This is a genomic window from Mesorhizobium hunchu (genome assembly GCF_040081975.1).
GTDB classification, from domain to species: domain Bacteria; phylum Pseudomonadota; class Alphaproteobacteria; order Rhizobiales; family Rhizobiaceae; genus Mesorhizobium; species Mesorhizobium hunchu.
On the sequence record NZ_JBEBMG010000009.1, the window covers coordinates 1 to 56,323 of the forward strand.

Below are 56,323 nucleotides of genomic sequence, written 5' to 3' on the forward strand. Positions count from 1 at the left end.
CCATTGCGGATCACATAGACGATCCCGCTCACGATCCGTCGGTCATCAACACGCGGCACGCCATGCGCCAAGGGAAAAAACGGCGAGATCCGAGCCATCTGGCGCGCGCTCAGCAGAAACAAATCACTCATCACAGCCTCCTCAAACAAGACTGTGAATCACATCTCAAATCAATTTAATAGGTCCTGAACCTAGGTCGGGGTGCCCATCCACGAAGCCAATGAAAACCGTCCAGTCGAAACCCATGATGCCGTCGGCATATGCCAGCGATTCGTCCGCAAGCGGGTGGTCGAGCGACATGGCCAGATAGGTCGAGACAAGAATGGGAACGGTCATGAAGAGGCCGAGCATGACGGCTTCAAGCCCTGGTGCAAGCCGATCCATACCCCGCTTCCAGCAGTAGCCGGCGCACACACCGGCGATACCGGTCACGAAGGCGATTCTACCGAGGTCCGTGCCGGTGAAGGTGATTTTGCTGAACGGAAGCAACGCGAATACAGCCAGGGTACTTATCGCGGTAAACCACAACGCCAGTTGGCGTGCTTCCTTCGCGTATACGTCCAAGAGATCGATCCCGGTTCCGCCACATGTGACTACACTATGGGGCCTTAAAATATCGCTACGAAAACGCGTCGGATGCGACCGGATCAGCCTGTCACCCGCCTCAGCGTCAGGTTGATGCGGCCCTCGCCCTTCAGCAGCGTCGAGGTGCCGGGATAGATGCGGTCGACGCCGTGGAAGGCGATGCGGCTCTCTCCACCCAGCACGACCACGTCGCCCGATCGCAGCCGCAGCGACGCCGTCGGATCGCCGCGCCGGGTGCCGCCGATGCGGAACAGGCAGTCGTCGCCGAGCGAGACCGAGACGACCGGCGCTGAAAATTCCTGCTCGTCGCGGTCCTGGTGCAGCCCCATGCGGGCGCCGGCCGAATAGAAATTGACGAGGCAGGCCTGCGGCGGATCGGGATAGTCCGCCACGGCGCGCCACAGGTCGAGAAGCCGGTCGGGGATCGGCGGCCACGGCGCGCCGGTGACGGGGTGGGTTTCCTGGTAGCGGTAGCCGTGCTCCTTGTCGGTCACCCAGCCGAGCTGGCCGCAATTGGTCATGCGCACGCTCATCGGCTTTCCGGTACCGGGCATCGCCGGCACATAGAGCGGGCTGGCGCGCACGACCGCGCGCACCTCCTCCGCGAGGACGTGCTGCGCATCGCGGTCGAGAAGATCCGGCAGATGGCGGAAGCCTTGCGGCAAGACCGGCATTGCGTCTCCAAAAGGGACAAAACTGCCCCGTATTCGATCCTGGACTCTGAAAAGCGAAACGGCGACCCGAAAGTCGCCGTCCACGCCAAGTCGCTGGTTTTGTCCCTATCCCGAAACCGTTGCCCGCGTCCGGAAGCGGGCTTTAATCCAGCGGCGGGATGCGCAGCACTTGTCCGGGATAGATCTTGTCGGGATGCTTCAGCATCGGCTTGTTGGCCTCGAAGATCAGCGTGTTCTTCGCGCCCTTGCCCTTGCCGTATTCCGCTTCGGCGATCTTCCACAGATTGTCGCCTTTCTTGACGGTGTAGAACACCGGTGCCTTCGCCGGCGCCGCGGCGGCGTCCGCCCCGACCTTCAACTCATCGGCCTGGACTTTCGAGACGCCGAGCGTGTTGCCGACCGCGATCACCGCCTTCTCGAAGATCGACTGGTCCTTGACATCGCCCTTCAGCACGGCGGTGTCGCCCTTGACCTCGACCTGCACGTTGTCAGTGCCGATCTTGTGGGAATCCAGTTCCTTCTTCAGCGCCTCGGCCTTGGCCGCGTCGTCGTCATCGTCGCCTAAGCCGAGCTTCTCGCCGACACCCTTGACGAAATCGAAAAATCCCATGCACGCCTCCTGCGCAATTCGATACTTCAATAAGCCCCGCCGAAACGAGTTTGGCATCCGCTCGCCGGAATTGAAAGCGCCTTGGCGCGGTGCGGCGCCAGATCAATCCCGCTCGATCCGCCCGCGCAGCTTCTTCACCGTCGAGCGCCCCGCTTTTTCCTTGAGCCTGCGCTCGACCGCGCCTTTCGAGGGCCGCGTCTTCTTGCGCGGCGGCGGCGGCGGTTTCGCCGCGCGCTCGACCAGGGCGACGAGCCGTTCGCGCGCATCTGCGCGGTTGCGCTCCTGGGTGCGGAAGCGGTCGGCCTCGATGACGACCACGCCGTCCTTGGTGGCGCGCTGGCCGGCGAGTTTCAGGAGATTGGCGCGCACGCGCTCCGACAGGCCGGCCGCGTTTGCCGCGTCGAAGCGCAGTTGCACGGCGGTCGCCACCTTGTTGACGTTCTGGCCGCCGGGTCCCGAGGCGCGGACGAAGTCCTCGCGAAGGTCACCGGGGCGGATGACCGCCTCGGGCGATATGACGATGTCGTCGCTACTCATGGCGCAGTCATCGCCCGCCGCGCCGAAAAAGAAAAGGCCCGGATGGACCGGGCCTCGTGCGCAGCCGGTCGGCGCCGCTATTCCGCCGCCTGCCTGACGGCGGGGGCGGCACTTCTCACGCTCGGATCCACATGGCTCTCGAATTTGGTGAAATTGTCGATGAACATGCCGACCAGCCGTTCGGCCTGGCGATCGTAGGCCGCGTCGTCGGCCCAGCTTGCCCGAGGATCGAGAATCTTCGGGTCGAGGACGGCGCCGTCCACGCCCGGTACGGCGACAGGGACCGAGAAGCCGAAATGCGGGTCGGTGCGGAATTCGGCTTTTGCCAGCGAGCCGTCGAGCGCGGCGGCCAGAAGCGCCCGCGTCGCCCTGATCGGCATGCGGCTGCCGGTGCCGAAGGCGCCGCCGGTCCAGCCGGTGTTGACCAGCCAGCAATCCACCTTGTGGTCGGCGATCAGGCGGCGCAGGAGATTGCCGTATTCGGACGGGTGACGCGGCATGAAGGGCGCGCCGAAGCAGGTCGAGAACGTCGCTTCGGGCTCGGTCACGCCGCGCTCGGTGCCGGCCACCTTGGCGGTGTAGCCGGACAGGAAATGGTACATCGCCTGCGCCGGCGTCAGCCTGGCGATCGGCGGCATCACGCCGAACGCGTCCGCCGTCAGCATGATGATGTTCTTCGGGTGGCCGGCGCGGCCGGTGGCGCTGGCGTTGGGGATGAAGTCCAGCGGATAGGCGCAGCGCGTGTTTTCGGTCTTCGAGCCGTCGTCGAAGTCCGGCACGCGGTTCTCGTCGAGAACGACGTTTTCCAGCACCGTGCCGAAGCGCCGCGTCGTGGCGAAGATCTCGGGCTCGGCCTCGGCGGAAAGGCGGATGGTCTTGGCATAGCAGCCGCCCTCGAAGTTGAAGACGCCGGCTTCGCCCCAGCCATGCTCGTCGTCGCCGATCAGCGTGCGCGCCGGATCCGCCGACAGCGTCGTCTTGCCGGTGCCCGACAGGCCGAAGAAGATTGCCGTATCGCCCGCCGGCCCCTCGTTGGCGGAACAGTGCATGGGCATCACGTCCTTTTCGGGCAGCAGGTAATTGAGCGCCGTGAAGACGGACTTCTTCATCTCGCCCGCATAGGCCGTGCCGCCGATCAGCACGATCATGCGCGTCAGGTCCAGCGCGATGACGGTCTCGGAGCGGGTGCCGTGACGGGCTGGATCGGCCCGGAACGACGGCAGGTCGATGATGGTCATCTTGGGGACGAAATGCGCCAGCGCGTCGACATCCGGACGGATCAGAAGATTGCGGATGAACAGCGAATGCCAGGCGAATTCGGTGACGACCCGGACCGGGAGGGCGTGCGATGCGTCGGCGCCGCCGATCAGATCCTGCACGTAGAGATCCTTGTCGGCGGCATGTGCCAGGAAGTCTGCCAGCAGGACGTCGAACTGCTCCGGCGCCATCGCCTTGTTGTTTTCCCACCACACGACTGCTTCGGTGCCTTCGTCGCGCACGACGAACTTGTCCTTCGGCGAGCGGCCGGTGTGCTGGCCGGTATCGGCGACCAGCGCCCCATGCGCGGTCAGGCGCGCCTCGCTCCGGCGCAGCGCTTCCTCGCAGAGCGCGGCGGCCTCGAAATTGTAGCGGACGGTGCCGCTGGTGGCGATGCCGGCCGCCGTGATCGCGCAGGCTGGATTGCGAATGCCGAACTCCGACATGAAGTGTTTCCTCTTGGCTGCCGGCGCTCGCGCCCGATGGTTTGGCGAGGCCGTTTTCTAGGGGGCAGTTAGCGCCTCAACCAGAAAAGGCAAACAATATCAAATCATTAATCGATTTAAAAAATTTGAAAGTTGTTTAAATCGTTTAGATGTGCAAGTTTTCCTTGAGGAGCCCAAAGGATCGGCAGCGCCGTGGCGTCCAATCCGCGCGAGGCTGCGATTGTGGACATGCGTAGGGCGGCCCTGTAGGAGGTCAATCGCCATGCCACATTTTGTACCTAATTTGTCCTGCAAAGGTCCCGTCTTCCAGAAAGAAGGGACGCCCGCTCATGAGGGAGCCGCTTGAAATGGCAACAATCGCGCTGGTCGACGACGATCGCAACATCCTTACTTCGGTGTCGATCGCTCTCGAATCCGAGGGATATCGCGTGGAGACCTATACCGACGGCGCTTCCGCGCTCGAGGGCCTGGCGGCGCGGCCGCCCAATCTCGCCATCCTCGACATCAAGATGCCGCGCATGGACGGCATGGAACTGCTGCGCCGCCTGCGCCAGAAGTCGGATCTGCCGGTGATCTTCCTCACCTCCAAGGACGACGAGATCGACGAGCTTTTCGGTCTCAAGATGGGTGCCGACGACTTCATCAAGAAGCCGTTCTCGCAGCGCCTGCTGGTCGAGCGCGTCAAGGCGGTGCTGCGCCGCGCCAACGCCCGCGAAGCGGCGGCCAAGGCGCCCATGCAGCAGTCGAAATCGCTGGAGCGCGGCCAGCTCGTGATGGACCAGGAGCGCCACACCTGCACCTGGAAGGGCGAGCCGGTGACGCTGACCGTCACCGAATTCCTGATCCTGCATTCGCTCGCGCAGCGCCCCGGCGTCGTGAAAAGCCGTGATGCGCTGATGGATTCGGCCTATGATGAGCAGGTCTATGTCGACGACCGCACCATCGACAGCCACATCAAGCGGCTGCGCAAGAAGTTCAAGGCCGTCGACGACGACTTCGAGATGATCGAGACGCTTTACGGGGTCGGCTACCGTTTCCGCGAGGCGTAGGCGGAGCGTTCGATGGCGGTGGATGTCGAGAGGAACAGACCGGCGGCGGCCGCAAGGCGGCCGTTGCGGCCTTCGTTCCTCTCGAAGATCACGGTGCCGCTGCGCCGTTTCCTCGGCCATCACATCTTTTCCAGCCTGACCCGGCGCATCCTCTTCCTCAACCTCGCCGGCCTCGCCGTCCTCGTCACCGGCATCCTCTATCTCAACACCTTCCGCGACGGGCTGATCGATGCGCGCGTCGAAAGCCTGATGACGCAAGGCGAGATCATCGCCGGCGCCATCGCCGCCTCGGCGACGGTTGAGACCGATTCGATCTCGATCGATCCGGAAAAGCTTCTGGAATTGCAGGCCGGCGAGAGCGTCGGCCCCTCGACCGACCAGCTCGACAACCTCGACTTCCCCATCAATCCCGAACGCGTGGCGCCGGTGCTGCGGCGGCTGATCTCGCCGACTCGCACCCGCGCCCGCATCTACGACCGCGATGCCAACCTGCTTCTGGATTCGCGTCATCTCTATTCGCGCGGTCAGATCCTGCGCTATGAGATACCGCCGGTTGACGACGACAAGCCGAGCATCTCGGAGCGCATCGAGAAGTTCCTCTTCAATTTCTTCCGCAACAGGGACCTGCCCGTCTACAAGGAACAGCCGGGCGGCAACGGCGCGGCTTTCCCCGAGGTCGTCAAGGCGCTGACCGGCAGTCCCTCGACCATCGTCAGGGTCTCCGAAAAGGGCGAGCAGATCGTATCCGTCGCGGTGCCGATCCAGCGTTTCCGCGCCGTGCTCGGCGTGCTGATGCTGTCCACCGAGGGCGGCGACATCGACAAGATCGTGTCGGCCGAGCGCAAGGCCATCCTGCGCGTGTTCGGCATTGCCGCGCTGGTCACCGCCATCCTGTCCCTGCTTCTCGCCTCGACCATCGCCAATCCCCTGCGCCGGCTCTCGGCGGCTGCCGTGCGCGTGCGCCGCGGCGTCAAGAGCCGCGAGGAAATTCCCGATTTCTCGGACCGCCAGGACGAGATCGGCAACCTTTCGATCGCAGTGCGCGACATGACCAACGCTCTCTATGCCCGCATCGATGCGATCGAGAGTTTCGCCGCGGATGTCAGCCACGAACTGAAGAACCCGCTGACCTCGCTGCGCAGCGCGGTGGAGACGCTGCCGCTCGCCAGGAACGAGGCGTCGCGGGCGCGGCTGCTCGAGATCATCCAGCACGACGTGCGCCGTCTCGACCGGCTCATCACCGACATTTCCGACGCCTCGCGCCTCGATGCCGAACTCGCCCGCGAGGACGCCGGACGCGTCGATCTGGAGAAATTCATCACCGATCTCGTCTCCGTCTCGCGCGAGGTATCCCACCACAAGAGGCCGGTGGAGATCGAACTCAAGGTGAACAAGCCGCCGCAGGGCGTGAAGGGCTATTTCGTCCAGGGGCACGACCTCAGATTGGGGCAGGTCATCACCAACCTGATCGAGAACGCGCGCTCCTTCGTTCCAGAAGAGCATGGCCGCGTCGCGATATCGCTCTCGCGATCGGGAAAGTCGATCATCGTCACGATCGACGACAACGGCCCCGGCATCCGCGCCGACAACATCGAGCGCATCTTCGAGCGCTTCTATACCGACCGGCCCGCCGGCGAGGCGTTCGGCCAGAATTCGGGGCTCGGCCTGTCGATCAGCCGTCAGATCGTCGAAGGTCACGGCGGCACGCTGACGGCTGAAAACATCCCCGGCGCCAAGCCGGGCGAAATCCGCGGCGCCCGCTTCGTCGTCACCTTGCCGGCCGACAATTGATGCATCGTCGCAGACCGGCATGAGACCCAACATCCACGGCACCGCCCTGCTGATCGGCGACCGCGGCGTCGTCATCACCGGCGCATCCGGCGCCGGCAAATCCACCCTGGCACTCGCGCTCGCCGGACGCTTCGCGTCGCGCTGGATGCTGTGTCGCCTGGTGAGCGACGACCAGCTTCTCGTTACGATCCGCCAGGGACGCGTGATCTGTCGTGCGCCTCCGGCCATCGCGGGAAAGGCGGAAGTGCGCGGCATCGGCCCGCAGGCGATTCCGTTCGAACCGGCCATGGTCGCCGATATGGTCGTCCGGCTCGTGCCGGCGGCGCAGGCGACGCGGTTGCAGGAGGACGGCGTCGAAGTACTCGGTGGCGTGACCCTGCCCCGGATCGACGTTCCCGAGCGCGCTATCGAGGCCGCGGTTGCGATCGTCGCGGCGCGTCTCGGGCTTGCGCCATTCGCCTGAAATGCCCCGAATTTTTGCTGCAATGCGTCAAAATGGCCAACTCTGCCGCAATTTTGGGCTTGTCAACGGCTCGCGCCTCGACAAGATAGCGCTCCCGCCGCCGGAAAGGCCGGCGCCTAGACGATGAGCCCGTGAAGGGGCCGTGGCATCACCTGCCAGAAAGACGGGAGTCGCCTGAGAATGATCGGACTCGTGCTCGTCACGCACGGTCAACTGGCCAACGAGTTCCGCCACGCAGTGGAGCATGTGGTCGGCCCGCAGGACAACTTCGAGACCGTCGCCATCGGAGCCGACGACGACATGGAGCAGCGCCGCCGCGACATCGTCGACGCCGTTGCGCGCGTCAACACCGGCGCTGGCGTGATCGTGCTGACCGACATGTTCGGCGGCACGCCGTCCAATCTCGCCATTTCGGTCATGGAATCGGGGCGCACCGAGGTCATCGCCGGCATGAACCTGCCGATGCTCATCAAGCTCTCCAGCGTCCGCAAGGCCGATGATATGAAGGCGGCGCTCGACGAGGCCCAGGCGGCAGGCCGCAAATACATCAACGTCGCCAGTCAGCTGCTGGCCAGCAAATGAGCGGCGCCACCCCTGCCGCCGGCGTCTTCGCCCGCGACGTGCGCATCGTCAACCAGCGCGGCCTGCATGCGCGTGCCTCGGCCAAGTTCGTCCAGGTCGCTGGCACTTTCGACGCGGCCGTGGAGGTCGAGAAGGACGGCGTTTCGGTCGGCGGCACCTCGATCATGGGCCTGATGATGCTGGCGGCCAGCCCCGGCTGCTCCATCCGCATTGTCGCGTCCGGCCCGGAAGCGGCTGCGGCGGTGGCTGCGCTGGCAGATCTCGTGGCCGATCGCTTCGGCGAGGAAATCTGAGGCCGGTGTCGTCATCGAATGGGTCGCCGTTGAATGGCCTGTCGCTGTCGAAGCCGCTGGCCGTTTTCGACGCCGGAATCGGCAGCTATGCCATCGTCGATCTCATCCGGCGTCGCCAGCCCCGGCGAGATATCCTCTATTTCGCCGACAGGGCCAGCTTCCCTTATGGTGGCAAGGACAGGGCCGCTCTTCTGGCAATCATCCGCGCCACCATCCGCTTCCTGCTCGATCATGAGCCGGAAGCGATCGTGCTGGCGTCGAACGCGCCGTCGATCATGGTCCTCGACGATGTGAAGGGTAGCTGCTCCGTCCCCATCTACGGTGTCGCGCCTCCGCTCGAAGAGGCCCTGGCGCGCAGTCGAAGCGGTATGGTCGGCACGATGGGCGTGCGTTCGCTGATCGAAAGCGTCGAACTGCCCGGCTTTGTCCGCGACCGGGTTCCAGATCCTGAACACGTGGCGCTGATCGAAGCCTCCGACATGGTCGACCTGGTCGAAAGCGGCGCATTCCTGTCGGACCCGGAGCGGACGCAAAAGGCGGTGACGGCATTCACGGCCGCGATCGCGACGCGCTGGCCCGCGATCGACGTTCTGACGCTCTCCAGCACCCATCTGCCCTGGCTGCGTTCCTTCTTCGAGCAGGCGCGCCCGGACTGGCTGTTTCTCGACCCGGCCGAAGCCGTTGCGGCGGCATTGCCGCTGCCTCGCAGCGGGACGGGGCGGACCGTCGCGCTCGTCACCGAAAGCCGGACCTATACGGTCGCCGGATTCCGGAAGATGCTGGACAAGCTTGGCGTCACGCTGGATTTGCGGGTCGTCGATCCGCTGGTCCGGCCGTCCTGATGATATATGCAGATAAAGATTTCTTTATATCCCATTGCCGTTCGGAGCCCGATCTGCTAGTCAGGCCGCCGATTTCGCGCCATTCCCGCGCCTTCGGCATTGGCGCCCTCATAACGGATTTCACTGGAGCACTGCCATGACGGATCGCAAGGATTACGTGGTCGCCGATATTTCGCTGGCCGACTGGGGCCGCAAGGAAATCGAGATCGCCGAGACCGAAATGCCGGGCCTGATGGCCACGCGCGAGGAATTCGGCCCTAGCCAGCCGCTGAAGGGCGCGCGCATCAGCGGCTCGCTGCACATGACCATCCAGACGGCTGTGCTGATCGAGACGCTGACGGCGCTCGGCGCCGAAGTCCGCTGGGCGTCGTGCAACATCTTTTCGACGCAGGACCAGGCCGCCGCCGCGATCGCCGCTTCCGGCGTGCCGGTCTTCGCGGTCAAGGGCGAGACGCTCGAGGAATACTGGACCTACACGGACCAGATCTTCCAGTGGAACGACGGGCAGCCGTCCAACATGATCCTCGACGACGGCGGCGACGCCACCATGTATATCCTGCTCGGCGCGCGCGCCGAGGCCGGCGAGGACGTGCTGTCGAACCCCGGCAGCGAGGAAGAGGAAGTTCTGTTCGCCCAGATCAGGAAGCGCATGAAGGCCTCGCCCGGCTTCTTCACAAAGCAGCGTGAGGCCATCCGCGGCGTCACCGAGGAGACCACGACGGGCGTCAACCGTCTCTACCAGCTTCAGAAGAAGGGCCTGCTGCCGTTCCCGGCCATCAACGTCAACGATTCGGTCACCAAGTCGAAGTTCGACAACAAGTACGGCTGCAAGGAATCGCTGGTCGACGGCATCCGCCGCGGCACCGACGTGATGATGGCCGGCAAGGTCGCCGTCGTCTGCGGCTACGGCGACGTCGGCAAGGGCTCGGCCGCTTCGCTCGCCGGCGCCGGCGCCCGCGTCAAGGTGACCGAGGTCGATCCGATCTGCGCTCTGCAGGCGGCAATGGACGGTTACGAGGTAGTGACGCTGGAAGACGCAGCCCCTGCCGCCGACATCGTCATCACCACCACCGGCAACAAGGATGTCATCACGCTCGACCATATGCGGGCGATGAAGGACATGGTCATCGTCGGCAATATCGGCCACTTCGACAACGAGATTCAGGTCGCCGCGCTGCGCAACCTGAAATGGACCAACGTCAAGCCGCAGGTCGACATGATCTCCTTCCCGGACGGCAAGCGCATGATCCTTCTGTCGGAGGGCCGCCTGCTCAATCTCGGCAACGCCACGGGCCATCCGAGCTTCGTCATGTCGGCGTCCTTCACCAACCAGGTGCTGGCGCAGATCGAGCTGTTCACCAAGAAGGGCCAGTACGAGAACCAGGTCTATGTCCTGCCGAAGCATCTCGATGAGAAGGTGGCGAAGCTCCATCTCGGCAAGCTCGGCGCCAAGCTGACCACGCTGTCGAACGAGCAGGCCGCGTATATCGGCGTTACGCCGCAGGGGCCGTTCAAGGCGGAACACTACCGCTATTAATTCAACTTTTATTAATCACAACATATTGTGGCCGGGCGATTGACAGATCGCCCGGCCTTATTTTTGCGCGCCGCGCCGCTTCCCGGCGATTCGCCAAGACGGTATTGTGGGGTGATTCGCGATCGCGCGGCCGGCGGGAAGTTCGCCTTTTCACTGGCCGGAACGAGGTGCGGCTTTCCGGGTATCGAGGCGTTCGTAGCGTGTTTTATCGGCGCGACCTTGCGGATTCGGGGAGGACCGTGGTCGCGATCGGGCGGCTTGGATCAGGCGGCGGAGAGGACCAGGACATGCCGGGGGAATACCCGCTTCGCGCGGGAACGGCCGTTTCCGGCGGCCACATCGATTCGGCGGCCAAGGCCGCAGGCAAACCGCGCCGGCGCGCGGGCCGCATGGCATTGGCCGCCGGCACGGCGCTCGGCTGGCTGCTCCCTGTGGGGTCGGCCGTGGCGGCGGGCTCCGCCGCGCCGTTGAGCGCGGTCGACGTGATCCAGTTCGCCGTCGTCTCCGGCGTCATGGGAGCCGCGCTCCTGTCGGCGATCTTCCTCATTCGCGAGCGCGGCCGCACGGCTGCCGAGAATGTCGAGCTTCGCAGCCGTCTGGCCGACGTGAACGCGGCGCTGCAACGCTCGGAATCGATGCTCAACCTGCGCGAACAGCGCGTCGTCGTCTGGTCCGCCGACAATCGCAAGCCCGAACTGGTGGGGTCCCTGCCTTCCGAAAGCGGCGCGCCGGAGGATCGTGCAGGATTTCTGGCTTTCGGCCGCTGGCTGGCGCCACGCTCAGCCGCCGCGCTGGAGCGGGCGATCGCCGCGCTGCGCGAAACCGGCACGGCCTTCGATCTCGCCGTCGAGACCCAGATCGGGACGCCGCTGGAGGTTCAGGGGCGCAAGAACGCTGCCCATGTGATGGCGCGTTTTGCCTCGCTTTCGGATGTTCAGCGCGGCAGCGCGCGGCTCAAGATCGAGAACCAGCGCCTGTCGGCGGACCACGACATTCTGCTTGGCCTGATGAACGCGCTTCCCATGCCCTTCTGGCTGCGCATGGCCGACGGGCAGCTCAAATGGGTGAACCGTGCCTATGCCGATGCCGTCGAGGCCACGGACGGAGAGGCGGCCGTGCGCGAAGGCAAGGAGTTCCTCGGCGGCCAGTCGCGCGAGGCGATTGCAGATCAGCACAGGTCCAATCCGGTCTTCACCCAGACGCTCTCGACTGTCATCGGCGGCGACCGCCATATGTTCGCCGTCACCGATTTCGCCGCTGCCGACGGGTCGGCCGGACTGGCCAGCGACGTCAGCGCCATCGAGGCGGTGCGCGAGGAATACGGCCGCACCGTCCGCAGCCATGCCGACACGCTCGATCAATTGAACACGGCCGTCGCGACCTTCGACGCGGACCAGAAGCTGCGCTCCTTCAACCAGGCTTTCCAGAAGCTCTGGGGACTGGACGCCGCCTTCCTCAACAGCGCGCCGGAAAACGCGCTTCTGCTCGACAGGCTGCGCGCCGAGGGCACCATCGCCGAGCAGCCGGAGTGGCGGCGCTGGAAGGAAAATCTCCTGTCCGCCTATCGCGCGGTCGAGCCGCAGGAGCACTGGTGGCACTTGCCCGACGGCAAGACCATCCGCGTCGTCGCCAATCCGCAGCCCAAGGGCGGCGTGACATGGGTTTTCGAGAATCTGACCGAGAAGATCGACCTTGAAAGCCGCTACCAGACGGCGGTGCGCGTGCAGGGCGAGACGATCGACAATCTCGCCGAGGGCGTGGCGGTGTTCGGCCCCGACGGGCGCCTGCGCCTGTCCAATCCGGCTTTCGCCGCGCTGTGGCGGTTGCAACAGAGCGACCTGCGCCCGCAGATGCACGTCTCGCTGATCCGCGACCTGTGCGAGCGCAGCGCCAAGGACAGTCCCTGGCCCGGTTTCGTCGCCGCCGTCACCGGCTTCGACGAGGAGCGTCGCGACCGGCATGGCCAGACCGAGCTGACCGGTGGCGCCGTGCTGCGCTTCGCCGTCATCCACCTGCCCAACGGCCAGGTCATGATCACCTTCGTCGACATCACCGACAGCGTGAATGTCGAGCGGGCGCTGAAGGACAAGAACGAAGCGCTTCTGAAGGCGGACCATCTCAAGAACGAGTTCGTGCAGCACGTCTCCTACGAGCTGCGCTCGCCGCTGACAAACATCATCGGTTTCACCGAACTGCTGTCGCTGCCGGCCACCGGGCCGCTTACGGGCAAGCAGCGCGAATATCTGGAGCATATCGGCTCGTCGTCGTCGGTACTGCTCACCATTGTCAACGACATCCTCGATCTGGCGACGGTCGACGCCGGCATCATGCAGCTTGACATCTCCGAGGTGGAGGTCGGCCGCGCCATCGCCGCAGCGGCCGAACTCGTGGCCGACAGGCTGGAGGAGCACGCCATCCGCCTCGTCGTCGAGGCCGCCGGCGCACCGAGAAGCTTCCACGGCGACGAGACGCGCATCCGCCAGATTCTTTATAACCTGCTCTCCAACGCCGCCAACTACGCGCCGGAGAACAGCACTGTCACGCTCGCCTGCCGCCATGTCGCCGCCGGCGTGGAGTTCTCCGTGCACGACGACGGCCCGGGCATGGCGCCCGACGTGCTCGAAACCGTGTTCAAGCGCTTCGAACCGCGCGCCAACGGCGGCCGCCGCCGCGGCGCCGGCCTCGGCCTCTCCATCGTCAAGAGCTTCGTCGAACTGCACGGCGGCATGGTGCGCATCGAGACCGGCGAGAATCGCGGAACCACGGTGATCTGCACCTTCCCGGATATGCCGTCCGGGATGCGCGAAGCCGCCGAGTAGGCTGCCACATGGCGGCGAAGACGCTGGAGCGCTTTCTTCCCGACGAGGCCGCGACACTTCGCCTGGGCGAAGACCTCGCCATGGCGCTCAAGGCCGGCGACGTGCTGGCGCTGCGCGGCGATCTCGGCGCGGGCAAGTCGACGCTGGCGCGGGCGTTGATCCGGGCTCTGGCCGACGATGCGGCGCTCGACGTGCCGAGTCCCACCTTCACGCTTGTCCAGAGCTACGATACGGCGCCACCCGTGCATCATTTCGACCTCTACCGGCTGGGCGATCCGTCCGAGCTGGACGAACTGGGCTTCGAGGAAGCCATCGACGGTGGCGCCGCGCTGGTCGAATGGCCGGAGCGCGCCGCCGGTCGACTGCCGGCGACCACCCTCACGATCGACCTGCTGCATGAAGGCGACGGCAGGACGGCGCGCCTGACCGGTTCCGATTCCGTGGTGGAGCGTTTCGCCCGCTCACTTGCCATGCGCGATTTTCTCGGGCGCGCCGGATGGGGCGAAGCTTCCCGCCGCCGCTTCGTCGGTGATGCCTCCGCGCGTTCCTACGAGATCGTGCGGCTGGCCGGCGCGCCGCCGCGCGTGCTGATGAACGCGCCGCCGCTCGTGCTCGGGCCGCCGGTGCGCGGCGATAAGGCCTATGCCGAGATCGCCCACACGTCGCGCGACATCGCCGCCTTCGTCGCCGTCGACAAGGCGCTGGCAAAGGCCGGCGTGACGGTGCCGGAGATTTATGCCGACGACCTCGGCAAGGGTTTTGCCCTGCTGGAGCATCTGGGTTCAGGCAGCTTCCTCGACGCCGAAAGCAGGCCGATGCGCGAACGCTATGCCGCCGCCGCCGAACTGCTGGCTTTCATGCACGCGCAACGCTGGTCCTACGACATGGAGGTTCGGCCGGGTGTCCGCCATGTCGTGCCGCCTTTCGACCGCGACGCCATGATGATCGAGGCGGAACTGCTGGTCGACTGGTATGTTCCCGCCGTCACAGGCGCCCCCGCCGGCGAGGCATTGCGCGCGGCGTTCCGCCGCGAATGGGATGCGCTGATCGATCGGCTGGCCGGCAGCGAAACGACGCTGATGCTGCGCGATTTCCATTCGCCGAACATCGTATGGCGCGGTGAGCGTGCCGGCTTGAACCGGTTGGGCATCCTCGATTTCCAGGACGCGCTGGTCGGCCCTCCCGCCTACGATGTCGCCTCCCTCGCCCTGGACGCGCGCGTGACGGTGCCTGAGGACATCGAACAGGCCACGCTCGCCGCCTATATCGCGGCGCGCAAGGAGGCTGGCGCCTTCGACGAGGACCATTTCCGCGAGGCTTATGCCATCATGGCGGCGCAGCGAAACTCCAAGATTCTCGGGATTTTCGTGCGCCTCGACCGGCGCGACGGCAAGCCCGCCTATCTGAAGCACCTGCCGCGCATCCGTGCCTATCTGCGCCGCGCGGTCGCGCATCCGGCATTGGCCGGCCTGCGCGCCTTCTACGAGGAGCATGGCATTCTGGAGGAGCGAGTGCTGTGAGGGCGAAACGGACGCCGAACGTTGCAATGGTCCTTGCCGCCGGTCTCGGCAAGCGCATGCGCCCCGTCACCGACACGATGCCCAAGCCTCTCGTCAGGGTCGCCGGCAAGGCGCTTCTCGATTGGGGCCTGGATTCGCTGGCGGCAGCCGGCGTGGAGAAGGCGGTCGTCAACGTCCATTACCTGCCCGAACAGATCGTCAGGCATCTGGCCGGCCGTGCCCGGCCTCGCATCGTCGTCTCCGATGAAAGCGCCGGCCTGCTCGATTCGGCCGGCGGCATCGTCAAGGCGCTCGGCGAACTCGGGCCGGCACCGTTCTTCATCCTGAACGCCGATACGTTCTGGATCGATGCCGGACAGTCGAATCTCGAACGACTCGCCCTTGAATGGGACATCGGGCGGATGGATATTCTGCTCATGCTCGCATCTCTCGAAAAGGCGACCGGACACAGCGGCAGCACCGATTTCCTCGTGGCGGAGGATGGCAGGCTGTCGCGCGCCGACAAGGATCCGAACGGCCTGATCTACGCCGGCGCGGCGATCGTGCATCCGCGCATCTTTGCCGGCGCGCCTGCCGGTCCGCTGTCGCTCAACCGCTATTTCGACGAGGCCATCGCCGCCGGCCGCCTGTACGGCATGGCGATGCGTGGCCACTGGATCACGGTCGGCACGCCCGACGCAATCGCACCGGCGGGAACGGCCGTGGCGCGGGCGCTCGCCGGGGCGTCATGAGCGGGCCGCGCGTATTCTCGATCCAGCCAGGCGCTCCCTTTCTGCCCACCTTGGTCGAGACGCTGCTTTCGGGACGCCTTGTTCCAAGCTTCCGCTTCGGCGGCGACCCGCTGGCGCTTGCCGACACCACGATTTTCGTCCCGACCCGCCGTGCCGCGCGCGCGCTTCGCGCCGAATTCACCGCCGCGCTCGGCAAATGCGGCGTCGGCGGGAGCACTGCCATCCTTCCCGTCATCCGCCCGCTCGGCGATTTCGACGAGGACGAGGCGGCATTCGAGGAAAACGACGCCGATCCGGAGACGCTGGACCTTGCCCCGCCGATCGGCGCGACCGACCGGCTTCTCCTGCTGGCGCCGCTGGTCAGGGCATGGAAGCGCCGCCTGCCGGCCCATGTGGCGGCGCTCTTCGAGGAGGAGATCGTGGTGCCGGCCTCGACCGCCGACGCCGTCTGGCTGGCGCGCGACCTTGCGCGCCTGATCGACGAGATCGAGACGGAAGGCTCGGACTGGACGCGGCTCTCCGGTCTCGTCGACGGCAATCTCGCCGGCTGGTGGCAGGTGACGCTCGATTTCCTCAAGATCGTGACCGAGAACTGGCCGAAGCTGCTGGAGGATCGCGGCCGCTCCGACCCGTCGGCGCATCGCAACGCGACGATCCGCCTCGAGGCCGGGCGGCTGCGCCGCAATCCGCCTTCGGGTCCCGTCGTCGCCGCGGGCTCGACGGGCTCGATCCCCGCCACCGCCGATCTGCTGGCGGCCATCGCCGCCCTACCCAACGGCGCCGTCGTCCTGCCCGGGCTCGATATCGGCATGGATCAGCCGACCTTGGTCGCGCTCACGACACCCGACATGCGCCCCGCGGTGCTCGGCCACCCGCAATACGGCCTGGTCAGGCTGCTCGGTCGGCTGGGCATCCTGCCGCGCGACGTAGAGGAACTGGGCGTGAGCAACGAGGCGCTCGGCCTGCGCCGCACGCTACTTGGCGAAGCCATGCGCCCGGCCGAGACCACCGAATTGTGGAGACAGACCCGCCGCAACTTCGCCGACGACGCGATGCGCCAAGCCTTCGCCGAGGTCACGCTGATCGAGGCGGCGAACGAGCGTGACGAGGCAGCGGCCATCGCCGTGGCGCTGCGGCTGGCGATAGAGGAGAAAGGCCATCGCGCGGCGCTCGTCACCGGCGACCGTGCCCTGGCGCGTCGCGTCGCATCGGAGCTGAAGCGGTTCGGCATTGCCGCGGACGATTCCGGCGGCACGCCGCTGGCCGGCACACCGCCCGCCACGCTGCTCAGGCTGTTGCTGGAAACGGCGTTCCGGCCGGGCGATCCGGTTGCCATCTTGTCGCTTCTCAAACACCCGCTGCTGACGGCCGATCTCGACCGCGCCCTGGTGCGGCGAGCAGAGCGGACGATCGAACTGGTGACGCTGCGCGGCGGAACCGGGCGGCCCGACGTCGCCTCGCTGGACGCGCTGTTTGAAAGCCGGCTGACGAAGCTCGACAAGGCGACGCGTCCGCCGTTCTGGCTGCGACGGATTTCGTCTGCGCGCCGCGACGAGGCGCGCGCATTGCTGGGCCGTCTTGCCGCCGCCGTCGCGCCGCTTGCCGCCCTGCGCGGCGAAGACGCGGTCGAATTCTCGCACATGATCCGCGCCAGCGTAACGGCTCTCGAGGCGCTTGGCCGGAGGCAGGACGGCGCGCTGGCCGAGCTTTACAAGGGTGACGCCGGCGAAAAGCTGGCCGGGCTGCTGCGCGAACTGGTCGCGGCAAGCGAATCCTTTCCGCTCGATCCGGGCGAGTGGCCGGACGTCATGGAGGCGCTGGTCGCTCCCGTCACCGTCAAGCCCGCGCACGGCGCCGACCACACGGTCGCCATATGGGGCGCCCTGGAGGCGAGGCTGCAAAGCGTCGACACGCTTGTCGTCGGCGGCCTCAACGAAGGCGTGTGGCCGCGCAAGCCGCAGGGCGACCGCTTCCTGTCGCGGCTGATGCGCACCGGCATCGACCTCGATCCGCCGGAACGTCGGATCGGTCTCGCCGCGCATGATTTCCAGATGGCGGCGGGCACGCCGAGGCTGGTGCTGACACGCGCGGCGCGCGCGGGCGACGCGCCGGCCGCACCTTCGCGGTGGCTGCAGCGACTTCTTACCTTCCTCGGTGAGGATCAGGCCGCCGCCATGCGCGGGCGTGGGGCGCAAGTCCTGTCGTGGTCGCGCGCGCTGGACGAGTCCGAACGGGTCGATTTCGCGCCGCGGCCGGAGCCGAAGCCGCCGCTTGCCCTTCGCCCGCGCCGTTTCTCCGTCACCGAGATCGAGACGCTGCGGCGCGATCCCTATGCCGTCTATGCCCGCCGCATCCTTGGCCTGATGCCGGTCGAGCCGCTGGTGCGCGATCCGGGTGCCGCCGAGCGGGGCACGCTGTTCCACGAAATCCTGCACCGCTTCTCCAAGGCCGTGGAGGACCCGCGCGACGACGGCGCGCTCGCGGCGCTGGTCGAGGCGGGCCGGACCTGCTTCGCCGAGGCGGAACTGCCGGATGATGTCGCGGCTGTCTGGTGGCCGCGCTTCGAAAAGCTGGCGGGCAACATTCTCGCCTGGGAGCGGCGCCGCGCGGATGCTGTTTCCCGGCGCTTCGCCGAGGCGCGCGCCGGACACACGGCCATCGGCTCGACCGGCGCTACATTGTCCGGCTATGCCGACCGTATTGACCTTCTCGCCGGCGGCATGGCCGACATCCTCGACTACAAGACCGGCACCTCGCCTTCCAAGGCGCAAGCGCATACGCTGCTCGCGCCGCAACTCGCGCTGGAGGGCGCGCTGCTGAGGCGCGGCGCCTTCCCCGAACTCGGTCCGCGCGAGCCGGCAGACCTCGCCTTCGTGCGGCTGAGGGCGAATGGCGAGGTGGAACCCGAATCGGTCCTCGAATACAGGAAGCAGCCGCGCAGCGCAGAAGACCTGTCCGAAGACGCCTGGTCCCGGCTGGAGCGCCTGCTCGAACATTATGGCGATCCGCAAACCGGCTATCTGTCGCGCGCTCTGCCGATGCGCGAGGGCGAGACCGACGGCGACTACGACCATCTCGCCCGCACCGCCGAATGGCTGGCCGGCGGCGACGGTCCCGATGGCGGGGAGAGCGAGGCGTGAAGAGCCCGCTTCGCATCCCCCAGGACACGCTTTCCATCCAGGCGCGCGCCTCCGACCCGGCCCAGTCCGCCTGGGTTTCGGCCAATGCCGGCTCCGGCAAGACGCATGTGCTGGCGAACCGCGTAGTGCGGCTCCTCCTGCGCGGCACCGACCCGTCGAAGATCCTGTGCCTGACCTATACGCGCGCCGCCGCTGCCAACATGTCGGCCCGCGTCTTTTCCGTGCTTTCGGAATGGACGATCCTCCCCGACGAGACGCTGGCGCAAAGGATAGCCGAGCTCGACGGCGGGCCGGCGGACGAGAGTGCGCTGCGGCGGGCGCGCCGCCTGTTCGCCGAAGCGCTGGAGACGCCGGGCGGTCTGAAAATCCAGACGATCCACGCCTTCTGCGAGGCGGTGCTGCACCAGTTCCCGCTGGAGGCGAACATCGCCGCCAACTTCCAGATGCTCGACCCGCAGATGGAGCGGGCGCTGTTCGCCGCGACCCGCCGCGACATGATCACCGGCGCGGGCGCCGGCGACAATCCCGAACTCACGGAGGCCTTCGCCACCGTGCTGGAACGGGCCGGCGAGACCGGGCTCGATGCGCTGCTTGCCGAGATCGTGCGCAAGCGCGACGCCCTGCGCGCCTTCATCCGCGAGGTCGGCGGGACGGGCGACCGGTTCCGGGCGCTGTTCGAGGAATTCGGCTTCGCGGAAGGTGAGACGGCAGCGGAGATCGCGGGGAGCATCTGGCCGCTTCCGGGTTTTGAGCCGTCTTACTTCTCTGACTTCGTGGCTGCGACCGACGCCAGCGACGCGCGCACCGTTCTCAACAATATATTGCCGCATGCGGTGGCGGCCTTCGCCGAAGCCGATCCGGTACGCCGCCTGAAACTCCTGGCCGACGGGTTTTTGAAGTCGGACGGCATGCCATACGAGCCCGGCAAGGCGTTCAAGAAGGCGCTGCTCGCCGCTCTTCCCGACCTGCCGGAACGCTACCTCGACGCCGCGTCCGCCATCATGGAAACCTGCGACAGGCTGGCGCTGTTTCGCATGCTCGAAGGCACGCGCGCCGCGCTCACCATCGCCGACTGGCTGATCGCCCGCTACGAACAGGTGAAGCGCGGGCGCGGCTTCCTCGATTTCAACGACCTGATCGTGCGCACCGTCAACCTCCTGTCGCGCGCCGACGCCGGGCCGTGGGTGCAATACAAGCTCGACCAGGGCATCGATCACATCCTGCTCGACGAGGCGCAGGACACCAGCCCGGAGCAATGGGAGGTCGTGCGCAGGCTGGCCGAGGAGTTCTTCGCCGGTCACGGCGCGCGCGACCGCGTTACCCGCACCGTCTTCGCGGTCGGCGACGAGAAGCAGTCGATCTATTCCTTCCAGGGCGCGGCGCCGCAGTCGTTTCATGAAAGCCGGCAGTTCTTCGCCACGCGTGTGCGTGGCGGCAATGCCGCTTTCGCCGACCTGAAGCTCACCTGGTCGTTCCGTTCGACCGGCGACGTGCTGGAGGCAGTCGACCGCGTCTTCGCCGATGAAGCCATGCGGCGCGGCATCAGCCACGATCCGGACCCGCTCGACCACAAGCCGATCCGTCACAACGCGCCGGGTTATGTCGAAGTCTGGCCCTCGCTGGGTGCGGAGGCCGTCGAGGAGCCCGACGACTGGACGCTGCCCGTCAACCATGCCAGCGCGCCTGCCGTGCGGCTTGCCGAGCAGATCGGCGAGACGATCCGCCTCTGGCTTGCGAATGGCGAGCTGCTGGAGGGCCAGGGCAGGCGGCTCAAGGCCGGCGACGTGGTGGTGTTGGTGCGCAAGCGCGACCGCTTCGTCCACGCTTTGTCGCGCAGCCTGAAGGAAAAGGGGATTCCGGTCGCGGGCGCGGACCGGCTGCAGCTTCCCGCCCATATAGCAGTCAAGGACCTCGCCGCGCTCGGCCGATTCCTTCTCCAGCCGGAGGACGACCTGTCGCTCGCCGCCGTGTTGCGCTCTCCGATCTTCGATGTCGCGGAAGACAGGCTGTTGACGCTGGCCGCCGAGCGCCCGTCCGGGCTTTCCTTGTTTGGCGCGTTACGCAGTCGGGCCGAAGCCGATCCCGCACTGGCCGCCATCGTTGCGCAACTCTTCACATGGTCGAACCAGGCGGCCTTCCGGCCGGTCTTCGAGTTCTATGCCGATTGTCTGGCGCGCGACGGTGTGCGCGCGAAGATGATCGCCCGGCTCGGACCGGAAGCCGGCGAGATCCTCGACGAATTCATGAATTTCTGCCTGGCCGAGGAGCGCACCGGCCTGCCGGGCCTCGGCTCCTTCCTCGCCACGCTCGACAATGCCGGCCCCGAGATCAAGCGCGAGATGGACCAGAGCCGCGATGAGGTGCGCATCATGACCGTCCACGCCGCCAAGGGCCTGGAAGCCCCGGTGGTGTTCCTGGTCGACAGCGGTGCGGCCCCGTTCAGCGATTCGCATCTGCCGAGGCTGATGCCGTTTCCGGGCCCCGGCCGGCTCTGGCGCGGCAAGGGCTGGTTCTGGCGCGCCGGCGCGGACGTCAGGAACACGGTGTCCGATTCCGCCGCGCTTATGGCCCGCGACCTCGCCGACGACGAATACCGCCGTCTGCTCTATGTCGGCATGACGCGCGCCGAGGACCGGCTGATCGTCTGCGGCTATCACGGCAAGCGGGCGCAGAATGCCGACGCATGGCACGCGCGCGTCAGCCGCGCCCTGGGTGCCGCGCCGCAAAGCAGCGAGCGGCCGCATCCGGCGGGCGGCGAGCCGGTCATCCGCTTCCGTGTGTCAGACCTGCCGCCGCTTGAAGCCGTCGTTTCGGAGGACGCTTCCGATACGCGGGTGGCTTCGCCGCCGCCGGTCGATCTGAGAACGCCGCTGCCGCCGGTCGAGGATCTGCCTCGGCCGCTCTCGCCGTCGGGTGCGATCGCGTTGATCGAGCCGGTCGAGGAGGCTGTGATCGATGCGCGTTCGCCTGTGCTGGACATCGAAGACGAGCCGGGCTTCGCCATCCGCAAGGGTCTCGTCCTCCACAAGCTGCTGCAAACCCTGCCCGGTATGGCGGAGGATCGCCGCGCGGCCGCGGCCGAACGTTACCTTGCGCGCGCCGCCGCCAGCTGGCCGCAGGGTGACCGCGACCTGGCGCTGGCGCAGGTCGAGGCCATTCTCGGCGATCCCCGTTTCGCGTCGATCTTCTCGCCGGGCTCGCGCGCCGAGGTCGCGATCATGGGCGAGATCGATCTGCGCGGCCGCCGCCGCTCCGTCTCGGGCAAGATCGACCGGCTGGCGGTCACACCCGATACGGTCTGGATCATCGATTACAAGACCAACCGCGTCGCGCCGTCTTCGCTGGCCGAAATTCCGCAGGCCTATGTCCTGCAGCTTGCCCTTTACCGCGCGCTGCTGCGGCCGCTCTATTCCGGGCGCCGGATAGCCGCCGCGCTGCTGTTCACCGAGGCGGCGCGCCTGGTCGAACTGCCCGAAACGGTCATGGACGAGGCGCTTGCCCGACTCACCGATGCGTGACACAAGACCTGCTTGAAAGAGTGGGCTTGCACCACCACATCTGGCACGACCGTCAATCGAAAGGAATCCTTCCCATGACCACCGTCAAGGTCGACAAGAACAATTTCCAGGCCGACGTGCTCGATGCCAAGGAGCCCGTCGTCGTCGATTTCTGGGCGGAGTGGTGCGGCCCCTGCAAGATGATCGCCCCGGCGCTGGAAGAGATCGCCTCCGAGCTCGGCGGCAAGGTCAAGGTCGCCAAGCTCAACATAGACGAGAACCCGGAGCTTGCCGCGCAATTCGGCGTGCGCTCCATTCCCACGCTGATGATGTTCAAGGGCGGCGAAGTGGCCGACATCAAGGTCGGCGCCGCTCCGAAGACCGCGCTGTCGCACTGGATCGGCGCCGCTGTAGCCTGACGCGGGGTTGAATCCGCCGTTCGAAAGCCCGGCCGTCGCGCCGGGCTTTTTCATTGGCGCGACCGGTTGCGCGCCGCTGGCTCTCGCGCGCCGTACTGCGCTCCGTCTTTGTTTGCCACGAAGGAGAAGCGCCATGGCTGCCGCCGCGAAATCCACCGTTTTCGTCGACAATGAACGGGTGACCGTCACGGAATGGCGCTTTGCGCCGGGGGCCGCCACCGGCTGGCACTGCCACGGCCACGACTATGTCGTCGTGCCGCTGATGGACGGCAGGCTGAAACTGCTCACGGCCGAGGGCGAATCCTTCGGCGAGATGAAGGCAGGCGTTCCCTATTTTCGCAGGGAAGGCGTCGAGCACGACGTCGTCAACGCCAACGACACCGAATACGCCTTCATCGAGATCGAGTTGAAGTAGCCCGCGCGGATGCCGAGCCCGATGCCTGACCGCCAAACCGGCCGCGAACAGCGATGAACGCTCAGGCCCTTGGCGCGTTCCTGGCGCTGGCCGGCGTGGCGGCCTATGTGCAGACCGTCACCGGCTTCGCCTTCGGCTTGGTGATGATGGGGTTCATCGCGCTTTTCGGCCTGCTGCCGCTTCCGGACGCGGCGGTCGTGGTCGGGATACTATCGCTGGTGAACACAACGCAAATGGTCCTTCACGGTGGTTGGCGCCATGTCGCCCGGCATGCGCTGCGCCTCGTCCTGTTGGCCAGTCTGCCGACTCTGGTCGTCGGCTACGTTGTGCTGGAATGGTTGGCCGACAGCCGTGCCGATGCCCTGCGGATTGTGCTGGGAGCGGTCATCATGGCGTCCAGCCTGCAACTGGCCGCCCGGCGCAAGGTGCTGGACCGGCCATCGCCGGACGCCAGCTTCATCGGTTTCGGCATCGTTTCCGGCCTTATGAGCGGGCTGTTTTCAACCGGTGGTCCGCCGCTGGTTTATCACTTCTACCGGCAGCCCATGCCGGTCGCCAGAATCCGTGAAACGCTCGTCGCCGCCTTCGGTCTGGCGCAAGTGGTGCGGCTTTCGCTGGTCGCGGCGACCGGCAACATTCCGCCGCCCTCGACGCTCGCCGGCGTGGCAGCGGTGCCGGTCGTCATGGTCATGACTTATGCCGCCCGCCGCTGGCCGCCGCCTTTGCCGGATGCGCTGCTCAAGATAATCGTCTTCGTGCTGTTGTTCCTGTCGGGCCTCTCGCTGGCCCTGCCGGCGGCGATGCGCCTTCTCGCCGGCTGAACTCTACGGTTGAACCCTACACTGGCGGCGTGCCGTTTTCGGCAAGCACCGTGCCGGCGAGATAGAGCGAGCCGCCGATCAGGATGCGTGGCGGCGCCTCGTCCTCTCCCAGCGTGTCGCGCAACAGCATCAGTGCCTCGCCGACCGAATTGACCGGCTCCGCCGACAGGCCGGCCTCGGCGGCGCGCACCGCGAGTTCGTCGTTGGGCACGCCCGCATCGCTGGTCGATACCGGCACCGTGTAGACATGGCGGACCAGCCCGTGGAAGGCGCGGAAATAGCCGGCCTGGTCCTTCGTGTTGATCATGCCCGCGATCATGAAAAGCGGCCGCGGGTTTTTTTCCTCTTGCTCGGCCAGTGCCTCGGCGACGACAAGGCCGGCGCCGGGATTGTGGCCGCCGTCGAGCCAGATGTCGGCGCCGGCAGGCCCAAGGTCGACCAGCCGCCCCTGCGCCAGCTTCTGCATCCGTCCGGGCCAGGAGACTGTTTCCATAGCCTTGTCGGCCGCCCGCTGCCCGATATCGAAGCCGGCCGCCTTGACCGCGGCGATCGCCGCCGCGGCGTTGGCGAACTGGTGCCGGCCAGGCAGGCGTGGCGGCGACAGGTCCATCAGCCCGTCTTCGTCCTGGTAGACCATGCGGCCGTTCTCGCCGAAGGCCAGGAAATCCTGGCCGTATATGGCGACGGGCGAACCCAGGCGCTCGGCCGTATCGGCGATCACGTCGAGCGCGGCGTCGAATTCCTGCTGGCCGATCACGGCCGGACAGCCCGGCTTGAGGATGCCGGCCTTCTCGGCCGCGATCAGCTCGATCCGGTCGCCGAGATAGGCTTCGTGGTCGAGTGAGATCGGCATGACGACCGAGACCGCTGGCTGCCTGATGACATTGGTGGCGTCGAAACGCCCGCCCAATCCCACCTCGATGATGGCGGCGTCGGCCGGATGCTCCGAAAACAGCACGAAGCCGACCGCCGTCAGGATCTCGAACACCGTGATCGTCTGGCCTTGATTGGCATCGGCCACGCGCCGAATCGCGTCGGCGAACATCGCGTCCTCCACCAGCCTGCCGCCGCCGGGCGCCCCCAGCCGGTAGCGTTCGTTCCAGTGGACGAGATGCGGCGAGGTGTGCACGTGAACGCTGTATCCCGCCGCCTCCAGCAACGCGCGCGCGAAGGCCGCGCAGGACCCCTTGCCGTTTGTGCCGGCGATGTGGATGACCGGCGGCAACCTGTCCTGCGGATTGCCGAGCTTCTCGAGCAGGCGCGTGACGCGCTCGAGCGAAAGGTCGAAGCCTTTCGGATGCAGCGTCATCAGGCGCTCGATCTCACCGTGGGCGGAAAGAAGTGTCATGGGAACATCTCGGGCAAGACGCCATCAGGTTTGGAAGGCCTTCATCCCAGCCAAGGAAGTGACACGATCGCGAGCGGGATCCAGTCCGTCATATAGCCAAGGTTCCGGAACATGTCTCCGATACGCGACGGATCGCTTCGCTCCCGTCGTTTTCCGGGATGACGAGCCAATGGTCAGGCCGACGGCCGCACTTCCTGCTCGGCCACCGCGGGCGGCAGGATTTCCGGCTCCAGCGGCTTTTCCTCTGCCGGCACCTTCATGAAAAGCTTGAGCAGGTTGGCCACCGTCTTCTTCATCTCCAGACGCGACACCACCATGTCGACCATGCCGTGCTCCATCAGATATTCGGAGCGCTGGAAGCCCTCGGGCAGCTTTTCGCGGATGGTCTGCTCGATGACGCGCGGGCCGGCGAAGCCGATCAGCGCGCCGGGCTCGGCGATATGCACGTCGCCCAGCATGGCGTAGGAGGCGGTGACGCCGCCCGTGGTCGGATTGGTGAGCACGACGATATAGGGCAGGCCGGCCTCCTTCAGCCGGTCCACGCCCACGGTCGTTCGGGGAAGCTGCATCAGGGACAAAATGCCCTCCTGCATGCGCGCGCCGCCGGAAGCGGCGAACAGCACCAGCGGGCGCTTGCGCTTGAGCGCCGTATCGAAGGCATTCACGATCGCCTCGCCGGCGGCCATGCCGAGTGAACCGCCCATGAAGGCGAAGTCCTGCACGGTGGCGACGATCGGCAGACCCTCGATCGTGCCGAGCGCGTTGAGGATGGCGTCTTCCAGCCCGGTTTTGGCCTTGGCGTCCTTGAGACGGTCGGTATAGCGCTTCTCGTCGCGGAACTTCAGCGGGTCCTGCGCGACCTTCGGGTTCTCGATGACCTCGTATCTTCCTTCGTCGAAGAAGAACTTCAGCCGCTCCTTGGCCGAGATCTTCATGTGATGGCCGGAAGACGGGATGACGAACTGGTTCTCCTCCAGATCCTTGTGGAAGACCATCTCGCCGGTCTCGGGATCCTTCACCCAGAGGTTCTCGGGGACCTCGCGCCGTCCGAGCATGGAATTGATGCGGGGGCGAACGAAATTGGTGATCCAGTTCATGGTTTCGGCTCCTTTGCCGGGATCAAATCCATATCCCGACCCTTTTGGGGATCAGGAGAGGTAGGCGAACTATTCGGCGGCAGCAAGGCGCGCCTGGCGCACGCCCTGGGCAAGGCCGCCGACCAGCGTGGCGACGGCTTCGGCCGGGTCGGCGGTGGTCTCGCCCTTCGGCCCGATGACGTTGGCGACCGCGTTGACGATCGCCGTGCCCACCACCACGCCGTCGGCGGAAGCGCCGATGACGCGCGCCTGCTCGGCGGTCTTGACGCCGAAGCCGACGCAGACGGGAAGCGCCGTATGCTGCTTGATGCGCTTCACGGCCTCGGCCACCTTTGTCGTGTCGGCCAGCGCCGAGCCGGTGATGCCGGTCATCGAGACGTAATAGACGAAGCCGGACGTGTTCTGCAGCACCTTGGGCAGGCGCTTGTCGTCGGTCGTCGGCGTCGCCAGCCGGATGAAGTTGATGCCCGCCTTCAGCGCCGGCAGGCACAGTTCCTCGTCCATCTCCGGCGGCAGGTCGACGATGATCAGTCCGTCGATACCGGACGCCTTGGCGTCCGCCAGGAAACGGTCGACGCCGTAGATATAGATGGGGTTGTAGTAGCCCATCATCACGATCGGCGTGTCGTCGTCGGTCTTGCGGAAGTCGGCCGCCATCGCCAGCGTCTTCACCAGCGTCTGCCCGCCTTTCAGCGCGCGCAGGCCGGAGGCCTGGATCGCCGGACCGTCGGCCATCGGGTCGGAGAAGGGCATGCCGAGCTCGATGACGTCGGAACCCGCCTTCGGCAGCGCCTTCATGATCGACAGCGAGGTCTCGTAATCCGGGTCGCCGCCCATGAAATAGGTCACGAGCGCCGGGCGCCCCTCAACCTTGAGCTTCGCCATGCGGCGGTCGATGCGGGTGGCCGTCATCTCAGATCTCCATGCCCATCATGCCGGCCACCGTATGCACGTCCTTGTCGCCGCGGCCCGACAGGTTGACGATGATGATCTCGTCCTTGCCCATCGTCGGAGCGATCTTCATGGCGTGGGCGATGGCGTGCGAGGATTCCAGCGCTGGAATGATGCCTTCCGTTTTGGTGCAGAGCTGGAAGGCCTCCAGCGCCTCGTCGTCGAGGATCGGTCGATAGTCGACGCGGCCCGAGTCGCGCAGCCACGAGTGCTCCGGTCCGACGCCGGGATAGTCCAGCCCGGCCGAGATCGAATGGCCGTCGAGGATCTGCCCGTCCGCGTTCTGCAGGAGGTAGGTGCGGTTGCCGTGCAGCACGCCGGGCTTGCCGGCGTTCATCGAGGCGCAGTGCTCGATGCCGTCCAGCCCGCGCCCGCCGGCCTCGATGCCGATGATCCTGACGTCGGTATCGTCGAGGAAGGGGTGGAACAGGCCGATCGCGTTGGAGCCGCCGCCGACGGCGGCGATGATGACGTCGGGCAGCCGGCCTTCCTGTTCGAGGATCTGGGCACGTGCCTCCGTGCCGATCACCGACTGGAAGTCGCGCACCATCTCCGGATACGGATGCGGGCCGGCAGCGGTGCCGATCAGGTAGTAGGTGTCCTCGACATTGGTGACCCAGTCGCGCAGCGCTTCGTTCATCGCGTCCTTCAGCGTGCCGTGGCCGGCACTGACGGGCCGCACCTCGGAACCGAGAAGCTTCATGCGGAAGACGTTCGGCTTCTGCCGCTCGACGTCTGTGGCGCCCATATAGACCACGCAGGGATAGCCGAAGCGCGCCGCGACCGTGGCCGAGGCGACGCCGTGCTGGCCGGCGCCCGTTTCGGCGATGATGCGCGTCTTGCCCATGCGCTTGGCGAGCAGGATCTGGCCGAGGCAGTTGTTGATCTTGTGCGAGCCTGTGTGGTTCAGGTCCTCGCGCTTGAAATAGATTTTCGCGCCGCCGAGATGCCTGGTCAGCCCCTCGGCGAAATAGAGTTTCGACGGCCGCCCGGCATAGAAGGTGGAGAGCGCGGTCAACTCGGCCTTGAACGCCGGATCGTCCTTGGCCTTGTTCCATTCCTGCTCGAGCTCGAGGATCAGCGGCATCAGCGTCTCGGCGACGAAACGGCCGCCGAAAATGCCGAACATGCCCTGTTCGTCGGGTCCGGTGCGGAAGGAATTGGGCAAAGCCGGCTTGTTCATCGCCGATCTCCTGTCATGGCCTGCCGGCGCGCCTGCGGCGCGGCCGGTTTCGTCTTTCCCGACATGCTTTCGCCGTGTCTGTCAAGCGGCGCGATGCGCGCGGCCGGCTCTCGCCGCACGGAAAAACGCCTCGATCAGCGCCGGGTCCTTGGTCCCCGGCGCGCTCTCGACGCCGGAGGAGACATCAATGGCACGAGGGGCGGCGACGCGAAGGGCTTCGCTGATATTGCCCGCATTGAGGCCGCCGGAGAGGAAATAGTCCGTGTCTGCGGGAATGGCGGAAAGGAGCGACCAGTCGAAGGAAACCCCGTTGCCGCCGGGAAGCTCGGAGCCCTTCGGCGGCTTGGCGTCGAACAGGAAGCGGTCGGCGATCCCCTGATACGGCCCTATAGCCTCGAGATCGGCGGCCTCGCGCACCGAAAGCGCCTTGATGACCGGCAGGTCATAGCGCGCCTTGACGGCGGCGACCCGCTCGGCCGTTTCGCGGCCATGCAGTTGCAGCATGTCGGGCCGCATCGCCGCGACGATGCGGTCCAAAAGGCCGTCATCGGCATCGACCGTGACGGCGACCGCCAGCGCCTTGCCGCGCGCGGCCTCGCGCAAGGTGGCGGCATCCTCTGGCTCGATATGGCGCGGGCTCTTGGGAAAGAAGATGAAGCCGACATGGCTGGCCCCGCCGCCGAGCGCGGCGGCGATCGCTTCCGGCGTCTTCAGGCCGCAGATCTTGATGTCGAGCGTGTCCATGTCGGTATCCATATAGGCACGGGATTGGCACGAAACACGGGAGGAGTCGAGGAAAAGCGGTTGTCGCGCGACGCGCTTCATGCGCTAATTTCCGCGAATCGTACAGGTGATCGCACAGGTGGGAGCAGCAGGCCATGACCAACGAAAACGTCGCCGACCTCAAGGCGAAGCTGGATCAGGCGCGCCAGGTGATCGAGCATCTGATGGCCCGGGCCGCCTATGACGGGGCCGAGGCGCAGCGGGCGCTGGGCTACTTCGCCGGGGACGTCTTCGACGCCGGTTTCCTGCCCTGGCCGCGTCCGCATGACGAAGGCCTGCGGCCGGAGGAACTGAACGCGGCGAACGACGATTGAGAAGCGGCAGTCGGGAATAGGCGGTCGGCAGTCGAAATTGCGCGAAAACCTGTCCCGCCGCGATCGATGTGCTGTTCGCCATTTCCGACTGCCGACTGCCGACTGCCGACTGCCTCAGTCGAACGCTATCGCCTGCAACGCGCCGCCGTTCCTTTTCAGCCAGTCCTTGCAGCGCTCGGTGTCGGGACAAAGCTCCTTGCACAGTTTCCAGAATTTCGGCCCGTGGTTCATCTCCTTCAGATGCGCCACCTCGTGCGCGACGAGGTAGTCGATCACCGGCGCCGGCGCCATCATGATGCGCCAGGAGAAGGAGAGCGTGCCGTCCGAGGTGCAGGAGCCCCAGCGGCTCGACGTGTCCTTGAAGCGGATCGCCTTGGCGCGCCGGCCGACCGCTGCGGTGTGTTTCGCCACCAGCGCCTCGATCTCGCGCTTGGCCTCGCGCTTGAGGAAATCGGCGACACGTCGCGGCAGGTGCAGCCGGTCGCCATGCACGATCAGCACCGGCCCCGCCTCGTCCCGCAAGACTTCCACCGTGCCCCTTCTGCCCGGTTCGTGCACGATCAGGTGCGGCACGCCGCGCACCGGTATCCTGATGCCGGGCCTCACCTGCGGGCGTTCGGGCACTTTCGCCAGCCGTTGCTCCAGCCAGCCGCGGTGCCGGTCGAGGAATTTTTCGACTTCGCCGCGCCGCAGGCCCGGCGGCACCGTCACGCGCAGGCTCTGGCCGCCGGCGTCGATCCGCAGCGTCAGCCGGCGCGCGCGCTCGTTCTCGACGATGCGCAGCGGCAGCGTGCGGCCGGCGACTTGATGCTCGCGCTCCTCGACGGGACGCGGCAGGGGTTTCGTCAGTGAACGGAAGAAGCCGAGAGACATGGGAACAGAAAATAGGTGATTCGAGGATCGCGTGAGAACAAAAAAGAAACGGCGTCGCTTTCGCGACGCCGCTCGTCCGGTTTCCGCTGTCGGCCTGCTCAGTCGTCGAGCAGGTTGGTGCCTTTATCAGGGCCCTTGTCCTTGCCTCTAGAGGGTTTGGTCGTGGTTGCCGGAGCGGTGTGGCGGTTGCGGTTGGCCATGAAGCGGTCGAATTCTTCCTGGTCCTTGGCGCGGCGCAGCTCGCGGGCGTATTCGTCGAATTCGCCGAGCATCTCGTCCAGCTTGCGGCGCTCTTCGGCCAGACGCTCCAGTTCCTTCTCACGCCAGTCATCGAAGGCAGCGTTGCCGGTGCGGCCGTAGGCACTGTTGCCGTTGCCCCAGCGCTGCGCCCTGTCGGCGCCGCGCCGGCAGCCGGCGAAGATGCCGTCGGTCGCGCGGTTCACGTCGCGCTTGAAGCCGTCGAGCCGGTCGCCCCAGATGATGTAGGCGAGCATGGCGAAGCCAAGCGGCCAGAACACCATGAAACCGACCACCATCAGCGCAATGGTCGCCGGCGTCCACGCCGGGCGGATCAATGCAGAAGTGTTCATGTTCTCCCGTTCCTTCCGTTCGAGGCAGCCGGATCGGCTGCTTGAAATCGAAATGGGAAGGCAAAAACGGCGATTCAAGGCGACACCGGCCAAAACCTGACAAGTGTCCGTTTCGGCTACTTCTTTTTGAGGCTGTCGAGACCGACGACGGCAAGCCCGGCCACCAGCCCCCAGAACGCGGAGCCGATGCCGAACAGCGCCAGGCCCGACGCGGTGACCGCGAAAGTCACCGTCGCCGCCATGCGCCCGGCTTCGTCACGGAGCGCGATGGAAAGCGCGTTGGCGAGGGAGCCGAGCAGCGCCAGCCCCGCTACCAGCACGATCAGGCTCTGCGGCAGCACCGCGAAGATCGCCACCAGCGAGGCGCCGAAGGCGGCGAAGACCAGATAGGCGAGAGCATAGAACGGCCCGGTCTTCCACCGCTCCGCCGGGTCGGGATGCACGTCCGGCCCAGTGCAGATGGCTGCCGAGATCGCGGCAAGGTTGGTGGTCGAGGCGCCGAAGGGTGCGGTGAGGACCGAGACGAGGCCGGTAACGCCGATGAGCGGCCCAGGCGGCGGCTCGTAGCCGTCGGCCCGCAGCACCGCCAGCCCCGACAGGTTCTGCGACGCCATGGTGACAAGGTAGAGCGGCAGCGCCAGGCCGATGATCGCCGACGCGGTGAAGCGCGGCCATATCCAGGTCAGGGTCGAGAGTTCCGGCGCCGGCAGGCCGCCGACGCGGCCGGTCAGAAGCGCGGCCGCTACGCCGCCGACCAGAACCACCAGCACCGACAGCGACGGATTCCAGAGCCGGACCAGGAAGAAGGCGGCGACGAGCGGCAGGATCAGCCACGGATCGGCCGGCACGGTTTTCGCCGCGTTCATGGCGAAGGTGACGACAATGCCAGCAAGCATGCCCGACGCGACCGAGCCGGGTATTTTCGCGATCAGCCGCGTCAGCGGGCCGAACAGGCCGGTTGCGACAAGCAGGATGCCGGTGACGGCGAAGGCGCCGACCGCCTCCGGCATCGTGAAGCCGGACGAGGCGGCGATGAGTGCCGCGCCCGGCGTCGACCAGGCGGTGATGACCGGCATCCTCGTGCGCCAGGACAACCAGCCCGTCTCCACCGCCATGGCGATGCAGATGGCGGTGACCCAGCTTGCAGCCTCCGTCTGCGTGGCGCCAACCGCGGCGGCGGCGGCGATGATGATGGCCAGCGTGCCGCCGAAACCGACGATCGCCGCGACGAAAGCGGATGTGGGGATGGAAGCGCGCATGGGTCAGGCTTCTTTTCCGGGTACGGTGGCTGGCGATGCTCGGCGAAAAGAACCCCCACCCTTGACCCCTCCCCACAAGGGGGAGGGGAAGCTGCCGCGCGCTACATATTGGCTCGCATCATTGGTGGATATGCCGCCGCCCAGGTCCCCCTCCCCCTTGAGGGGAGGGGTCAGGGGTGGGGGTAAATCTATTGGCCTCAATGACATCAGGTGGCCTGTCACCATCACCCTGCCCGCTCCACCATCTCCTCGACCGCTTGCGCGAGCATCTCCAGGTCCTGCGGCCGCGATAGCCTGTGGTCGCCCTGCGGGATCAGGGAGAGCGTCACGTCGTCGGCGGGCAGCAGGCTGGCCAGTTTCATCGCATGGGCCGGCGGCACGTCCGGGTCGGCCAGCCCCTGCAGGATATGGACCGGACAATGCGTGTCGATCGGGCCGGTCATGACCAGGTTCGCGCGTCCGTCCTCGATCAGCGCGCGCGTGTAGATATAAGGCGCGTCGGAATAGTCGGACGGTTCTTCGAAATAGCCCTTTTCGGCGAGTTCGCTGCGTTGGGCATCGGTGAGCTGCGGCTCGACCAGCTCTGCCGTGAAATCGGGCGCCGGTGCCAGCAGCACCAGACCGGCGACGCGATCCTCGCCAGCTCTGCGCAGTTCCTGTGCCATGCGCAGCGCGATCCATGCGCCCATCGAGGAGCCGACGAGAATCTGACGGCCGCCGGCGAACTGCCGAAAGACGGCGAGACTTTCGGCCAGCCATCGCGAAATGGTTCCGTCGGCGAAATCGCCGCCGGATTCGCCATGTCCCGAATAGTCGTGACGCAGGTAGGCGCGGCCCTTGTCGGCAGTCCACGCCGCCAGCCTGTCGGCCTTGGTGCCCAGCATGTCGGACTTGTAGCCGCCGAGCCAGACGATGCCCGGCGCGGCGCCCGGCTGGCGGCGCAACGCGATGGCGTTGCCGTCGACGTCGATGAACTCCGGTTCGGCTATGGACATATGCATTTCCCAGGACTTTTCGGCGGTGTCTTGTGACACATGCGCGGCCTCCGGCAAAGCGCCTCGCCGTGCCTTGGCTTGGCGCAACGCGCCACGCAATGGTGATTTATTGTTGCCGCTGTGCTATTGACTTGAAACGTGCGCTGACCACATTGGCGCATTCCGCATGAACCCCGAAAGCAAACGGCTCGAGGAGACCACGACCATTCGCAGACCATTCAAGGCAGCAGCGCCCACCAAGGACGGGCCGCGCGCAAACCGGGACATCCGCGTTCCCCGCGTCCAGCTGATCGACGCTGAAGGCAAAAACCGCGGCGATATTCCCACCCAGGATGCATTGGCGCTGGCGGAAGAGGCGGGACTCGATCTCGTCGAGATTTCGCCGAATGCCACGCCGCCCGTCGTCAAGATTCTCGATCTCGGCAAGTTGAAATACGCCAACCAGAAGAAGGCGGCGGAAGCGCGCAAGAACCAGCGCGTCATCGAGATCAAGGAGATCAAGATGCGCCCCAACATCGACACCCACGATTACGAGGTGAAGATGAAGGCGGTGCGCCGTTTCTTCGAGGAAGGCGACAAGGTCAAGCTCACGTTGCGTTTCCGCGGCCGCGAGATGGCGCATATGGAACTCGGCATGCAGCTTCTCAATCGCGTTCGCGAGGAAGTGGGCGAGATCGCCAAGGTCGAGGCCGAGCCGAAGCTCGAAGGCCGCCAGATGATGATGGTGCTGGCGCCGCGCTGACCGCCGGTCGCGTCGACCGGCAGCATCAAGGCACGCTCCCTGAAAGGCGCTTCGACAGGCGAAGCGCCTTTTTTCTGCCGGAAGTATCTGGTGATCCGGCGTCGGATAAAGTGACGGGATTTATATGAAAGACGCACTGGCGAGCCGGAAGTCCGCTTTCAGCATGAGCAGCTATCAGTCGATGCGCCGGCTGGTCCTGGCCGTGCTTGTCATTGTTCTCCTGGCTGCGCTGCTGTTCGGCCAATCGCTGTTTGCGCCCGAGACGCCGATCCACGAGGGGATCGAGATGATCGGCGTCCTGCTGATCTTCCTCGGTATCGTGGGGCGGCTCTGGTCGACGCTCTATATCGGCGGGCGCAAGTCGGCTGAGGTCGTCAGCGGCGGGCCTTATTCGATGACCCGTAACCCGCTTTACGTCTTTTCCAGCATCGCCGCCGCGGGCGTCGGCGCGCAGATGGGCTCGGTCCTCGCCACGGTGGGCTTCGGCGTCCTGTGCGCCCTCGCTTTCCATGTCGTCATCCTGCGCGAGGAGAAATACCTCAAGGAAACGCTCGGCGCGCCCTATGAGGCCTATATGGCGAGGGTTCCGCGCTTCATCCCGAACCTCTCGCTCTATGAAGAAGGCGATACGGGCAGCTTCCGGCCGAAGCTTCTGCTCAGCACGCTGCTCGACGGGCTGGTGTTCCTCGCCGCCATGCCCTTCTTCGAATCGATCGACGCCATGCAGCTATCGGGCTATCTGCCTGTGCTGTTCCGGCTGCCCTGACATCCTGACGCAGAGTGCCGGGAGTTGCGCGGCGCCTCGCTTTGCAGTATAGGGCCGCGTTCCAAGAAAACCGCCCGGCAGGGCATGCCGTGGCGGTTTCATTTGCTTTCCGGGACTTTGGTCGGTCCGGGAAACGACAACAAGGGGTCTCGAACCCCGGCAAGGAGAAGCAAAATGCCCAAGATGAAGACCAAATCGGCCGCCAAGAAGCGGTTCAAGATCACAGGCACGGGCAAGGTCCTGTCGGCTGCGGCCGGCAAGCGCCACGGCATGATCAAGCGTTCCAACAAGTTCATCCGCGACGCCCGCGGCACCATGGTGCTGGCGGAGGCCGACGGCAAGAAGGTCGTCAAGAACTTCCTGCCCAACGGCGGCGGCATCTGAACCCGGAACGCCCGCTCGGCCCCGAAAAGGTGCAGACCTTTCGGATGTGGACCAAGCGGCACTGAAGAGATTTAGGAGATCATGACATGGCACGCGTAAAGAGAGGCGTCACCGCCCACGCCAAGCACAAGAAGGTCCTGAAAGCCGCCAAGGGTTTCTACGGCCGTCGCAAGAACACCATCCGCATCGCCAAGCAGGCGGTCGAGAAGTCGCTGCAATACGCCTATCGCGACCGCAAGGTCCGCAAGCGCAATTTCCGCGCGCTCTGGGTTCAGCGCATCAACGCCGCCGTTCGCGAGCACGGCCTGACCTATGCCCGTTTCATCGACGGCCTCAACAAGGCCGGCATCGAGATTGACCGCAAGGTCCTGTCGGACATGGCCATCCATGAGCCGCAGGCGTTCGCCGCACTGGTAGCCAAGGCCAAGACGGCGCTGGAGTATCTGAAGGACACGACCCCGAACGCTTTTGAAAGCGCTGTCGCTTAGAGCATTTTCCGGCGGGCTGCGAAGCAGTCCCGTACAGGACAAATGCGGCTAAGGAATCGCCAGCCGCTTCCCAAGCCTCGACGTCTGACATTGGGAAACCCGCGCTGGCAGGGCTGGCGCGGGTTTTGTTTTGGGTAATGAGGATATGACGGGTCCGCAAACCGAACCGCTGAACGTGATCGAGCTCGCGGCGCTTGCGTCGCGGGCACAGAAGCGCATTCAAAGTCTCGCGTTCGGCGACCGCAAGGTCTGGGTCAAGAAGGCCGTCAAGCAATTGCATCCCGGCCATTACGCGCATGCGGCCATGTCGATCGTTCTTCCGCGCTCCATCTACCGGCCCTCGCCGCCGGAAGTGGGTGAAGCCGCGAGCCGGGGGGAAGCCCAGCGGTTACGCGCCTTCCAGGCCAAGGGCATAGACGTTCCCGACCTGCTCTACGAAGGCGCAGGCCTGCTGGTTCTCGGGGACTGTGGACCGACGGTCGAGAGGCGTCTCAAGGAATTCCGCAGTCAGGGCGCCGCCGTCGCCCATGATGCGCTTCTGGTCGCCATGGCTCACGGCATGGCAGCCGTACACGCCGCGGGCCTTGTTCACGGCCGGCCTCACCCGCGCGACATGTTCCTGCGCGAGGGCAGGGTTGGCTTCATGGATTTCGAGCAGAATCCGCTCCGTGCCATGAGCCTGGTGCGGGCGCAGGCGCGCGACGCGCTTTTCCTGTTCGGCTTCGTCGCAGATCTCGCCATGATGCCGGAAACCCCGATGCGTGCATGGGAAGCCTGGACGTCGCGGGCTCCTTTGGAAACGCGCCGGCAGCTCGGCCGGACGCTGAAGGGAATGAAGCTGCTCATGAGTGCCGGGCGCCTTGCGTCGCGGTTCAAGCTGGGAGCCGACCTGCGCCGCTTTCTGGCGGGTACGGGGTTCCTTTCTTCGGTGCAGGAAAACCTGGAAGAAAGCTCAGGCAACGCCACCGCCCCGGTTCGGGCGGATTGGGCGCCCTCGGCAGGAAAGATGGACGGCAATGACAATCGCACTCGATAATCCAGACCTCGCCAGGCTCGAGGCTGCCGTGATGGCGGACATCACCGCCGCCGGCGACGAAGCGGCGCTCGAGGCCGTTCGCGTCGCCGCGCTCGGCAAGAAGGGGTCCGTCTCGGAACTTCTCAAGACGTTGGGGACGATGACGCCCGAGGAGCGGCAGGTGAAGGGTCCCGCCATCAACGGGTTGAAGAACCGGGTCGGCGAGGCGCTTGCGGCACGCAGGGCCGAGCTGAAAGACGCCGCGATCGCCGCGCGTCTCGCGGCCGAGACGGTGGACGTGACCCTGCCGGTCCGCCAGTCTCCCGCCGAGCGCGGCCGCATCCATCCCATCAGCCAGGTGATCGACGAGATCACGGCGATCTTCGGCGACCTCGGCTTCTCGATCGCCGAAGGGCCGGACATCGAGACCGACCACTACAACTTCACCGCGCTGAACTTCCCGGAAGGCCATCCTGCACGCGAGATGCACGACACCTTCTTCTTCCAACCTGACGCGAACGGCGAGCGCAAGTTGCTGCGCACGCACACTTCGCCGGTTCAGATCCGCACCATGGAGGCTCAGAAGCCGCCGATCCGCATCGTCATTCCGGGCAAGACCTACCGGCAGGATTCGGACGCGACCCATTCACCGATGTTCCACCAGGTCGAGGGGCTGGTGATCGACAAGAGCGCCAACATTGCCAACATGAAGTGGGTGCTCGAAGAGTTCTGCAAGGCCTTCTTCGAGGTGCCCCAGGTCAAGATGCGCTTCCGCCCGTCGTTCTTCCCGTTCACCGAGCCCAGCCTCGAGGTCGACATCCAGTGCGACCGCTCGCGGCCGGGCGAGGTGCGTTTCGGCGAGGGTAGCGACTGGATGGAGATCCTGGGCTGCGGCATGGTGCACCCCAATGTGCTGCGCGCCGGCGGACTCGACCCGGACGAGTACCAGGGCTTCGCCTGGGGCATGGGCATCGACCGCATCGCCATGCTGAAATACGGCATGCCGGACCTGCGGCCCTTCTTCGACGCCGACGTGCGCTGGCTGTCGCATTACGGCTTCCGGCCGCTCGACATGCCGACGCTGTTCGGCGGGCTGAGCGGCTGATGCCGACCGTTTTACGTGTTGCCGGCTATCGTTTCCATTTCTTCTCCGGCGACTGGAACGAACCACCGCATATTCATATCGACGGGGACGATAAAAGGGCCAAGGTTTGGCTTCGCGAGATCAAGGTCGCCAAGACGGGCGGTTTCAATGAAACGGAATTGCGCCGTATAATGCAGATCGTTTCCGAAAACAGGGAGCGTTTCCTGGAGGCATGGAATGAGTTCTTCGGTTGACTATCCCGAAAAGGACCGGCCGGTGGAAGCCTGGTGCGATCTGCACGATCTGCACGTTCGCTTGGCCGACGGGCGCCAGGTATCGACGCCCTTGTGGTGGTATCCACGCCTTCTCAAGGCGACGCCCGCGCAACGCAACACCGTCAAGCTGATGCTGGACGGAGTGCACTGGCCGGAAGTCGACGAGGACCTGTCAATCGACGGCATGTTGGCTGGCCGCAAGGCGCCCGGCGCCGTGCCGCCCTCGGTCGCGGGAATGATCTGAGGGCGTGGGCGCTGAGAGAAAGCGGAATCATGGACGACTTCACCACCCACACCGGCGGCTGCCGCTGCGGCGCGGTGCGCTTTGAGGCGAGCGCCGAGCCGCGTCACGTCAGCTACTGCCATTGCAGCGATTGCCGCAGGGCAAGCGGCGCGCCCGTCTCGGCCTTCGTCGGTTTCCGCGCCGATGAGGTGGCGCTCGACGGCAAGACGCTGAAGACGTTCGAGAACGGCCCGGTGGCGCGTTCCTTCTGCGGCATCTGCGGCTCGCCGATCGCCTACGTGGACGAGCGCCTGCCGGACCAGGTCTGGTTCATGCTCGGCGTCTTTGACCAGCCCGCCTATTTCAAGCCGGCGCTGCACGCCTGGGTTCGCGAGCAGCTTCCCTATGTTCACATGCCCGACGGGCTGCCACGTCATTTGAAGAGCAGCGTCCCGAGACCGGAAGAGACATAAGCAATGAAATTCACCCTGTCCTGGCTGAAGGATCACCTCGAAACCCACGCCTCGCTCGGCGAGATCGTCGATCGCCTGACGGCCATCGGCCTCGAAGTCGAGCATGTCGACGACAAGGCGGCCCTGAAGCCGTTCGTGATCGCCAGGGTGCTGACGGCGCAAAAGCATCCCGACGCGGACAAGCTGCAGGTGCTCTCCGTCGATATCGGCGACGGCGGCCAGCCCGTGCAGGTGGTCTGCGGCGCCCCCAACGCCCGCGCCGGCCTGGTGGGCGCCTTCGCCGCGCCGGGCACCTATGTTCCCGGCATCGACGTGACGCTCGGCGTGGGCAAGATCCGCGGCGTCGAGAGCCGCGGCATGATGTGCTCGGAGCGCGAGTTGCAGATTTCCGACGAGCACAACGGCATCATCGACCTGCCCGCCGACGCGCCGATCGGCACCAGCTTCGCGGCTTACGCGCATCTCGACGATCCGGTGATCGAGATCAACCTGACGCCGAACCATCCCGACGCGACAGGCGTCTACGGCATCGCCCGCGACCTCGCCGCCAGCGGTCTCGGCCGACTGAAGCCGGGCGCTGTCGAGCCGGTCGACGGCGAAGGCGATTGCCCCGTCAAGGTGACGATCGAAGCGCCGGACCTGTGCCCCGGCTTCGCGCTCAGGCTGGTGTGCGGCGTGACAAATGGACCGTCGCCGAAATGGATGCAGCAGCGCCTGCTGGCGATCGGGCTGCGTCCCATCAACGCGCTGGTCGACATCACCAACTACATAACTTTCGACCGCGGTCGTCCGCTGCATGTGTTCGACGCGGCCAAGGTTTCGGGAAACCTCGTCGTGCGGCGCGCCCGCGAGGGCGAGACCGTTCTGGCGCTCGACGGCCGTGAATACACGCTGACGCCCGACATGTGCGTCATCGCCGACGAGAAGGGGGTGGAATCGATCGCCGGCGTCATGGGCGGCGAGCATTCCGGTTGCGACGAGGCGACGACGGAGGTGCTGATCGAATCGGCGCTCTGGGACCCCATCGCCACCGCCCGCACAGGCCGCGCGCTCGGCATCGTCACCGACGCGCGCTACCGCTTCGAGCGCGGCGTCGATCCCGAATTCATGGGCGCCGGCCTGGAACTCGCCACCCGTATGGTAACGGAGCTTTGCGGCGGCCGGCCGACCCGGTCGGAAATCGTGCTCGGCAAGCCGACCGCTTCGGAAGGAAACATCGTCGGCGAGAGCGGGCATCATTACCGCGAAGTCGACTTCCCGTTCTCGGAGGTCCGGCGGCTGACCGGCCTGGACATCAGCCGGGACGAGAGCCTGGCGATCCTCACGCGCCTCGGCTTCCAGCCCGTCGGCGACACGACCGGCGGCACCGTTCGCTTCATCGTGCCGTCATGGCGGCCCGATGTCGACGGCAAGGCCGATCTGGTCGAGGAGGTGATGCGCATGCATGGCGTGGACGAAATCGCGCCGCAGCCGCTGGCCGGCCATGACGCGGTCAACGGGAAAATCCTGACCACACTGCAGGTGCGAACCCGCGCTGCCAGGCGCGCGCTTGCCGCACGCGGCATGATGGAGGCGCTGACATGGTCGTTCATTCCGGCAAGGCACGCCGAACTGTTCGGCGGCGGCAGGCCCGAGTTGAAGCTCGCCAACCCGATCGCCGCCGACATGTCCGACATGCGGCCCTCGCTGCTGCCAGGACTGATCGCCGCCGCCCGGCGCAACGCCGATCGCGGCTATGGCGACGTCGCGCTGTTCGAGGTTTCCGGCACCTATGAGAACGATACGCCGCAAGGGCAGCGCCGTGTCGCCGCCGGCGTGCGGCGCGGCACCGCGGGGCTCACCGGCAGCGGTCGCGACTGGGACGGCAACGCCGCCCCGGTCGGCGTCTTCGACGCCAAGGCCGATGCGATCGCAGCGCTCGAAGCCTGCGGCGCGCCGGTCGATCGGCTGCAGATCGAGACGGGCGCGCCGGACTGGTATCATCCCGGCCGCTCCGGCCTGATAAAACTCGGTCCGAAACTCGTGCTCGGCCATTTCGGCGAGTTCCATCCCAGGACACTGGAAGGGCTCGATGTCAGCGGCCCCCTGTGCGGTTTCGAGGTTTTCGTCGATGCCGTGCCGGAGCCGAAGGCCAAGGCGACGAAAACGAAGCCTAGGCTGGACCTGTCGCCGTTCCAGGCGGTGAAGCGCGACTTCGCCTTCGTGGTCGACAGGACAGTGGAAGCCGGTGCGCTGACCAGGGCCGCGCTTGCCGCCGACAAGAAACTGATCACCGGCGTCAATGTCTTCGACGTTTTCGAGGGCGCGGCGCTCGGCTCCGACAAGAAGTCGGTCGCCATCGAGGTCGCCATCCAGCCGACCGAGCGCACGCTCACAGACGAGGATTTCGAGGCGCTCGCCAGGCGCATCGTCGACAATGTCGGCAAGCAGACAGGCGGCGTGCTGCGAGGCTAACCCCTCAAGCGCTCACCCGTTCGTCTGCGCCATCGCCGCCGCTGCGTAGCGCTTGCCGGCGACCGTGTCGGGCGTGACCAGCGCGCCGATCTCGGCGATCTCATCGTCGCTCAGCGCGACGCTTGCCGCCTCGACATTCGCCTCCAGATTGGCGATCTTGCGCGAGCCGGGGATCGGAACGATGAAGTCGCCCTGCGCCAGCACCCAGGCGAGCGCCAGTTGCGCGGCCGTCTTGCCCTTCTTCGCCGCAAGCTGCTCCAGCCTCTCCACGGCCGCCAGGTTGCGGCGGATGTTCTCCTCCTCGAAGCGCGGCAGGCCACGCCGGAAATCCTTGTCGCCAAGCTGGTCGGCGGAACGGATCGCGCCGGCAAGGAAACCGCGCCCGAGCGGTGAAAACGGCACGAAACCGATGCCCAACTCGCGGCAGACGTCGAGAACGCCGCCCTCGGGATCGCGCGTCCACAGGGAGTATTCGCTCTGCACGGCGGCGATAGGGTGCACGGCATGCGCCCTGCGGATCGTGGCGACGCCCGCCTCCGACAGGCCGAGCGCGCGCACCTTGCCCTCGCGCACCAGATCGGCCATCGCGCCGACCGTCTCCTCGATCGGCACGTCCGGATCGACCCGGTGCTGGTAGAGAAGGTCGATCACCTCCACCCCGAGCCGCTTCAGCGACGCCTCGGCGACGGCACGCACATGGTCGGGGCGACTGTTCAGGCCCGGCACCTGCTTCGGCCCGTCCTCGCTTTCGACGATGTTGAAGCCGAACTTTGTGGCGATCGCGACCTTGTCGCGGAAAGGTTTCAGCCCTTTGCCGACCAGCGCCTCGTTGGTGAACGGGCCATAGACTTCCGCCGTGTCGAACAGGCTGACGCCGAGCTCGACGGCGCGATGAAGCGTGCGGATCGCATCGGCCTCGTCCTGCCCGCCATAGGCGTGGCTCATGCCCATGCAGCCGAGGCCGACGGCGCTGATGGCCAGTTCAGTTCCAAGCTTTCGCGATTTCATGGCGGCTTCCCTGCTGTGGTCGAGGATAGATAGTGCCTGCGTCGGCCGGTTCGAGACAAGCCGCTGCCGAATGATTGGTCCACGGGGCCAGCCGGGTCCGTACTGCATTGGCCGGGAAGAAAGAACATGCGGCGGACGTTTGCCGCTGATGACGATCCTGATCCGCAACACCTCCAACCGTTATGGCTGGCCGGCCATCCTCTTTCACTGGCTGGTCGCGGTTCTCTTCGTCGGGCAGTTCGCGCTCGGCCTGACGATGGAGCGCGTCGCCAGCCAGCGCCTCGCCTTCGAGCTGATCCAATGGCACAAATCCTGCGGCTTCCTGCTGCTCGGCCTGGTTTTGATGCGGACGGGCTGGCGGCTCGGCAATCCGACGCCCGCGCCTGTTTCAAATGGCCGGGTCGAACGCACGGCGGCCCGGCTTGCCCACACCGCGCTCTATGGATTCCAGATCGCGGTTCCCCTGACCGGCTGGGCGTTGGTGTCGGCCTCGGTGCTCGATATTCCGTCCGTCCCGTTCAATCTCTTCGTCATGCCGGATCTGCCTCTGATCAGGACCGACGCGGCCGAGGCCTTCTGGGCGCGGATCCACGACTGTCTGGCTTGGGCCGGCATCGCCCTGGTGGCCGTCCATGCCACCGCCGCGCTCTGGCACGGCGTCTGGCGTCGTGACGGCGTGCTCTCGCGCATGATCGCGCCGTCGCTCGTGCACAGGTTTCGCGGCCGGGAATGAAGCGGCCCCCGCCGTCGTTGACGAACGAATACACGCTTGAAAAGGAGTATCTGGCATGCAGGGGTCCCGTTTCATGGCAGCGGCGCTGACAGCCCTCGTGTGCCTGATGTTTTCGCAACCGGCTGCCGGCGCCGTCTCGCTTGGCGACGCCGCCGGGCGCTATGCCATCGACGGCAATTCCTCCATCCGCTTTTCCATCGCCAATGCGGCCGGCGGCGCCCTGAAGGGCCGCTTCGCTCGTTTCAAGGGATCCATCCGGATCGACGATCGCGATGCCGGCCGCTCGTCGGTCGACATCACCATCTATCCGGCGAGCGTCATGACGGGCCAGGGCCGGGTCGACAGTTTCCTGCGCTCGGACGCCGTGTTCGATGCCGCCAATGCGTCGGAAATCCGCTTCCGCTCGACATCGGTCCGGCGCAGCGGCGCAGCGAGCGCGACGATAGAAGGCCAGCTCGCGGCGCGCGGCAGGAACGGCACTGAAAAATTCACCGCGGAACTGGTTGCCCTGAAGGGCGGCAGGATCTTGTTCCATGTGGTCGGCAAGGTGCTGCGCTCGCGTTACGGCATGGATGTCGGGACGCCGATCTATTCCAATGTGGTCGATTTCGACATGACGCTGTCCGGCCATCGCGGCTGACGCTTCCTCCCTTGCCATTGGCATTCCTGCCGATTTCAGGCACACCTTCGCAGGATGCAAATGCAGGGAGAAAAAGATGTTCCGTTGGGGTGTTCTGTCGACGGCTAAGATCGGGCGCGAACATGTGCTGCCGGCTATCGCCGATGCCGAAAACGGCGTGCTTTCGGCCGTTGCCAGCCGAGATCCCGCCAAGGCCCGGGCACTGGCCGACCGCTTCGGCGCGCCGCATGCTTTCGGTTCCTATGATGAATTGCTGGCCTCGGACGCGGTGGACGGCGTCTACATCCCGCTGCCGACGTCCCAGCATGTCGAATGGACCGCAAGGGCCATCGAAGCCGGCAAGCATGTGCTGGTGGAAAAGCCGCTGGCACTGAAGGCCGGCGACATCGAGCCGCTCATCGGGCTGCGCGACCGGCACAAGGTGCTGGTATGCGAGGCTTTCATGGTCGTCTATCACCCGCAATGGATCAAGGTGCGCGAGCTGATCCGGTCGGGGGCCATCGGCCGCCTGCGCCATGTGCAGGGCGCCTTTAGCTATTACAATGTCGATCCGGGCAACATGCGCAACAAGCTCGATCTCGGCGGTGGCGCGCTGCCCGACATCGGGGTCTATCCGACGGTCTCGACCCGTTTCGCCACGGGAAAGGAGCCGGTCCGCGTGCAGGCGACGATCGAGCGGGATCAGAAATTCGGAACCGATATTTATTCCTCGATCCGCGCCGACTTCGACGGTTTCGAACTGTCGTTCTATCTCTCCACCCAGATGGCGGCGCGCCAATCGATGGTCTTCCACGGCGACGAGGGGTTCATCCAGGTCGCCTCTCCCTTCAACGCCGGCCTTTATGACGACCATCGCGTGGAACTCTTCAACCAGAACCATACGCAGGCGCAGGTCTTCCGCTTTCCCGGCACCCAGCAATACCGGCTGGAGGTCGAGACTTTCGCCCGGGCGGCTTCCGGCGGCGAGGACAGTGTCTTCACGCTGGAGGAGTCGATCCTCAACCAGAAGATGATCGATGCGATCTTCCGTGCCGGCGAGAAGGATGGCTGGGAGAGAGTCTAGTACATTCAACTGACATGCGACGCGGCCTGAATATATCCCCACGCCTGACCCCTCTCCTCAAAGGGGAGGGGGACTTGATGTGCGGCAGCTTCCCCTCCCCTCTGAGGGGTGGTGGGAAATTCCTGCCAAAACTGGCTGTTTCGACATGAGCCGGAACGCCGACGCCATCATCGTCGGTGCCGGTCTGGCCGGCCTGGTCGCTGCCTGCGAGCTTGTCGATGCCGGACGCAAGGCCGTCATCCTCGACCAGGAGCCGGAACAGTCGCTGGGCGGACAGGCGTTCTGGTCCTTCGGCGGGCTCTTCCTGATCGATTCGCCCGAGCAGCGGCGTATGCGCATCCGTGACTCGCACGAACTGGCGCTGTCCGACTGGCTGGGCACGGCCGCCTTCGACCGGCCGGAGGATGCCTGGCCGCGGAAATGGGCCGAAGCCTATGTCGATTTCGCTTCCGGCGAAAAAAGGGCGTGGTTGGCGGCGCGGGGCGTAAAATTCTTTCCGGTGGTCGGCTGGGCGGAGCGCGGCGGCACCAACGCGTCGGGTCACGGCAATTCCGTGCCGCGCTTCCACATCACCTGGGGCACGGGACCGGGCGTGCTGGAGCCGTTCGTGGCCCGCGCCCGCGAGGCCGAGAAGGCGGGCCGGCTCGCCTTCCGTTTCCGGCATCGCGTCAATGAGATCGTTACCAGCGGCGGCACGGTCACGGGCGTGTGCGGCACCATGCTCGAAGCCAGCGACGTCGAGCGCGGCCGCAAGAGCTCCCGCACTGTCACCGGCGACTTCGAGCTGAACGCCCCGGTCGTCATCGTGGCCTCCGGCGGCATCGGCGCCAATCATGATCTGGTGCGGGCAAACTGGCCGGTGCGGCTCGGCGCGCCGCCGAAGCGAATGATCACCGGCGTGCCGGACCATGTCGATGGACGGATGCTGGGCATCGCCGAACAGGCCGGCGGCCATCTCATCAACCGCGACCGTATGTGGCATTATGTCGAGGGGATCAGGAACTGGGCGCCGGTCTGGACCGACCACGCCATCCGTATCCTGCCCGGCCCCTCCTCGATCTGGCTGGACGCGACCGGCAGGCGCCTGCCGCCGCCGCTCTATCCGGGCTTCGACACGCTCGCCACGCTGGCGCATCTGCGGAAGACCGGCCACGACCATTCCTGGTTCGTCCTGACCGAGAAGATCATCCGCAAGGAATTCGCCCTATCGGGGTCCGAGCAGAATCCGGATCTCACGGGAAAGAGCTGGCGGCAGGTACTAGGCCGCGCCACCAGCGGCATCCCCGGCCCTGTCAGGGCCTTTATGGAGAAAGGTGAGGATTTCATCGTCGAGCGCGACCTGACCCGACTGGTCGAGCGGATGAACGTGCTGGCCGGCGGGGAGCCGCTTCTTGCCCCGGACAGGATCGAGCGGGAAATCCGCGCCCGCGACATGCAGCTCGACAATCCTTTCTCGAAGGATGCGCAGATCGTCGCGCTGCGCGGCGCGCGCAACTATCTCGGCGACCGGCTGATCCGCACAGCGAGGCCGCACAAGATTCTCGATCCCGCCAACGGGCCGCTGGTCGCGGTGCGCCTCAACATCCTGACCCGCAAGACGCTGGGCGGACTGGAGACCGATCTCGACAGCCGCGTGCTTGGTGCGGACGGCAAGCCGGTCTCCGGCCTTTACGCGGCGGGCGAGGCGGCCGGCTTCGGCGGTGGCGGCATGCACGGCTACGCCGCGCTCGAAGGCACCTTTCTCGGCGGCTGCATCTTTTCCGGCCGTGCCGCGGGACGGGCGGCGGCCAAAGCTCTGTAGGGGTCTTCGCGAGGACTGCCGCGATCCTGCAAATCCGGCGCAGAACGCTTGCGCTCCCATGGGCCTGTTCTTATATACGCCGCACAACCGCAGGGGCTGTGCGGAACGCATGGCACGCTGCGGAATTCTTGTGAACAGGGGCTTTCGCCGGAACGCCTGACAGGGTCCTGAAAGCCTGCTTGAAGGAGAGAACGACAAAATGGCTAAAGTAATCGGCATCGATCTGGGAACGACCAATTCCTGCGTCGCCGTCATGGACGGCAAGGACGCCAAGGTCATCGAAAACGCGGAAGGCGCGCGCACCACGCCCTCGATCGTGGCTTTCACTTCCGACGGCGAGCGCCTTGTCGGCCAGCCGGCCAAGCGCCAGGCGGTCACCAACCCCGAAAACACCATCTTCGCGGTCAAGCGCCTGATCGGCCGCCGCTACGACGATCCGGTGACGGAGAAGGACAAGAAGCTTGTCCCCTACAAGATCGTCAAGGGCGACAACGGCGACGCCTGGGTCGAATCCGACGGCAAGAAGTATTCGCCCTCGCAGATTTCGGCGATGATCCTGCAGAAAATGAAGGAGACGGCGGAAAGCTATCTCGGCGAGAAGGTCGAGAAGGCTGTCATCACCGTTCCGGCCTATTTCAACGACGCCCAGCGTCAGGCCACCAAGGACGCCGGCAAGATCGCCGGCCTGGAAGTCCTGCGCATCATCAACGAACCGACCGCGGCCGCGCTCGCCTACGGCCTCGACAAGAAGGACGGCAAGACCATCGCCGTTTATGACCTTGGCGGCGGCACCTTCGACATCTCGATCCTCGAGATCGGCGACGGCGTGTTCGAGGTGAAGTCGACCAACGGCGACACCTTCCTCGGCGGTGAGGATTTCGACATGCGCCTCGTCGAATACCTGGCGGACGAGTTCAAGAAGGAACAGGGCATCGACCTGAAGAACGACAAGCTGGCCCTTCAGCGCCTCAAGGAGGCCGCCGAGAAGGCCAAGATCGAGCTGTCGTCCTCGGCGCAGACGGAGATCAACCTGCCCTTCATTACGGCCGATGCTTCGGGTCCGAAGCACCTGACGCTGAAGCTGACCCGCGCCAAGTTCGAGACGCTGGTCGATGATCTGGTGCAGCGGACGATCGCGCCCTGCAAGGCAGCGCTCAAGGATGCCGGCCTTCAGGCCGGGCAGATCGACGAAGTGGTCCTCGTCGGCGGCCAGACCCGTATGCCGAAGGTCCAGGAAGTCGTGAAGCAGTTCTTCGGCAAGGAGCCGCACAAGGGCGTCAATCCCGATGAGGTCGTCGCGCTCGGCGCCGCCATTCAGGCTGGCGTCCTGCAGGGCGACGTCAAGGATGTTCTGCTGCTCGACGTGACGCCGCTGTCGCTCGGCATCGAGACGCTGGGCGGCGTGTTCACGCGCCTCATCGAGCGCAACACGACCATTCCGACCAAGAAGGGTCAGACCTTCTCGACCGCGGAGGACAACCAGAACGCGGTCACGATCCGCGTATTCCAGGGCGAGCGCGAGATGGCGGCCGACAACAAGCTGCTCGGCCAGTTCGACCTTGTCGGCATCCCGCCCGCACCGCGCGGCGTGCCGCAGATCGAGGTCACCTTCGACATCGACGCCAACGGCATCGTCAACGTCTCGGCCAAGGACAAGGGCACCGGCAAGGAGCACCAGATCCGCATCCAGGCTTCGGGCGGCCTGTCCGACGCCGACATCGACAAGATGGTGAAGGACGCCGAGGCCAACGCCGAGAGCGACAAGAAGCGCAAGGCTCTGGTCGAGGCCCGCAACCAGGCCGAGGCTCTGGTCCATTCGGCCGAGAAGTCGCTGAAGGACTATGGCGACAAGGTTTCCGAGGCCGATCGCACCGCCATCTCCGACGCCATAGCGGCTCTCAAGACGGCGACCGAAGGCGACGATCCTGCCGATATCGAAGCCAAGAGCCAGACGCTCGCCGAAGCCTCGATGAAGCTCGGCCAGGCCATGTACGAGGCCCAGCAGACCGAGGCGGCCGAGGCTGACGCCAAGGCGGACGCGGCCAAGGACTCCGACGTGGTCGACGCCGACTTCGAAGAGCTCGACGACGACGACAAGAAGAAGTCCGCCTGACCCAGCCGGACGGCCACGAACAGCGAAAAGCCCGGCGCAGGCCGGGCTTTTTTGCAAACTTCATCGAAAAAAGGCGGCAAAACACTGGCGGGGTCTGGCATGGCAGCCGCTTGATGCCTAAATCGGAGGCCAGTCTTTTAAAAGCGACTGGTGGCAACAATGCTCGAAGACATTGGCCATAAGGGGCCTTCCGGCTTCGGAACCGGGACGAATTCATGAAAGCGGATTTCTACGAGACGCTCGGGGTCCAGAAGGGCGCCGATCAAAAGGAACTCAAGTCGGCTTTTCGCAAGCTCGCCATGCAGTTCCATCCCGACCGCAATCCGGGCGATCACGCCTGCGAGCACAAGTTCAAGGAAATCAACGAGGCTTATGAGTGCCTCAAGGACCCGCAGAAGCGCGCCGCCTATGACCGCTTCGGCCATGCCGCCTTCGAGCATGGCGGCATGAACGGCGCCGCGCACGGCTTCGCGGCCGGCGGCTTCGCCGACATCTTCGAGGACATCTTCGGCGACATGATGGGCGGCGGTCGCCGCCGCTCTTCCGGCGGCCGTGAGCGCGGTGCCGATCTTCGCTACAACATGGAAATCTCGCTGGAAGAGGCTTTCGCCGGCAAGACCGCGCAGATTCATGTGCCGGCCTCGGTCTCCTGCGACGAGTGCTCCGGCACCGGCGCCAAGCCCGGCACCCAGCCGGTCACCTGCTCGATGTGCCACGGCCACGGCAAGGTGCGCGCCAGCCAGGGCTTCTTCTCCATCGAACGGACCTGCCCGCAGTGCCAGGGCCGCGGCCAGACCATCAAGGACCCGTGCCCGAAATGCGCCGGCCAGGGCCGCGTCACCGAGGAGCGGTCGCTCTCGGTCAACATTCCGGCAGGCATCGAGGACGGCACCCGCATCCGCCTCGCCAACGAGGGCGAGGCCGGCCTGCGCGGCGGGCCGTCAGGCGATCTCTACATCTTCCTGTCGGTCAAGCCGCACGAGTTCTTCCAGCGCGACGGCGCCGATCTTTATTGCAAGGTGCCGATCTCGATGACCACGGCCGCCCTCGGCGGCTCCTTCGAGGTGGCGACGCTCGACGGCACCCAGACCCGCGTGAAGGTGCCGGAAGGCACGCAGAACGGCCGTCAGTTCCGCCTCAAGGGCAAGGGCATGCCGGTCCTGCGCCAGCCGAATGTCGGCGATCTCTACATCCAGACCGCGGTGGAAACGCCGCAGAACCTCACAAGGCGCCAGCGCGAGCTCCTCGAGGAATTCGAGCAGCTCTCGTCCAAGGAAAATTCGCCGCAGTCCAGCGGCTTCTTCAGCCGGATGAAGGATTTCTTCGAGTCCTTCGGCGACGGCCGGTAGTGTCAAAAACTGTCTTGTCCGCGACCTATTATGTCGCTTCTCTATTGCTCCCCTCGCGTCAACTGCTAAGGAACGCGCGGGGGATGGAGAAAGAGAGTCGCTGATGGCACGCAGTCACGGTTTGAAGAAGGCGCTCGCCGAAAAGTTCGACGACGAGCTGAAATTCTTCAAGGGCTGGATCGACAGGCCGAAGGCCGTGGGCTCCATCATACCGACCAGTTCCGTCACGGCGCGCAAGATGGCCTCGGTGATCGATCCGGCCTCCGGCCTGCCGGTGCTGGAGGTCGGCCCGGGCACGGGCGTCATCACCCGCGCCATCCTCGCGCGCGGCGTGAAGCCGGCCGATCTTTACGCGCTGGAATATTCCCCCGAGTTCGTCCGGCACCTGCGCCGGCTCTATCCCGGCGTCAACGTGATCGAAGGCGATGCCTTCAATCTCTCGGCAGCTCTCGGGGACCATCGCGACCTGACCTTCGATGCGGTGATTTCGGCCGTGCCGCTCCTCAATTTTCCGGTGGCTCAGCGCATCGCCTATCTGGAAAGCCTGCTCACGCGCATTCCCGAAGGCAGGCCGGTGGTGCAACTCACTTACGGCCCTCTCTCGCCCATTCCGCCAGGGCGAGGCGATTATGAGGTCAAGCATTTCGACTTCATCGTCCGCAACATCCCGCCGACGCAGCTCTGGGTCTACCGGCGCCGTCCGCACTGAAGCCCGCTTGATTCGGCCGATGCTTCGCCTATAGGTGGGAGAGGAGCACCGATGCCGTCCATTCCCAGGATTCTCGTCTTCGCCGGCTCGAACCGTGTTGGCGCTTTCAGCGGCAGGACGGCTGACATTGCCCAGAAGACCCTTGCCGTCCTCGGCGGGGAGGTGACGCGCATTTCCCTGCAGGACTATTCCTTGCCGATCATCGACCAGGATCTGGAAAGGGAAAAGGGCATTCCCGAAAACGCGATGCGCCTCGCCCGCCAGATCGCCGCGCATGACGGTGTCCTGATCGCCACGCCGGAATACAATGGCTCGATTCCGCCGCTGCTCAAGAACGCGGTCGACTGGATCAGCCGGGTTCGCACTGACGCCGGCAAGCCGTTTCGGCCGCTGGCCGGCAAGCCGACCGGCCTCTGCTCGTCTTCGCAGGGGCGGTTCGCCGGCATTCGCGCCATCAATCATCTGCGCGCCGTTCTGGTGCGCTGCCAGATGGAAGTCGTGGCGCCGGAATGCTCTGTGCCGGACGGCGACAGCGCCTTCGGCGAAGACGGCGCCTTCACCGACGAACGCATGCAACACTCGATGGAGTACCTATGCCGCACGCTGCTGGAAACCTCGCACCTTCTGTCGACGCGGGTCCCGTGACGGCCGGCTCGATGCACGAGCGCCTGATCGTCGGGCTGGACGTGCCGACCGTGAAGGACGCCGAGGCGGTAGTGCGCCAGCTCGACGGTGTCGCGCGTTTCTACAAGATCGGCTACCAGCTCGCCTTTGCGGGCGGTTTGGATTTCGCCCGCGACCTGGCGCGCGGCGGAACCAATGTCTTCCTCGACATGAAGCTGCTCGACATCGATAACACCGTAGCCAAGGGCGTCGAGAACATCGTCAAGATGGGCATGACCATGCTGACCATCCACGCCTATCCGAAGGCGATGAAGGCGGCGGTCGAGGCCGCGCGCGGCAGCGACCTCACTCTGCTCGGCGTCACCGTGCTCACCTCGATGGACGAGCGCGACGTCATCGACGCCGGCTACGAGTACGATCCGCACACGCTGGTGCTGCGCCGCGCCGAACAGGCGCTGCATGCCGGCATGGGCGGCGTGGTCTGCTCGGCCGAGGAGGCGGCGGCCGTGCGCAAGATCGTCGGCCCGGACATGGCCGTGGTGACGCCGGGCATTCGTCCGGCCGGCTCCGCGCGTGGCGACCAGCGCCGCGTCGTCACGCCCGGCGAGGCGATCCGCAACGGCTCCAGCCACCTCGTCGTCGGCCGCCCGATCGTCGCCGCGCCCGACCGCCGCGCCGCCGCCGAGGCCATATTGGAAGAAATGTACGCGGCCTGAGACCGCGACGATCCCGTCAAGGGACAACGATCGAACCGGAGGAGAAGACATGCCGAAAGGATACTGGATTGCCCGCGTCGATGTGCGCGACGCTGAAAAATACAAGGACTATGTCGCCGCCTCCAAGATCGCCTTCGACAAATACGGCGCCAGGTTCCTGGCGCGCGGCGGCGCGCACGAGAAGGCCGAGGGAGAGGGCCGCGCGCGCAATGTCGTCATCGAGTTCGAGACGCTCCAGGTCGCCAGCGACTGCTACCATTCGCCGGAATACCAGCGCGCCGCCGCTATCCGCCAACAGGTAGCCGACGGCGAGATCGTGCTGGTCGAGGGCGTTTGAGCGCGCCCGTTCGCACAAGTTTTACCTTGCCGGTCAAGGAATTCTAAGGGCGTTCCGGGCTAGCCTGTGAAACGATCGGCCGCCGGCCGACGGTGAGCCGAACGAGCCCGATGCAGTCCCGATCCGCGACGCGCCTCTACAATCTCGACCTGCTGCGGCTGTTCTCGGCCGCGATGGTGCTGCTGTTCCACTACGGCTTCCGCATGGCGATCTCAAGTGAGGGCGACGGCGTCGGCTTTCCCGAACTGGCGCCCGTCGCCATGTGGTGCGACACCGGCCTACTCGTCTTCTTCGCCATCTCCGGCTACGTGATCGCGCTGTCGGCGGAAAACCGCTCGGCTTATGATTTCGCGGCGGGCCGGGTCGCTCGGCTCTGGCCGACTTTCGTGACATGCGCGACCGTTACCGCGCTGGTGCTGCTGGCCTGGCCTGTCGCCGGCATCCCGACGCCGACGGTGCCGCAATGGCTGGCGCAGTTCATCATCGTCTCGCGGCTCGCCGGGCAGCCTTTCATGGACGGCGCCTACTGGACCATCGTCTACGAGATCGTCTTCTACGGCTGGGTGTTCCTGCTGCTCTGCGCCGGCTGGTTCCGCAGCGGCTGGCGTATCGCGGTGCTCGCCTGGCTGGCGCTGTCGGCCGCCAACGAATTTTTCCTTCATTCGGGCGCGGTGACGAAGCTCTTCATCACCGAATATTCCGGTTTCTTCTCCTTCGGCCTGGTGCTCTATCACGCCCGCCGGCGGCTTGATGGCCGCACGGCCGTGCTACTGGTTCTGTCGCTGGCATGGGGGATCGCCGCAACCTTCGTCATCGAGCCGCGCATGGTCGCCGACTATGGCGTGGTGCGCCCCGCATGGGGTGTAGCGCTGATGGCGCCGCTGGCCTGCGGCGCGGTGGCGCTGGCCGCATTGACTCCGGTCCTGCCGATCCGTCCGGCACTCGCTTACGGGTTCGGCGCGCTGACCTATCCCCTCTACCTGCTGCATCAGCACATCGGCTATGCCGTCTTCACCCGCTTCGCCGATGCCGGCAACCGGTGGCTCGTCTTCGCCCTGCTGGTTGCGGCGCTGCTTTTCGTCGCCTGGCTGATCGCGGCCTTCCTGGAGCCGCCCGCTCGCCGCGCCATCGTCGATCTGGCCGGACGGCTGAAGCTACGCGCCGGTGTGCTGCGTGGTGCGACATGAAACAGGGCGCCAGGCGACAGGTGCGCGAAGCCGACCAGAGGGAGAGCGGATGGCGATGACCGGCCGCCAGGACAGGCAGGGCGTCTACGACCGATCGAGCGGACGCCTCGGCCGCGCGCTTGCCGTCCTGCGCGAGCGCGGTCCGATGGAGCCCTTCCGTCTCGTTCGACAGCACGGCTTGCGCGAAAGCGCGCGCTTCGTCGGCCGCAACGTTCGCCACATGATAGCCGACCGGCTGGCGCGGCGATGGGACCGTGCCCACGGCGTCGATACGGCCGGCTCCATCCAGCTCGCCATGCTGGACGTCGTCGGGCCAAATCGCGACAAGGGCAACGAGTGCGTCTGCACTTCGCCGAAGTCGTTCGGCTTCATCATGAAAAACCTGCCGCGCGACCTATCGGACGCCACTTTCATCGACATCGGCTCGGGCAAGTCGCGCACCCTGCTACTGGCCTCGCACTATCCGTTCAAGGCCATCGTCGGCGTCGAGTTCGCGCGCGAGCTGGTGGCAATCGCCCGCCGCAATATCGCGGCCTATCGCAGCCCTTCGCAGATGTGCCGCACGCTGTTTGTGGTGGAAGGCGATGCTGCCGCCTACGCCTTTCCCGACACGCCGCTGGTGGTCTACTTCTACAATCCTTTCTCGAAGGATGTCTTCGACACGGTGCTCGACAACCTTGTCGCGTCGCTACGCGAAACGCCGCGCCGCTGCTTCGTGGTCTATGGCAGTTCCAGCCATCAGGCGATCGACTGGGCGCGCCCGGCGATCCGCGCGAGCGGCATGTTCGAGGAGTTGGCCGTCCCGCGCATGCCCGGATTTTTCGACGCGGTGCGCCGAATCGACTACGCCGTGTTCCGCTTCGATCCGGCCAGCCGGAGCGCGTAAGCCTACATCAACCGGAACGGAATGCCGGAGATCAGCGCCTTCACGTAGCGCTTCTTCTGGTAGAGGCCGTTGAGCGACACGCGGGCGATCGCCGTCGGCCGCTCGACGCTCCACGGCCCGAGCACGCCGGGCTGCGTGGTCACGCCGACACGGAATCCCAAGGCCTTCAGCACCTCGAATTCGCGTTCGCCCACGGCGGCTGGAAACCCGTAAGGGTAGGCGAAGGTGGTCGGGCGCTTGCCGACATAGGATTCAACGGCGTCCGCCGATCCCGAAATCTCTTCACGCAGTCTCGCCCCGTCGACACGGGCGAGCGCCACATGGGTCAGCGTATGCGCGCCGAACCGCGCCAACGGGTCCTTGGCCAGTGCGCTCAGTTCGCCGGCGTCCATGACCAGCCGGTCGGTGATGGCGAGCGGCTCGATGCCCTGCGCGCGCGCGGCGGCGTCGAGCGCCGCGATCCTTGCGTCCTCGTCGCCGGTCTGGATAAAGGTGCTGATGCGCTCGAAGGCTGCCGTCTTCCCGGCCGGCGTTTCCATCGCGATGGTTTCGACGCCGTCGCCGAAATCGAATCTCATCGTCGGCGCCTTCGTGATCAACTCCTCCGCTGTCTCCCACCACAGCGAGCGGGTGCGCTCGACGAAGCCCTTGGTGATGAAGATGGTGTAGGATACGCCATGCCGACGAAAGACGGGCGCGGCGTGGTCGGCATTGTCGCGATAGCCGTCGTCGAGGGTGAAGGAGATGAAGCGGCGTTTGTCGGACGGGTCGGCGAGCAGCGCCGGCAGGTCCTCCAGCGCGACCGGAACGAGGCCGCTGTCGAGCGCCGCCAGGATCGCCTCGTCGAGGAACTGCGGCGTCACCGACAGTAATGCATTGGGATCGTATGTTTTGGTTTCGGCGGGGCGGACATGGTGCAGCGTGAAGAGGACGCCGCGCCCGCCAGCCGCCGGCCATGCGTTCCAGGCGCGGGTGAGCGCCACGGCCTCCAACCCGCCTTGGATGGCGAACCGCTTGATCCTGTTCTTCAAGCCCACGGCCGCCGCCCGGTCAGCGCAGGATGCGGCGCGTCAGCACGCGCCAGGCCGTGAGCGGGATGTCGATCAGTCCCGGCACGGGATCGTCGCCCGCGAACGTCGCCCAGCTTCCGACACGTGGGAAGGACTTCAGATAATCGCCGGGGCGAAGTTTGCCGCGCGAAGCCAGCACCGCCGCCGCGACCATGTCTCGCACCAGATACATCCAGGCCGTTCCGATGCGGGCCTGCGGGCGCTCGACCGGAAATCCCCTGATCGCGTCCCACATCAGCCCGCCGAGATCGCATCCTGCGGCCGCGGCGAGGCTCATCCATGACCAGCAGCGCGGATTGACGTCGAGCAGCTTCAGCCTGCCGTCGCGCGGATCGCGCTTGTATTCGATCTCGACGAGACCGTGATAGGCGCTGGAGGCGAGCAGGAGCCGCGACACCTCCACCAGTTCCGGCTCCGCGACGATTTCGACAAAGGTCGAGGTGTAGCCGAAATCGACCGGATATTGCCGGCCGCGCCGCGCCGTGAACTCGGCCACCGGCGCTCCGTCCAGCCACAGCGCCGCGTAGGAGAACTGGCATTCGCCGCCGCCCGGAACGAGCTGCTGCACCACCACGTTCTCGATCCCGATCTGTCCGACCGCGTCGCGATAGGCGTCCGTGAAGCCGGCGCGGTCGTCGGCGCGCACCACCTTGGCGCGCGAGAAACGGTTGTCGCCGCCGCCCATATTGGGCTTCAACACTACCGGGAACCGGATATCGGCGGCCGCGGCCTCGTCCAGCGAGCCGAAGCGGTAGGTCGGCG

Annotated in this window: 56 protein-coding genes (1 of these 56 cut by a window edge); 38 read left to right on the plus strand and 18 right to left on the minus strand. The window is 65.9% G+C overall.

Annotated elements, in window-relative coordinates:
* From ABMA46_RS15685 to ABMA46_RS15710, 6 genes are all read right to left on the minus strand, one after another.
* Window positions 1-131: transposase (locus ABMA46_RS15685; RefSeq protein ID WP_425475763.1), on the minus strand; the 131-nt coding region annotated here is incomplete at its 3' end.
* Window positions 132-165: 34 nt separating this feature from the next.
* Window positions 166-564, minus strand: coding sequence for a hypothetical protein (locus ABMA46_RS15690; protein ID WP_349000714.1), 399 nt, complete (start codon window positions 562-564; stop codon window positions 166-168).
* Between the two features lie 83 nt (window positions 565-647).
* On the minus strand, window positions 648-1,259 hold the full coding sequence (locus ABMA46_RS15695; protein ID WP_349000716.1) for an alpha-ketoglutarate-dependent dioxygenase AlkB family protein: 612 nt from the start codon (window positions 1,257-1,259) through the stop codon (window positions 648-650).
* Between the two features lie 142 nt (window positions 1,260-1,401).
* On the minus strand, window positions 1,402-1,869 hold the full coding sequence (lysM, locus tag ABMA46_RS15700; RefSeq protein WP_349000718.1) for a peptidoglycan-binding protein LysM: 468 nt from the start codon (window positions 1,867-1,869) through the stop codon (window positions 1,402-1,404).
* Window positions 1,870-1,971: 102 nt separating this feature from the next.
* Entirely contained in the window at window positions 1,972-2,406 is a 435-nt protein-coding gene (gene arfB, locus ABMA46_RS15705) for an alternative ribosome rescue aminoacyl-tRNA hydrolase ArfB (RefSeq protein WP_349000720.1), read from the minus strand.
* 77 nt (window positions 2,407-2,483) lie between these two features.
* Window positions 2,484-4,109, minus strand: a complete 1,626-nt coding sequence (locus ABMA46_RS15710) for a phosphoenolpyruvate carboxykinase (protein ID WP_349000721.1) — start codon at window positions 4,107-4,109, stop codon at window positions 2,484-2,486.
* 347 nt (window positions 4,110-4,456) lie between these two features.
* On the opposite strand from ABMA46_RS15710, the gene ABMA46_RS15715 reads away from it, so the two are divergent.
* The 15 genes from ABMA46_RS15715 to ABMA46_RS15785 all read left to right on the plus strand — a co-directional run bounded on the left by ABMA46_RS15715 (window position 4,457) and on the right by ABMA46_RS15785 (window position 24,028).
* Window positions 4,457-5,158, plus strand: a complete 702-nt coding sequence (locus ABMA46_RS15715; protein ID WP_349000723.1) for a response regulator transcription factor — start codon at window positions 4,457-4,459, stop codon at window positions 5,156-5,158.
* Between the two features lie 12 nt (window positions 5,159-5,170).
* Window positions 5,171-6,949, plus strand: a complete 1,779-nt coding sequence (locus tag ABMA46_RS15720) for a stimulus-sensing domain-containing protein (protein ID WP_349000724.1) — start codon at window positions 5,171-5,173, stop codon at window positions 6,947-6,949.
* Between the two features lie 19 nt (window positions 6,950-6,968).
* Window positions 6,969-7,412 carry an HPr kinase/phosphorylase gene (locus ABMA46_RS15725; RefSeq protein WP_349000726.1) on the plus strand — a complete coding sequence of 148 codons (444 nt, stop codon included), beginning with the start codon at window positions 6,969-6,971 and terminating at the stop codon, window positions 7,410-7,412.
* A gap of 180 nt (window positions 7,413-7,592) precedes the next feature.
* Window positions 7,593-7,994 (plus strand): PTS sugar transporter subunit IIA, encoded by a 402-nt coding sequence (locus ABMA46_RS15730; RefSeq protein ID WP_349000727.1) that lies wholly within the window; start codon window positions 7,593-7,595, stop codon window positions 7,992-7,994.
* Entirely contained in the window at window positions 7,991-8,287 is a 297-nt protein-coding gene (locus ABMA46_RS15735; RefSeq protein WP_349000729.1) for an HPr family phosphocarrier protein, read from the plus strand. The genes ABMA46_RS15730 and ABMA46_RS15735 overlap by 4 nt, the downstream gene beginning before the upstream one ends.
* A 5-nt stretch (window positions 8,288-8,292) precedes the next feature.
* Window positions 8,293-9,129, plus strand: a complete 837-nt coding sequence (locus ABMA46_RS15740) for a glutamate racemase (RefSeq protein WP_349000731.1) — start codon at window positions 8,293-8,295, stop codon at window positions 9,127-9,129.
* Window positions 9,130-9,265: 136 nt separating this feature from the next.
* Entirely contained in the window at window positions 9,266-10,666 is a 1,401-nt protein-coding gene (ahcY, locus tag ABMA46_RS15745) for an adenosylhomocysteinase (RefSeq protein WP_349000733.1), read from the plus strand.
* 287 nt (window positions 10,667-10,953) lie between these two features.
* Entirely contained in the window at window positions 10,954-13,485 is a 2,532-nt protein-coding gene (locus ABMA46_RS15750) for a sensor histidine kinase (RefSeq protein WP_349000735.1), read from the plus strand.
* Between the two features lie 8 nt (window positions 13,486-13,493).
* On the plus strand, window positions 13,494-15,005 hold the full coding sequence (tsaE, locus tag ABMA46_RS15755) for a tRNA (adenosine(37)-N6)-threonylcarbamoyltransferase complex ATPase subunit type 1 TsaE (RefSeq protein WP_349000737.1): 1,512 nt from the start codon (window positions 13,494-13,496) through the stop codon (window positions 15,003-15,005).
* Between the two features lie 26 nt (window positions 15,006-15,031).
* Complete coding sequence (locus ABMA46_RS15760; RefSeq protein WP_349000739.1) at window positions 15,032-15,736, plus strand: nucleotidyltransferase family protein; 705 nt, start codon at window positions 15,032-15,034, stop codon at window positions 15,734-15,736.
* Entirely contained in the window at window positions 15,733-18,876 is a 3,144-nt protein-coding gene (gene addB / locus ABMA46_RS15765) for a double-strand break repair protein AddB (RefSeq protein WP_349000741.1), read from the plus strand. The genes ABMA46_RS15760 and addB overlap by 4 nt, the downstream gene beginning before the upstream one ends.
* Window positions 18,873-22,394, plus strand: a complete 3,522-nt coding sequence (gene addA, locus ABMA46_RS15770; protein ID WP_349000743.1) for a double-strand break repair helicase AddA — start codon at window positions 18,873-18,875, stop codon at window positions 22,392-22,394. Before addB ends, addA begins: the two co-directional genes overlap by 4 nt.
* 74 nt (window positions 22,395-22,468) lie before the next feature.
* On the plus strand, window positions 22,469-22,792 hold the full coding sequence (gene trxA, locus ABMA46_RS15775) for a thioredoxin (protein ID WP_349000745.1): 324 nt from the start codon (window positions 22,469-22,471) through the stop codon (window positions 22,790-22,792).
* A gap of 133 nt (window positions 22,793-22,925) precedes the next feature.
* On the plus strand, window positions 22,926-23,207 hold the full coding sequence (locus ABMA46_RS15780) for a cupin domain-containing protein (RefSeq protein WP_349000746.1): 282 nt from the start codon (window positions 22,926-22,928) through the stop codon (window positions 23,205-23,207).
* A gap of 53 nt (window positions 23,208-23,260) precedes the next feature.
* Window positions 23,261-24,028, plus strand: a complete 768-nt coding sequence (locus tag ABMA46_RS15785; RefSeq protein ID WP_349000748.1) for a TSUP family transporter — start codon at window positions 23,261-23,263, stop codon at window positions 24,026-24,028.
* A gap of 16 nt (window positions 24,029-24,044) precedes the next feature.
* Here ABMA46_RS15785 and ABMA46_RS15790 read toward each other — a convergent pair whose 3' ends face one another.
* The 5 genes from ABMA46_RS15790 to ABMA46_RS15810 all read right to left on the minus strand — a co-directional run bounded on the left by ABMA46_RS15790 (window position 24,045) and on the right by ABMA46_RS15810 (window position 29,351).
* Window positions 24,045-25,376, minus strand: a complete 1,332-nt coding sequence (locus ABMA46_RS15790) for a bifunctional folylpolyglutamate synthase/dihydrofolate synthase (protein ID WP_349000750.1) — start codon at window positions 25,374-25,376, stop codon at window positions 24,045-24,047.
* A 173-nt stretch (window positions 25,377-25,549) separates the two neighbouring features.
* Window positions 25,550-26,473: an acetyl-CoA carboxylase, carboxyltransferase subunit beta gene (accD, locus tag ABMA46_RS15795; protein ID WP_349000752.1), complete on the minus strand. Its 924-nt coding sequence runs from the start codon at window positions 26,471-26,473 to the stop codon at window positions 25,550-25,552.
* 69 nt (window positions 26,474-26,542) lie between these two features.
* Complete coding sequence (gene trpA, locus ABMA46_RS15800) at window positions 26,543-27,385, minus strand: tryptophan synthase subunit alpha (protein WP_349000754.1); 843 nt, start codon at window positions 27,383-27,385, stop codon at window positions 26,543-26,545.
* Between the two features lies 1 nt (window position 27,386).
* Window positions 27,387-28,607, minus strand: a complete 1,221-nt coding sequence (gene trpB, locus ABMA46_RS15805) for a tryptophan synthase subunit beta (protein ID WP_349000755.1) — start codon at window positions 28,605-28,607, stop codon at window positions 27,387-27,389.
* A gap of 81 nt (window positions 28,608-28,688) precedes the next feature.
* Complete coding sequence (locus ABMA46_RS15810) at window positions 28,689-29,351, minus strand: phosphoribosylanthranilate isomerase (protein WP_349000756.1); 663 nt, start codon at window positions 29,349-29,351, stop codon at window positions 28,689-28,691.
* A gap of 134 nt (window positions 29,352-29,485) precedes the next feature.
* Here ABMA46_RS15810 and ABMA46_RS15815 point away from each other — a divergent pair, with 134 nt between their 5' ends.
* Window positions 29,486-29,704, plus strand: coding sequence for a hypothetical protein (locus ABMA46_RS15815; protein ID WP_349000758.1), 219 nt, complete (start codon window positions 29,486-29,488; stop codon window positions 29,702-29,704).
* A gap of 114 nt (window positions 29,705-29,818) precedes the next feature.
* On the opposite strand, the gene ABMA46_RS15820 is transcribed toward ABMA46_RS15815, so the two are convergent.
* From ABMA46_RS15820 to ABMA46_RS15835, 4 genes are all read right to left on the minus strand, one after another.
* A complete protein-coding gene (locus ABMA46_RS15820; RefSeq protein ID WP_349000760.1) occupies window positions 29,819-30,577 on the minus strand; it encodes a M48 family metallopeptidase in 759 nt (252 codons plus the stop codon).
* A gap of 98 nt (window positions 30,578-30,675) precedes the next feature.
* Complete coding sequence (locus ABMA46_RS15825; protein WP_349000761.1) at window positions 30,676-31,167, minus strand: DUF2852 domain-containing protein; 492 nt, start codon at window positions 31,165-31,167, stop codon at window positions 30,676-30,678.
* A 116-nt stretch (window positions 31,168-31,283) separates the two neighbouring features.
* Window positions 31,284-32,426, minus strand: a complete 1,143-nt coding sequence (locus ABMA46_RS15830; protein ID WP_349000763.1) for a benzoate/H(+) symporter BenE family transporter — start codon at window positions 32,424-32,426, stop codon at window positions 31,284-31,286.
* Between the two features lie 224 nt (window positions 32,427-32,650).
* Window positions 32,651-33,421, minus strand: a complete 771-nt coding sequence (locus tag ABMA46_RS15835; RefSeq protein ID WP_349000765.1) for an alpha/beta hydrolase — start codon at window positions 33,419-33,421, stop codon at window positions 32,651-32,653.
* Window positions 33,422-33,626: 205 nt separating this feature from the next.
* Between ABMA46_RS15835 and infC the strand changes: the two genes are divergently transcribed.
* The 10 genes from infC to pheT all read left to right on the plus strand — a co-directional run bounded on the left by infC (window position 33,627) and on the right by pheT (window position 41,325).
* Complete coding sequence (gene infC, locus ABMA46_RS15840) at window positions 33,627-34,163, plus strand: translation initiation factor IF-3 (protein WP_349000961.1); 537 nt, start codon at window positions 33,627-33,629, stop codon at window positions 34,161-34,163.
* 163 nt (window positions 34,164-34,326) lie between these two features.
* Entirely contained in the window at window positions 34,327-34,929 is a 603-nt protein-coding gene (locus ABMA46_RS15845) for a methyltransferase family protein (protein ID WP_349000767.1), read from the plus strand.
* A 174-nt stretch (window positions 34,930-35,103) separates the two neighbouring features.
* Window positions 35,104-35,313: a 50S ribosomal protein L35 gene (rpmI, locus tag ABMA46_RS15850; RefSeq protein ID WP_349000768.1), complete on the plus strand. Its 210-nt coding sequence runs from the start codon at window positions 35,104-35,106 to the stop codon at window positions 35,311-35,313.
* Window positions 35,314-35,399: 86 nt separating this feature from the next.
* Window positions 35,400-35,801 carry a 50S ribosomal protein L20 gene (rplT, locus tag ABMA46_RS15855; protein ID WP_349000769.1) on the plus strand — a complete coding sequence of 134 codons (402 nt, stop codon included), beginning with the start codon at window positions 35,400-35,402 and terminating at the stop codon, window positions 35,799-35,801.
* A 145-nt stretch (window positions 35,802-35,946) separates the two neighbouring features.
* Complete coding sequence (locus tag ABMA46_RS15860; protein ID WP_349000770.1) at window positions 35,947-36,837, plus strand: BUD32 family EKC/KEOPS complex subunit; 891 nt, start codon at window positions 35,947-35,949, stop codon at window positions 36,835-36,837.
* Entirely contained in the window at window positions 36,818-37,921 is a 1,104-nt protein-coding gene (gene pheS, locus ABMA46_RS15865) for a phenylalanine--tRNA ligase subunit alpha (protein WP_349000771.1), read from the plus strand. Before ABMA46_RS15860 ends, pheS begins: the two co-directional genes overlap by 20 nt.
* Entirely contained in the window at window positions 37,921-38,154 is a 234-nt protein-coding gene (locus ABMA46_RS15870) for a DUF4160 domain-containing protein (RefSeq protein WP_349000772.1), read from the plus strand. The genes pheS and ABMA46_RS15870 overlap by 1 nt, the downstream gene beginning before the upstream one ends.
* Window positions 38,138-38,419 carry a DUF2442 domain-containing protein gene (locus ABMA46_RS15875; protein WP_349000773.1) on the plus strand — a complete coding sequence of 94 codons (282 nt, stop codon included), beginning with the start codon at window positions 38,138-38,140 and terminating at the stop codon, window positions 38,417-38,419. The genes ABMA46_RS15870 and ABMA46_RS15875 overlap by 17 nt, the downstream gene beginning before the upstream one ends.
* Window positions 38,420-38,448: 29 nt before the next feature.
* Window positions 38,449-38,871, plus strand: a complete 423-nt coding sequence (locus ABMA46_RS15880; RefSeq protein WP_349000774.1) for a GFA family protein — start codon at window positions 38,449-38,451, stop codon at window positions 38,869-38,871.
* Between the two features lie 3 nt (window positions 38,872-38,874).
* Entirely contained in the window at window positions 38,875-41,325 is a 2,451-nt protein-coding gene (gene pheT / locus ABMA46_RS15885; protein ID WP_349000775.1) for a phenylalanine--tRNA ligase subunit beta, read from the plus strand.
* 12 nt (window positions 41,326-41,337) lie between these two features.
* On the opposite strand, the gene ABMA46_RS15890 is transcribed toward pheT, so the two are convergent.
* Entirely contained in the window at window positions 41,338-42,333 is a 996-nt protein-coding gene (locus ABMA46_RS15890; protein ID WP_349000776.1) for an aldo/keto reductase, read from the minus strand.
* A gap of 148 nt (window positions 42,334-42,481) precedes the next feature.
* On the opposite strand from ABMA46_RS15890, the gene ABMA46_RS15895 reads away from it, so the two are divergent.
* The 12 genes from ABMA46_RS15895 to ABMA46_RS15950 all read left to right on the plus strand — a co-directional run bounded on the left by ABMA46_RS15895 (window position 42,482) and on the right by ABMA46_RS15950 (window position 54,491).
* A complete protein-coding gene (locus tag ABMA46_RS15895) occupies window positions 42,482-43,066 on the plus strand; it encodes a cytochrome b (protein WP_349000777.1) in 585 nt (194 codons plus the stop codon).
* A gap of 55 nt (window positions 43,067-43,121) precedes the next feature.
* Complete coding sequence (locus ABMA46_RS15900; protein WP_349000778.1) at window positions 43,122-43,706, plus strand: YceI family protein; 585 nt, start codon at window positions 43,122-43,124, stop codon at window positions 43,704-43,706.
* Between the two features lie 76 nt (window positions 43,707-43,782).
* Window positions 43,783-44,769 carry a Gfo/Idh/MocA family protein gene (locus ABMA46_RS15905; RefSeq protein WP_349000780.1) on the plus strand — a complete coding sequence of 329 codons (987 nt, stop codon included), beginning with the start codon at window positions 43,783-43,785 and terminating at the stop codon, window positions 44,767-44,769.
* A 145-nt stretch (window positions 44,770-44,914) separates the two neighbouring features.
* Window positions 44,915-46,570, plus strand: a complete 1,656-nt coding sequence (locus ABMA46_RS15910) for an FAD-binding dehydrogenase (RefSeq protein WP_349000782.1) — start codon at window positions 44,915-44,917, stop codon at window positions 46,568-46,570.
* A gap of 199 nt (window positions 46,571-46,769) precedes the next feature.
* Complete coding sequence (gene dnaK, locus ABMA46_RS15915) at window positions 46,770-48,683, plus strand: molecular chaperone DnaK (protein WP_349000783.1); 1,914 nt, start codon at window positions 46,770-46,772, stop codon at window positions 48,681-48,683.
* Between the two features lie 215 nt (window positions 48,684-48,898).
* The gene (dnaJ, locus tag ABMA46_RS15920; RefSeq protein WP_349000785.1) at window positions 48,899-50,032 is read left to right on the plus strand and encodes a molecular chaperone DnaJ; all 1,134 of its coding nucleotides are present in this window, start codon (window positions 48,899-48,901) and stop codon (window positions 50,030-50,032) included.
* Between the two features lie 103 nt (window positions 50,033-50,135).
* Complete coding sequence (gene pmtA / locus ABMA46_RS15925; protein WP_349000787.1) at window positions 50,136-50,741, plus strand: phospholipid N-methyltransferase PmtA; 606 nt, start codon at window positions 50,136-50,138, stop codon at window positions 50,739-50,741.
* 51 nt (window positions 50,742-50,792) lie between these two features.
* On the plus strand, window positions 50,793-51,386 hold the full coding sequence (locus tag ABMA46_RS15930; protein ID WP_349000789.1) for an NADPH-dependent FMN reductase: 594 nt from the start codon (window positions 50,793-50,795) through the stop codon (window positions 51,384-51,386).
* Complete coding sequence (pyrF, locus tag ABMA46_RS15935) at window positions 51,335-52,081, plus strand: orotidine-5'-phosphate decarboxylase (protein WP_349000790.1); 747 nt, start codon at window positions 51,335-51,337, stop codon at window positions 52,079-52,081. The genes ABMA46_RS15930 and pyrF overlap by 52 nt, the downstream gene beginning before the upstream one ends.
* Before the next feature lie 49 nt (window positions 52,082-52,130).
* Window positions 52,131-52,418 carry a DUF1330 domain-containing protein gene (locus tag ABMA46_RS15940; protein ID WP_349000792.1) on the plus strand — a complete coding sequence of 96 codons (288 nt, stop codon included), beginning with the start codon at window positions 52,131-52,133 and terminating at the stop codon, window positions 52,416-52,418.
* A gap of 110 nt (window positions 52,419-52,528) precedes the next feature.
* A complete protein-coding gene (locus tag ABMA46_RS15945; RefSeq protein WP_349000793.1) occupies window positions 52,529-53,605 on the plus strand; it encodes an acyltransferase family protein in 1,077 nt (358 codons plus the stop codon).
* Window positions 53,606-53,654: 49 nt separating this feature from the next.
* Window positions 53,655-54,491, plus strand: a complete 837-nt coding sequence (locus ABMA46_RS15950; RefSeq protein ID WP_349000795.1) for a class I SAM-dependent methyltransferase — start codon at window positions 53,655-53,657, stop codon at window positions 54,489-54,491.
* 2 nt (window positions 54,492-54,493) lie between these two features.
* Here the strand turns inward: ABMA46_RS15950 and ABMA46_RS15955 are convergent, their stop codons facing one another.
* Both ABMA46_RS15955 and ABMA46_RS15960 read right to left on the minus strand, forming a co-directional pair.
* On the minus strand, window positions 54,494-55,528 hold the full coding sequence (locus tag ABMA46_RS15955; RefSeq protein WP_349000797.1) for a polysaccharide deacetylase family protein: 1,035 nt from the start codon (window positions 55,526-55,528) through the stop codon (window positions 54,494-54,496).
* A gap of 13 nt (window positions 55,529-55,541) precedes the next feature.
* Window positions 55,542-56,323, minus strand: the 3' portion of a protein-coding gene (locus ABMA46_RS15960) for a carboxylate--amine ligase (RefSeq protein WP_349000799.1). Its footprint extends 442 nt past the window's final position; only the last 782 of its 1,224 coding nucleotides appear in the window; its start codon lies beyond the right edge, outside the window — the gene reads right to left on this strand; its stop codon occupies window positions 55,542-55,544.

Bases quoted from the DNA above. Each gene is read 5' to 3' on its own strand.
- ABMA46_RS15695 (WP_349000716.1), bottom strand. From the start codon at position 1,259: ATGCCGGTCTTGCCGCAAGGCTTCCGCCATCTGCCGGATCTTCTCGAC.
- lysM (WP_349000718.1), bottom strand. From the start codon at position 1,869: ATGGGATTTTTCGATTTCGTCAAGGGTGTCGGCGAGAAGCTCGGCTTA.
- arfB (WP_349000720.1), bottom strand. From the start codon at position 2,406: ATGAGTAGCGACGACATCGTCATATCGCCCGAGGCGGTCATCCGCCCC.
- ABMA46_RS15710 (WP_349000721.1), bottom strand. From the start codon at position 4,109: ATGTCGGAGTTCGGCATTCGCAATCCAGCCTGCGCGATCACGGCGGCC.
- ABMA46_RS15715 (WP_349000723.1), top strand. From the start codon at position 4,457: ATGGCAACAATCGCGCTGGTCGACGACGATCGCAACATCCTTACTTCG.
- ABMA46_RS15720 (WP_349000724.1), top strand. From the start codon at position 5,171: ATGGCGGTGGATGTCGAGAGGAACAGACCGGCGGCGGCCGCAAGGCGG.
- ABMA46_RS15725 (WP_349000726.1), top strand. From the start codon at position 6,969: ATGAGACCCAACATCCACGGCACCGCCCTGCTGATCGGCGACCGCGGC.
- ABMA46_RS15730 (WP_349000727.1), top strand. From the start codon at position 7,593: ATGATCGGACTCGTGCTCGTCACGCACGGTCAACTGGCCAACGAGTTC.
- ABMA46_RS15735 (WP_349000729.1), top strand. From the start codon at position 7,991: ATGAGCGGCGCCACCCCTGCCGCCGGCGTCTTCGCCCGCGACGTGCGC.
- ahcY (WP_349000733.1), top strand. From the start codon at position 9,266: ATGACGGATCGCAAGGATTACGTGGTCGCCGATATTTCGCTGGCCGAC.
- ABMA46_RS15750 (WP_349000735.1), top strand. From the start codon at position 10,954: ATGCCGGGGGAATACCCGCTTCGCGCGGGAACGGCCGTTTCCGGCGGC.
- tsaE (WP_349000737.1), top strand. From the start codon at position 13,494: ATGGCGGCGAAGACGCTGGAGCGCTTTCTTCCCGACGAGGCCGCGACA.
- ABMA46_RS15760 (WP_349000739.1), top strand. From the start codon at position 15,032: ATGGTCCTTGCCGCCGGTCTCGGCAAGCGCATGCGCCCCGTCACCGAC.
- addB (WP_349000741.1), top strand. From the start codon at position 15,733: ATGAGCGGGCCGCGCGTATTCTCGATCCAGCCAGGCGCTCCCTTTCTG.
- trxA (WP_349000745.1), top strand. From the start codon at position 22,469: ATGACCACCGTCAAGGTCGACAAGAACAATTTCCAGGCCGACGTGCTC.
- ABMA46_RS15780 (WP_349000746.1), top strand. From the start codon at position 22,926: ATGGCTGCCGCCGCGAAATCCACCGTTTTCGTCGACAATGAACGGGTG.
- ABMA46_RS15785 (WP_349000748.1), top strand. From the start codon at position 23,261: ATGAACGCTCAGGCCCTTGGCGCGTTCCTGGCGCTGGCCGGCGTGGCG.
- ABMA46_RS15790 (WP_349000750.1), bottom strand. From the start codon at position 25,376: ATGACACTTCTTTCCGCCCACGGTGAGATCGAGCGCCTGATGACGCTG.
- accD (WP_349000752.1), bottom strand. From the start codon at position 26,473: ATGAACTGGATCACCAATTTCGTTCGCCCCCGCATCAATTCCATGCTC.
- trpA (WP_349000754.1), bottom strand. From the start codon at position 27,385: ATGACGGCCACCCGCATCGACCGCCGCATGGCGAAGCTCAAGGTTGAG.
- trpB (WP_349000755.1), bottom strand. From the start codon at position 28,607: ATGAACAAGCCGGCTTTGCCCAATTCCTTCCGCACCGGACCCGACGAA.
- ABMA46_RS15810 (WP_349000756.1), bottom strand. From the start codon at position 29,351: ATGGACACGCTCGACATCAAGATCTGCGGCCTGAAGACGCCGGAAGCG.
- ABMA46_RS15815 (WP_349000758.1), top strand. From the start codon at position 29,486: ATGACCAACGAAAACGTCGCCGACCTCAAGGCGAAGCTGGATCAGGCG.
- ABMA46_RS15820 (WP_349000760.1), bottom strand. From the start codon at position 30,577: ATGTCTCTCGGCTTCTTCCGTTCACTGACGAAACCCCTGCCGCGTCCC.
- ABMA46_RS15825 (WP_349000761.1), bottom strand. From the start codon at position 31,167: ATGAACACTTCTGCATTGATCCGCCCGGCGTGGACGCCGGCGACCATT.
- ABMA46_RS15830 (WP_349000763.1), bottom strand. From the start codon at position 32,426: ATGCGCGCTTCCATCCCCACATCCGCTTTCGTCGCGGCGATCGTCGGT.
- ABMA46_RS15835 (WP_349000765.1), bottom strand. From the start codon at position 33,421: ATGTCCATAGCCGAACCGGAGTTCATCGACGTCGACGGCAACGCCATC.
- ABMA46_RS15845 (WP_349000767.1), top strand. From the start codon at position 34,327: ATGAGCAGCTATCAGTCGATGCGCCGGCTGGTCCTGGCCGTGCTTGTC.
- rpmI (WP_349000768.1), top strand. From the start codon at position 35,104: ATGCCCAAGATGAAGACCAAATCGGCCGCCAAGAAGCGGTTCAAGATC.
- rplT (WP_349000769.1), top strand. From the start codon at position 35,400: ATGGCACGCGTAAAGAGAGGCGTCACCGCCCACGCCAAGCACAAGAAG.
- ABMA46_RS15860 (WP_349000770.1), top strand. From the start codon at position 35,947: ATGACGGGTCCGCAAACCGAACCGCTGAACGTGATCGAGCTCGCGGCG.
- pheS (WP_349000771.1), top strand. From the start codon at position 36,818: ATGACAATCGCACTCGATAATCCAGACCTCGCCAGGCTCGAGGCTGCC.
- ABMA46_RS15870 (WP_349000772.1), top strand. From the start codon at position 37,921: ATGCCGACCGTTTTACGTGTTGCCGGCTATCGTTTCCATTTCTTCTCC.
- ABMA46_RS15875 (WP_349000773.1), top strand. From the start codon at position 38,138: ATGAGTTCTTCGGTTGACTATCCCGAAAAGGACCGGCCGGTGGAAGCC.
- ABMA46_RS15880 (WP_349000774.1), top strand. From the start codon at position 38,449: ATGGACGACTTCACCACCCACACCGGCGGCTGCCGCTGCGGCGCGGTG.
- pheT (WP_349000775.1), top strand. From the start codon at position 38,875: ATGAAATTCACCCTGTCCTGGCTGAAGGATCACCTCGAAACCCACGCC.
- ABMA46_RS15890 (WP_349000776.1), bottom strand. From the start codon at position 42,333: ATGAAATCGCGAAAGCTTGGAACTGAACTGGCCATCAGCGCCGTCGGC.
- ABMA46_RS15895 (WP_349000777.1), top strand. From the start codon at position 42,482: ATGACGATCCTGATCCGCAACACCTCCAACCGTTATGGCTGGCCGGCC.
- ABMA46_RS15900 (WP_349000778.1), top strand. From the start codon at position 43,122: ATGCAGGGGTCCCGTTTCATGGCAGCGGCGCTGACAGCCCTCGTGTGC.
- ABMA46_RS15905 (WP_349000780.1), top strand. From the start codon at position 43,783: ATGTTCCGTTGGGGTGTTCTGTCGACGGCTAAGATCGGGCGCGAACAT.
- ABMA46_RS15910 (WP_349000782.1), top strand. From the start codon at position 44,915: ATGAGCCGGAACGCCGACGCCATCATCGTCGGTGCCGGTCTGGCCGGC.
- dnaK (WP_349000783.1), top strand. From the start codon at position 46,770: ATGGCTAAAGTAATCGGCATCGATCTGGGAACGACCAATTCCTGCGTC.
- dnaJ (WP_349000785.1), top strand. From the start codon at position 48,899: ATGAAAGCGGATTTCTACGAGACGCTCGGGGTCCAGAAGGGCGCCGAT.
- pmtA (WP_349000787.1), top strand. From the start codon at position 50,136: ATGGCACGCAGTCACGGTTTGAAGAAGGCGCTCGCCGAAAAGTTCGAC.
- ABMA46_RS15930 (WP_349000789.1), top strand. From the start codon at position 50,793: ATGCCGTCCATTCCCAGGATTCTCGTCTTCGCCGGCTCGAACCGTGTT.
- pyrF (WP_349000790.1), top strand. From the start codon at position 51,335: ATGCCGCACGCTGCTGGAAACCTCGCACCTTCTGTCGACGCGGGTCCC.
- ABMA46_RS15940 (WP_349000792.1), top strand. From the start codon at position 52,131: ATGCCGAAAGGATACTGGATTGCCCGCGTCGATGTGCGCGACGCTGAA.
- ABMA46_RS15945 (WP_349000793.1), top strand. From the start codon at position 52,529: ATGCAGTCCCGATCCGCGACGCGCCTCTACAATCTCGACCTGCTGCGG.
- ABMA46_RS15950 (WP_349000795.1), top strand. From the start codon at position 53,655: ATGGCGATGACCGGCCGCCAGGACAGGCAGGGCGTCTACGACCGATCG.